Source organism: Microcoleus sp. S36a_B3 (genome assembly GCF_036700745.1).
In the GTDB taxonomy this organism is placed as follows: domain Bacteria; phylum Cyanobacteriota; class Cyanobacteriia; order Cyanobacteriales; family Microcoleaceae; genus Microcoleus.
Genome location: NZ_JAUBPN010000014.1, coordinates 116,401 through 174,071, shown reverse-complemented (window position 1 = coordinate 174,071; position 57,671 = coordinate 116,401). Strand labels below are relative to the sequence as shown.

At 46.6% G+C, this 57,671-nt stretch carries 53 protein-coding genes and 1 tRNA gene (2 of these 54 only partly in view); 21 read left to right on the top strand and 33 right to left on the bottom strand.

The features are described 5' to 3' along the window. Together QUA01_RS17040 and QUA01_RS17035 are read right to left on the bottom strand one after the other, a co-directional pair. On the bottom strand, positions 1-1,020 hold the 5' portion of the coding sequence (locus QUA01_RS17040) for a glycosyltransferase (protein WP_333091158.1). It extends 177 nt beyond the left edge of the window; 1,020 of the gene's 1,197 nt are visible here — the first part of the coding sequence; its start codon is at positions 1,018-1,020; its stop codon lies beyond the left edge, outside the window. Between the two features lie 421 nt (positions 1,021-1,441). Beyond that, positions 1,442-2,278, bottom strand: a complete 837-nt coding sequence (locus tag QUA01_RS17035; RefSeq protein WP_333091155.1) for a pentapeptide repeat-containing protein — start codon at positions 2,276-2,278, stop codon at positions 1,442-1,444. A gap of 256 nt (positions 2,279-2,534) precedes the next feature. On the opposite strand from QUA01_RS17035, the gene QUA01_RS17030 reads away from it, so the two are divergent. Continuing rightward, a complete protein-coding gene (locus tag QUA01_RS17030; protein WP_333091153.1) occupies positions 2,535-3,125 on the top strand; it encodes a phycobiliprotein lyase in 591 nt (196 codons plus the stop codon). A 180-nt stretch (positions 3,126-3,305) separates the two neighbouring features. On the opposite strand, the gene QUA01_RS17025 is transcribed toward QUA01_RS17030, so the two are convergent. From QUA01_RS17025 to QUA01_RS17000, 6 genes are all read right to left on the bottom strand, one after another. After that, positions 3,306-3,611: a CpeR family transcriptional regulator gene (locus tag QUA01_RS17025; RefSeq protein ID WP_333091151.1), complete on the bottom strand. Its 306-nt coding sequence runs from the start codon at positions 3,609-3,611 to the stop codon at positions 3,306-3,308. Positions 3,612-3,635: 24 nt separating this feature from the next. Beyond that, positions 3,636-4,235 (bottom strand): chromophore lyase CpcT/CpeT, encoded by a 600-nt coding sequence (locus QUA01_RS17020; protein WP_333091150.1) that lies wholly within the window; start codon positions 4,233-4,235, stop codon positions 3,636-3,638. Positions 4,236-4,694: 459 nt separating this feature from the next. After that, positions 4,695-5,228 carry a phycobiliprotein lyase gene (locus tag QUA01_RS17015; RefSeq protein ID WP_333091149.1) on the bottom strand — a complete coding sequence of 178 codons (534 nt, stop codon included), beginning with the start codon at positions 5,226-5,228 and terminating at the stop codon, positions 4,695-4,697. Positions 5,229-5,383: 155 nt separating this feature from the next. Continuing rightward, positions 5,384-6,142, bottom strand: a complete 759-nt coding sequence (locus QUA01_RS17010) for a phycobilisome rod-core linker polypeptide (RefSeq protein ID WP_333091147.1) — start codon at positions 6,140-6,142, stop codon at positions 5,384-5,386. 302 nt (positions 6,143-6,444) lie between these two features. Beyond that, on the bottom strand, positions 6,445-7,239 hold the full coding sequence (locus tag QUA01_RS17005; RefSeq protein ID WP_194065652.1) for a phycobilisome rod-core linker polypeptide: 795 nt from the start codon (positions 7,237-7,239) through the stop codon (positions 6,445-6,447). Positions 7,240-7,434: 195 nt separating this feature from the next. Then, positions 7,435-8,304, bottom strand: a complete 870-nt coding sequence (locus QUA01_RS17000; protein ID WP_333091144.1) for a phycobilisome linker polypeptide — start codon at positions 8,302-8,304, stop codon at positions 7,435-7,437. 691 nt (positions 8,305-8,995) lie between these two features. Here QUA01_RS17000 and QUA01_RS16995 point away from each other — a divergent pair. Further along, positions 8,996-10,630 carry an MBL fold metallo-hydrolase gene (locus QUA01_RS16995; protein ID WP_333091142.1) on the top strand — a complete coding sequence of 545 codons (1,635 nt, stop codon included), beginning with the start codon at positions 8,996-8,998 and terminating at the stop codon, positions 10,628-10,630. A 561-nt stretch (positions 10,631-11,191) separates the two neighbouring features. Here QUA01_RS16995 and QUA01_RS16990 read toward each other — a convergent pair. Together QUA01_RS16990 and QUA01_RS16985 are read right to left on the bottom strand one after the other, a co-directional pair. Further along, complete coding sequence (locus QUA01_RS16990; RefSeq protein ID WP_106148100.1) at positions 11,192-11,503, bottom strand: DUF6679 family protein; 312 nt, start codon at positions 11,501-11,503, stop codon at positions 11,192-11,194. A 406-nt stretch (positions 11,504-11,909) separates the two neighbouring features. Next, on the bottom strand, positions 11,910-12,434 hold the full coding sequence (locus tag QUA01_RS16985) for a hypothetical protein (RefSeq protein WP_333091140.1): 525 nt from the start codon (positions 12,432-12,434) through the stop codon (positions 11,910-11,912). Between the two features lie 1,296 nt (positions 12,435-13,730). Here QUA01_RS16985 and QUA01_RS16980 point away from each other — a divergent pair. The 4 genes from QUA01_RS16980 to fba all read left to right on the top strand — a co-directional run bounded on the left by QUA01_RS16980 (position 13,731) and on the right by fba (position 18,216). Then, entirely contained in the window at positions 13,731-15,845 is a 2,115-nt protein-coding gene (locus QUA01_RS16980; protein ID WP_333091139.1) for a CapA family protein, read from the top strand. 66 nt (positions 15,846-15,911) lie between these two features. Further along, positions 15,912-16,811 (top strand): aldose epimerase family protein, encoded by a 900-nt coding sequence (locus QUA01_RS16975; protein ID WP_333091138.1) that lies wholly within the window; start codon positions 15,912-15,914, stop codon positions 16,809-16,811. 67 nt (positions 16,812-16,878) lie between these two features. Then, positions 16,879-16,950: transfer RNA gene (locus QUA01_RS16970), tRNA-Lys, on the top strand. A gap of 186 nt (positions 16,951-17,136) precedes the next feature. After that, on the top strand, positions 17,137-18,216 hold the full coding sequence (gene fba / locus QUA01_RS16965; protein ID WP_333091137.1) for a class II fructose-bisphosphate aldolase: 1,080 nt from the start codon (positions 17,137-17,139) through the stop codon (positions 18,214-18,216). A 206-nt stretch (positions 18,217-18,422) separates the two neighbouring features. On the opposite strand, the gene QUA01_RS16960 is transcribed toward fba, so the two are convergent. Beyond that, positions 18,423-19,019 (bottom strand): Uma2 family endonuclease, encoded by a 597-nt coding sequence (locus QUA01_RS16960; protein ID WP_333091135.1) that lies wholly within the window; start codon positions 19,017-19,019, stop codon positions 18,423-18,425. Positions 19,020-19,173: 154 nt separating this feature from the next. Here QUA01_RS16960 and QUA01_RS16955 point away from each other — a divergent pair, with 154 nt between their 5' ends. Further along, positions 19,174-19,809, top strand: coding sequence for a type I restriction endonuclease (locus QUA01_RS16955; RefSeq protein ID WP_333091133.1), 636 nt, complete (start codon positions 19,174-19,176; stop codon positions 19,807-19,809). 4 nt (positions 19,810-19,813) lie between these two features. On the opposite strand, the gene QUA01_RS16950 is transcribed toward QUA01_RS16955, so the two are convergent. Both QUA01_RS16950 and QUA01_RS16945 read right to left on the bottom strand, forming a co-directional pair. Next, the gene (locus tag QUA01_RS16950; RefSeq protein ID WP_333091131.1) at positions 19,814-20,140 is read right to left on the bottom strand and encodes a DUF433 domain-containing protein; all 327 of its coding nucleotides are present in this window, start codon (positions 20,138-20,140) and stop codon (positions 19,814-19,816) included. A gap of 261 nt (positions 20,141-20,401) precedes the next feature. Next, on the bottom strand, positions 20,402-21,781 hold the full coding sequence (locus QUA01_RS16945) for an NB-ARC domain-containing protein (protein WP_333091129.1): 1,380 nt from the start codon (positions 21,779-21,781) through the stop codon (positions 20,402-20,404). A gap of 316 nt (positions 21,782-22,097) precedes the next feature. Here QUA01_RS16945 and QUA01_RS16940 point away from each other — a divergent pair, with 316 nt between their 5' ends. Next, positions 22,098-22,634, top strand: coding sequence for a hypothetical protein (locus QUA01_RS16940; RefSeq protein ID WP_333091127.1), 537 nt, complete (start codon positions 22,098-22,100; stop codon positions 22,632-22,634). Between the two features lie 250 nt (positions 22,635-22,884). On the opposite strand, the gene QUA01_RS16935 is transcribed toward QUA01_RS16940, so the two are convergent. Together QUA01_RS16935 and QUA01_RS16930 are read right to left on the bottom strand one after the other, a co-directional pair. Beyond that, positions 22,885-23,220, bottom strand: a complete 336-nt coding sequence (locus tag QUA01_RS16935; protein WP_333091125.1) for a XisI protein — start codon at positions 23,218-23,220, stop codon at positions 22,885-22,887. Beyond that, on the bottom strand, positions 23,208-23,381 hold the full coding sequence (locus QUA01_RS16930; protein WP_333091124.1) for an element excision factor XisH family protein: 174 nt from the start codon (positions 23,379-23,381) through the stop codon (positions 23,208-23,210). Before QUA01_RS16930 ends, QUA01_RS16935 begins: the two co-directional genes overlap by 13 nt. Before the next feature lie 185 nt (positions 23,382-23,566). Between QUA01_RS16930 and QUA01_RS16925 the strand changes: the two genes are divergently transcribed. Continuing rightward, on the top strand, positions 23,567-23,719 hold the full coding sequence (locus tag QUA01_RS16925; protein WP_333091121.1) for a hypothetical protein: 153 nt from the start codon (positions 23,567-23,569) through the stop codon (positions 23,717-23,719). Positions 23,720-23,740: 21 nt separating this feature from the next. Here QUA01_RS16925 and QUA01_RS16920 read toward each other — a convergent pair whose 3' ends face one another. From QUA01_RS16920 to QUA01_RS16885, 8 genes are all read right to left on the bottom strand, one after another. Continuing rightward, on the bottom strand, positions 23,741-24,073 hold the full coding sequence (locus tag QUA01_RS16920; RefSeq protein ID WP_333091120.1) for a DUF5615 family PIN-like protein: 333 nt from the start codon (positions 24,071-24,073) through the stop codon (positions 23,741-23,743). Beyond that, positions 24,070-24,300, bottom strand: coding sequence for a DUF433 domain-containing protein (locus tag QUA01_RS16915; RefSeq protein WP_106148543.1), 231 nt, complete (start codon positions 24,298-24,300; stop codon positions 24,070-24,072). Before QUA01_RS16915 ends, QUA01_RS16920 begins: the two co-directional genes overlap by 4 nt. A 78-nt stretch (positions 24,301-24,378) precedes the next feature. Beyond that, entirely contained in the window at positions 24,379-24,999 is a 621-nt protein-coding gene (locus tag QUA01_RS16910) for a Uma2 family endonuclease (RefSeq protein WP_333091169.1), read from the bottom strand. Positions 25,000-25,100: 101 nt separating this feature from the next. Next, positions 25,101-25,697, bottom strand: a complete 597-nt coding sequence (locus QUA01_RS16905) for a Uma2 family endonuclease (RefSeq protein ID WP_333091118.1) — start codon at positions 25,695-25,697, stop codon at positions 25,101-25,103. Between the two features lie 79 nt (positions 25,698-25,776). Further along, a complete protein-coding gene (locus QUA01_RS16900) occupies positions 25,777-28,017 on the bottom strand; it encodes a phosphoketolase (RefSeq protein ID WP_333091117.1) in 2,241 nt (746 codons plus the stop codon). A gap of 306 nt (positions 28,018-28,323) precedes the next feature. Further along, positions 28,324-29,580 (bottom strand): COP23 domain-containing protein, encoded by a 1,257-nt coding sequence (locus QUA01_RS16895; RefSeq protein ID WP_333091115.1) that lies wholly within the window; start codon positions 29,578-29,580, stop codon positions 28,324-28,326. Next, a complete protein-coding gene (locus QUA01_RS16890; RefSeq protein WP_333091113.1) occupies positions 29,565-29,867 on the bottom strand; it encodes a hypothetical protein in 303 nt (100 codons plus the stop codon). The genes QUA01_RS16895 and QUA01_RS16890 overlap by 16 nt, the downstream gene beginning before the upstream one ends. 178 nt (positions 29,868-30,045) lie before the next feature. Beyond that, entirely contained in the window at positions 30,046-30,579 is a 534-nt protein-coding gene (locus QUA01_RS16885; RefSeq protein WP_333091112.1) for a COP23 domain-containing protein, read from the bottom strand. A gap of 794 nt (positions 30,580-31,373) precedes the next feature. On the opposite strand from QUA01_RS16885, the gene QUA01_RS16880 reads away from it, so the two are divergent. Together QUA01_RS16880 and QUA01_RS16875 are read left to right on the top strand one after the other, a co-directional pair. Further along, entirely contained in the window at positions 31,374-31,979 is a 606-nt protein-coding gene (locus QUA01_RS16880) for a hypothetical protein (RefSeq protein ID WP_333091111.1), read from the top strand. Between the two features lie 138 nt (positions 31,980-32,117). Then, positions 32,118-33,494, top strand: a complete 1,377-nt coding sequence (locus QUA01_RS16875) for a cytochrome P450 (protein WP_333091110.1) — start codon at positions 32,118-32,120, stop codon at positions 33,492-33,494. 807 nt (positions 33,495-34,301) lie between these two features. Here QUA01_RS16875 and QUA01_RS16870 read toward each other — a convergent pair. Further along, a complete protein-coding gene (locus QUA01_RS16870; RefSeq protein WP_194010724.1) occupies positions 34,302-34,589 on the bottom strand; it encodes a hypothetical protein in 288 nt (95 codons plus the stop codon). Between the two features lie 497 nt (positions 34,590-35,086). Between QUA01_RS16870 and QUA01_RS16865 the strand changes: the two genes are divergently transcribed. The 3 genes from QUA01_RS16865 to QUA01_RS16855 all read left to right on the top strand — a co-directional run bounded on the left by QUA01_RS16865 (position 35,087) and on the right by QUA01_RS16855 (position 37,768). Next, the gene (locus tag QUA01_RS16865) at positions 35,087-35,347 is read left to right on the top strand and encodes a MoaD/ThiS family protein (RefSeq protein ID WP_194010723.1); all 261 of its coding nucleotides are present in this window, start codon (positions 35,087-35,089) and stop codon (positions 35,345-35,347) included. Between the two features lie 623 nt (positions 35,348-35,970). Further along, a complete protein-coding gene (gene thrC, locus QUA01_RS16860; protein WP_194010722.1) occupies positions 35,971-37,269 on the top strand; it encodes a threonine synthase in 1,299 nt (432 codons plus the stop codon). A 223-nt stretch (positions 37,270-37,492) separates the two neighbouring features. After that, positions 37,493-37,768, top strand: coding sequence for a MoaD/ThiS family protein (locus tag QUA01_RS16855; RefSeq protein ID WP_333091109.1), 276 nt, complete (start codon positions 37,493-37,495; stop codon positions 37,766-37,768). 131 nt (positions 37,769-37,899) lie between these two features. Here the strand turns inward: QUA01_RS16855 and QUA01_RS16850 are convergent, their stop codons facing one another. From QUA01_RS16850 to QUA01_RS16840, 3 genes are all read right to left on the bottom strand, one after another. Next, positions 37,900-39,792, bottom strand: a complete 1,893-nt coding sequence (locus QUA01_RS16850; RefSeq protein WP_333091107.1) for a ribonuclease J — start codon at positions 39,790-39,792, stop codon at positions 37,900-37,902. A gap of 337 nt (positions 39,793-40,129) precedes the next feature. Beyond that, positions 40,130-41,023 carry a 4-hydroxy-tetrahydrodipicolinate synthase gene (gene dapA / locus QUA01_RS16845; protein ID WP_333091106.1) on the bottom strand — a complete coding sequence of 298 codons (894 nt, stop codon included), beginning with the start codon at positions 41,021-41,023 and terminating at the stop codon, positions 40,130-40,132. Between the two features lie 331 nt (positions 41,024-41,354). Next, positions 41,355-42,398, bottom strand: a complete 1,044-nt coding sequence (locus QUA01_RS16840; RefSeq protein ID WP_333091104.1) for an aspartate-semialdehyde dehydrogenase — start codon at positions 42,396-42,398, stop codon at positions 41,355-41,357. Between the two features lie 851 nt (positions 42,399-43,249). Between QUA01_RS16840 and tig the strand changes: the two genes are divergently transcribed. From tig to QUA01_RS16820, 4 genes are all read left to right on the top strand, one after another. Further along, positions 43,250-44,674: a trigger factor gene (gene tig, locus QUA01_RS16835; RefSeq protein ID WP_333091103.1), complete on the top strand. Its 1,425-nt coding sequence runs from the start codon at positions 43,250-43,252 to the stop codon at positions 44,672-44,674. A gap of 521 nt (positions 44,675-45,195) precedes the next feature. After that, complete coding sequence (clpP, locus tag QUA01_RS16830; RefSeq protein ID WP_194010717.1) at positions 45,196-45,885, top strand: ATP-dependent Clp endopeptidase proteolytic subunit ClpP; 690 nt, start codon at positions 45,196-45,198, stop codon at positions 45,883-45,885. 9 nt (positions 45,886-45,894) lie between these two features. Further along, positions 45,895-47,235, top strand: a complete 1,341-nt coding sequence (gene clpX / locus QUA01_RS16825) for an ATP-dependent protease ATP-binding subunit ClpX (RefSeq protein ID WP_333091101.1) — start codon at positions 45,895-45,897, stop codon at positions 47,233-47,235. A gap of 26 nt (positions 47,236-47,261) precedes the next feature. Next, a complete protein-coding gene (locus QUA01_RS16820) occupies positions 47,262-48,035 on the top strand; it encodes a GNAT family N-acetyltransferase (RefSeq protein ID WP_333091099.1) in 774 nt (257 codons plus the stop codon). Here QUA01_RS16820 and QUA01_RS16815 read toward each other — a convergent pair. Continuing rightward, entirely contained in the window at positions 48,022-50,100 is a 2,079-nt protein-coding gene (locus QUA01_RS16815; protein WP_333091098.1) for a DNA polymerase III subunit gamma/tau, read from the bottom strand. The genes QUA01_RS16820 and QUA01_RS16815 overlap by 14 nt on opposite strands. Here QUA01_RS16815 and QUA01_RS16810 point away from each other — a divergent pair. Further along, positions 50,080-50,478: a hypothetical protein gene (locus QUA01_RS16810; protein WP_333091097.1), complete on the top strand. Its 399-nt coding sequence runs from the start codon at positions 50,080-50,082 to the stop codon at positions 50,476-50,478. The two genes, QUA01_RS16815 and QUA01_RS16810, sit on opposite strands and share 21 nt — an antisense overlap. 161 nt (positions 50,479-50,639) lie before the next feature. Continuing rightward, positions 50,640-51,551 carry a hypothetical protein gene (locus tag QUA01_RS16805; RefSeq protein ID WP_333091095.1) on the top strand — a complete coding sequence of 304 codons (912 nt, stop codon included), beginning with the start codon at positions 50,640-50,642 and terminating at the stop codon, positions 51,549-51,551. A gap of 16 nt (positions 51,552-51,567) precedes the next feature. Here QUA01_RS16805 and QUA01_RS16800 read toward each other — a convergent pair whose 3' ends face one another. From QUA01_RS16800 to QUA01_RS16785, 4 genes are all read right to left on the bottom strand, one after another. Next, the gene (locus QUA01_RS16800; RefSeq protein WP_333091094.1) at positions 51,568-52,290 is read right to left on the bottom strand and encodes a DevA family ABC transporter ATP-binding protein; all 723 of its coding nucleotides are present in this window, start codon (positions 52,288-52,290) and stop codon (positions 51,568-51,570) included. A gap of 433 nt (positions 52,291-52,723) precedes the next feature. After that, a complete protein-coding gene (gene devC, locus QUA01_RS16795) occupies positions 52,724-53,884 on the bottom strand; it encodes an ABC transporter permease DevC (RefSeq protein ID WP_333091093.1) in 1,161 nt (386 codons plus the stop codon). A gap of 156 nt (positions 53,885-54,040) precedes the next feature. Further along, the gene (locus QUA01_RS16790; protein ID WP_333091092.1) at positions 54,041-55,681 is read right to left on the bottom strand and encodes an HlyD family efflux transporter periplasmic adaptor subunit; all 1,641 of its coding nucleotides are present in this window, start codon (positions 55,679-55,681) and stop codon (positions 54,041-54,043) included. 72 nt (positions 55,682-55,753) lie between these two features. Next, entirely contained in the window at positions 55,754-56,491 is a 738-nt protein-coding gene (locus QUA01_RS16785) for a phycocyanobilin:ferredoxin oxidoreductase (RefSeq protein ID WP_333091090.1), read from the bottom strand. Positions 56,492-56,535: 44 nt separating this feature from the next. Here QUA01_RS16785 and tatA point away from each other — a divergent pair, with 44 nt between their 5' ends. Further along, entirely contained in the window at positions 56,536-56,832 is a 297-nt protein-coding gene (tatA, locus tag QUA01_RS16780; protein ID WP_333133116.1) for a twin-arginine translocase TatA/TatE family subunit, read from the top strand. Between the two features lie 116 nt (positions 56,833-56,948). Here tatA and panB read toward each other — a convergent pair whose 3' ends face one another. After that, positions 56,949-57,671, bottom strand: partial view of a 3-methyl-2-oxobutanoate hydroxymethyltransferase gene (panB, locus tag QUA01_RS16775; RefSeq protein ID WP_333091088.1) — the 3' portion only. The gene runs 54 nt beyond the window's last position; the window shows 723 of its 777 coding nt (coding positions 55-777); its start codon lies off the right edge, out of view — the gene reads right to left on this strand; the stop codon is at positions 56,949-56,951.

The following is a 57,671-nucleotide window of genomic DNA, read 5'->3' as shown; positions in this document are numbered from 1 at the left end:
CCAAGCTAATAGAGGCACGCTGAATTCTTGGTTGATGACAAACATCCGCGTCCAGAAAGCATAGACTCCGATGCCGTAGCCGTGCAGCGTTTTTTGCAATTCTTCCCAAGTGCGCCGGTGGCGGTGCCAGCTCAAAGCTCTCGGCTCGTAGACGATGCAGTAGCCCGATCGCAAGATCCGCGCAAACAGTTCGCAGTCTTCGCCGCCTACTGTGGGCGTTCCCGCCCCCAAAGCTTCGTCAAACAAGCCAATAAAGTCGATCGAGCTTTTCCGCAAAGCCATGCTCGCCGAAACCCCCACAAGATTGACAACCAGAGGATTGCACTGCGCCCCGTCAAAAATTCGGCGTTCAAAGCCCCGCCCGTGGGGGCTGTAGCGCTCGAACCATTCTTGCGCTTCGGTTTCGAGCTCCAAGGGCATGATGAGCCCCGTAACGCACATCACTCGCGGATCGCTAAAATTCCCCAAGAGCGATCGCAGCCAGTTCGGATCGGGGGCTGCATCGTCATCTGTAAACGCTACGAATTCGTGTTTAGCTTCGCGTAAAGCTCGGTTGCGGGCAGCGCTGGAGCCCGGTAGGTCTTCGCGCACATAGCGCACTTTTGGGTAATTTTTGACCAGTTCCCTGCTAGCGTCGGTAGCCGGACAATTGTCAATTACTAAGTATTCCTGACCGTCGTCTGGGAGCTGCATGAACGCTTCCAGACAGCGCTGCAAATCTTCCGGTCGATCGCGCGTGCAAACTGCTACTGTGGCGATCGGCAATGCCTCCATCGCCCCCCGCTCATCCCATTCGAGAACGTCGTAGAGCCAATTTTTCCAAAGGTTATCCCCCGCAGCATCCATCAGTGTTTCCCGCAATTGAGAGCCCTCAATGCGACCTCCGACTACCGAAAGTTGAGCGCTCGCGATCGGCTTTCCGTGCAGTCTAATTAAAACCAAGGCTTTGCTGTAACGCTCCTCAACCGCAATTTCTGGCGGGAGTTTGGATATTTCTAGGTCGAGAATAGCTGTTGCCATTTTAGATTTTAGATTTTAGATTTTAGATTGCCAAAAAATCATAGAGTCTCCGTATTTTACCGGATGTATTTTAGCCAAAATTGTTGTAGGGGATAGCAACTTATCAATGCCATACTTGCCGATCGCCGATGCGCGAATCAAACATAAAGCCTCATATTTATTATTGCTGTTATTTATTTTTACTTTCGATTACCGGTTGATGTCAAGTTTTTTGTCTAAATAATTTTTGTCGCCGACAGCGATTGCTCGTCCAACACGATCTCAATGGCGAGTGTCATTGGGGGCCAGGGCTACCAAATTTTGCGATTAATGCCAAATCAAAAAAACCCGATTTTTTATTAAGAAAACCGAGTTTTGGCGATCGATCCTGATTTCAGCGTTAATTGCGATCGGCTACTATTCTCAAAAAAATATCAAACAATCAAACACCCTCGCAATTCAAACTTTCGCGAGTAGTAGTTCTAGTCAAAGAATTCCAACTATCCAACTCCGCCGAACTCCGGTGACAAAGCATCGCCCTCACCCCTTCATCAAGTCCGCGAACCCCAGTAAAATCCGCACCTTCAATGCTAGTAACGTGATCGAAACTAGCATTAGTCAAATCAGCAGCTCGAAAATCAACACCCTGCAATTCCGCACCATTTAACCGCGCATCCCGCAAGCAAGCACCAGTCAAAAAAGCCCTCCGCAAATTAGCACCGCTCAAACCCACACCTTGCAGATTAGCACCAGTCAAATCAGCCCCGCTCAAATAAGCGCCCAACAAATTAGCACCCCTCAAATCCACAAACCGCAAATTAGCTGTATTTAAAAAAGCCCCAGTCAAAATAGCTCCAGGCCCCACAGCGCCACAATTTTTGAATCTAAAACCCGACGGCCAAACTGTCAGCGAATCATAGATAGCAACTTGCAATTTCGAGCCGCTCAAATCAGCCTCGCTCAGATTAGCATTCTGCAAAGAAGCCCTGCACAAACAACTGTTTTGCAAAGCAGCCGACTGCAAAATCGCCCCCTGCAAATTAGCACCCCGCAAGTCCGCCTCAACCAGATTAGCACCGCTCAAATCAGCACCCTGCAGATTAACACCAATCAAACTAGCACCCGCGAGGTTAGCACCGTTAAGCTTAGCACCGCTCAAATCGCGATCGTACAAATCAACCCCGCTCAAATCAACCCCCGCCAAACTCTGTCCCGACTTCACAGCAGCCAGTAAACTCTCCGAATCAAAATTTGTGCGATCGATCGTTAAATTAACCATTTCTTTAAAAAAAATACCTCAATCCAACTGATTATACCTTGACCAGAACCCCTCCCGACATCCCTCACACTATTTTCGATTTTTGATTTTTAATTTTCAATTGCGAATCATTTACTGAATGTCGGTTAGAAGCACAAGCCAGCAGTTATCTTCTTTTTGGCTGCTGGAATTACTAAACTTTACAATCAAACATTCTCAAATTGAGTAAAATCGAGAAAACCGCATTGCCAAAAAATCAGCAGAGGTCACAAACACCATGAAAATCAAACCGCCGATGACAATGATGGACTTCTTTCGCAAAAGCGAAGGAACCTGGTTTTCGCAGCGTTCAGTCCATCACTTCGACGCAGTAGCAGACGAGTCAGGCGAATCAAATCTCATCATTCAAATCATGGAAAAAAACCACCCCAAAATTCAAGAAATTTGCGAAAAGCAAGCAGTAAATCCAGCACTAGCCGTCGGTGGAGCTATATTCATGTGGCAGACAACCCTCGACGCACAAGACACAGAACCAAACCCAAATTACGCAGCAATTCTAGTAGATATTCCCGATCAAAACAATCCCCAATCAGGAAAATTTCTCCGCAACCAAGGCTATGTAGAAGGAATACCAGTTATCGGGAGATACAATTTTGCAACCGATGGAGTATTGACAATCGACACCGAATATGAAAAAAACCAAGGTCAAGAACGCTGCTGGTTTATCACTGACGATTTCCGCGTGCGCGTCAGCACAGTACGCATGATGAACGGCATCAATCTTATGACTTACAGCTCAGAACGCCGCTGCGTCGCACCCGCAGATTTGCAGCAAATCATTCAACAGCAACAACTAATCACTCATTAGTCATCAGCCATATCATGTCCGACTGAATAATTCTTACATATTCAAAGATTTGTAGTATTTGTAAGGTGCGTCGCCATCAAAAATTCATACATCCAATTAACAATCTCAGGGCGACGCACCTTACATCATATTTGAGAAAACAAGCCTAAAAATTATCTAATTTCAATCGCCGATTTTTATTTAACAGCGTTCATCAAACCTAGTATAAAAACTGCCGTATTTAATCCAGTATTGCTTGAGCTCGTGCTGAGGAGTGTGCAAACTCGCCTTAGCTTGATATAGAAGAACTTTTCGGTGATTGCCAATCCAAACTTTATTAATCGGGTGAACGCAAATAAAAGTTCCGCCCAAACTCTCAATGCACTCCCCAAAATTTTCAATAGTAGGATATTCTAGAGTTTCAAATATAAAAAAATTTCCCGAACAAATCAAATGCCGGCTCCGAATCCAGCACTCCATTTTTTTTCTAGCTAAGGGCGGTAGCATAATATTTTAAACATTCAAATTTCCTCATATTACCAAAGTGACTGCAGGCACTTCACTGGCAAAACTTTCGACTTTATCAAACAGCAAAGGCCCTTCAGTCGAGCCCCAAACTTGCTCGCCAGTATTAACATCCATTCCTCGGTCTAAACTTGTCCAAGTATGCTCTGTTAATTCCACATCACTCACTAAATAAGTCTCGCATCCCTTGCGATTGATCAAACACTTCTGCCCGGGTTCTACGCTTCCTCGAAATATTTCGCCATCTCTCTTAAATACCATTGAACAGTTATAGCGGCGTTCAATACTATCCGGCGTAATCGTCATCAAAATATCTAATTCTCGTCCTGCACCTGCATAAAGCATACCATCTTTTAGGCCGTAATTTTCTATATAAATTTGATCTTCTTGTTCGACAAGTCGGTGAATTCCTTGACGGTAAGGATTCCACACATCGTAGTCATAAACTTGTTCGGAATAAAAACCAATGCCGCCAAAAAACTCAAAGGGTAAAGGCCGAAACAAAACCCGAATGTGAGCGTAATTTTGCGGATTTGCAATTGATTGCTTTTGGTTGCTGAAATGCCCGGCCATCAAGTTAGCTAGGGCGATAAGTTCACTTGTCATTGGGTAAAAGGAAGAAGGAAGTTCGGCAACGAGCAATGTACGGGATGTAACGGATGTAAGTCCGTCGGAAGAAGGAAGAAGTCATTAGTCATTAGTCATTAGTCATTAGTCATTAGTCATTAGTCATTAGTCATTAGTCATCAGTCATCAGTCATGTTTTGCTGTCGCCTCCGAGATTTCCGTACAACGTCATCAGGCAGAAGGAAGAAGGAAGGAAGGAGGCAGAATAGAAAAAACCAGAAGGCAGAAGGCAGAAGGAAAAAACAGCTATTGCTGTATTTGTGACTTCCGAGTCGTGAATCAACGTAGTTGGTAATTCGTAATCGGTAATTGTCAACCACTAATGACTAATGACTAATGACTAATGACCACTGACTAACAACTAACAACTAACAACTAACAACTAACAACTAACAACTAACAACTAATGACTAATGACTAATGACTAATGACTAATGACTAATTAGCGGACAAACAGCGGATTTCTGATGAAAAAGAAGCGGTGGTAACGCCTGCGCCGTCGCTTGTTTTGATTAGGGAGACGCGGAAGCGCAAATTGGGACTACCGAACCAGATGCGCTCTTCTGCAGCGGCTCGATCGTACTCTGTAATTAAAATAAAAGTTCCGTCCTCTGTCAACTGGTAGCGGCCAACAGCAGGCACTGTCTCAGCATACCCGCGATCGCGCAGCAGTTTCCCCTCGGACGGATTTTCGGGATTTGGCACGGGTACGAGCACGCAACTGCCTTCTAGTACCTCTTTTTCGTCCCAATCCGACTCCCCCTCCCAACTCATCCGAAAAGGATGAGCAGCGTCAGCAGGATCGATATTGTACGATCGACAAAGCTCAACTACTTCTGCATCGTCGGCATTCAGCGCTACAATGTCAATTCTAGAACGAACTTCCTCAAAGTGACTGAATGCTAAATGATGAGCGCTGCGCTGCGATCGCCATTTGCCAATTGAACGATCGATAAATTCACTTAACTGCATCTGCTAATTGGTAATTTGTAATTTTAAATTAGTTATTGGTAATTTGTAATTGGTCAGTAGTTATCAGTAATTAGTTATTAGTTATTAGTTATTGAACACAACCAATAACCAATAACCAATAACCAATAACCAATAACTACTGACCAACGATCCCTCTAACCAACCTCAGTAATGCTGAGGATTTTGCCCCCACTTTTATTGATGTACTGAATGTTCTCAGACAACTGGCTGTAACCCACTTCATAAGTTACATTGCTCACCCTTCTCCGAGAGCCGCTACCCTTGACAGCCGAGATCCGAAAACGCTTGCCAGTATTGCTGTAAGCACCAAAACCGCTAGCAGGAGCTTTGATTTTTGTGCCGAGATTAGCCGCTACATCGGTAATCAATTTTGCCTTATTGCTGGCATCGCTGGTAGCATCGCCGCGGTACAAAGCAAACATCCGATTGAAACCAACATTTTTGTTGCCAACTTGGCTGCGAGTGCTGCGGGCATTGGGAACAGTATTTTCGCCAAAACTTGAATTGTACTCGTTGCTATCGAGATAAGAATCAATTTCAGCGTCGTATCCTTGCTCGTTATAAGTGATAACGTGTTCGGAAATTTCCGATTGATCGGCAGGGGCGCGGCCCAACAAATGCTTAGAATTGAGTTCGATAAACCGATAGGGGGAACTCGACTCAAAAAAGAGCGATCGATACAAATCCGATTTTGCGACCAAGTTCACAAAACCCTTAACGGTGATATCGCCATTGCGTAACAGCGATTCAGCACTGGTAAGTCGATCGCACTCCATCAAGTGTGCGTTACCCAAGACTTGTTTGTAAACAGCCCGAATCACTGTTTGCAAATCATCTTCTGTAGCATTTGCTCGCAGTTCCACAGGTGTCGATTCCACAGCCCATAAAGACATTTGATTTTCTCCTAATTTTCAATTGCTTTGGTAGTTGTATGTAATTAGTTCCACCGTTCGCAATGCCAGTCCTCCAATCGTGAAAACTTGCATTCCGAACGATGGAACTATTTTGAGTGGGAGGGATCGATCGGCAACGATATAACTGGTAATTGGTAACTCGCAAATTGTCAAAATTTGCACGCTTCGACGATGCGTAATTCCTCTTTTTTATTGGTAATTTCTCAAGTTTGAATTCATCATTCATTCTTTTGCTTTACCGTCGCAATTACCCTTCGCAATCACCAATTATCCATTACCAATTATCCAATTTCAGTGATGCTGACAATTCGGCCACTCGTGCGATTAATCCGCTGAATTTGGGGAGTCATTCTGTTACCGGGAACAATATATTCCACAGTGCTGCGGCGGCGAGGCTGATTGTACTTAGCACCTTGCACCACAATCTTAAACATCTTTTCAGTCGCGTCGGCATAACCACTACGGCCTCCAGACATCGGCGGTACAATCTTGTTGGTGCTGTTAGTGGCCACAGCATAGGTTAGCTGAGAATCCTTATTTGTGTCCGTTTCGGCAGGGCCGCGGAACAGAGCAAAAATCCGGTTGTAGCCTACTTGTTTTTGACCGACTTGGCTGACAGCAGCGCGGTAGAAAGGTACGGTATTTTCGCCAAAGTTTTCTTGATATTCTTGGCTGTCAAGATAAGAATCAATTTCTGCGTCGTAACCGTGTTCGTTGTACCGGCGAACGTGCTCGGAAATCTCGGCTTGATCTTGAGGTGCTCGACCTAACAAATGTTTGAAATTGAGTTCGACAAATCGGTAAGGAGAAGCTGTTTCAAAAAATCGGGCGCGATACATTTCAGATTTGGCGATCGCCCGCACGAAGTCGCGCACGGAAGTGCTACCATCGCACAACTGAGATTCTGCGCTCGTCAAACGCTCGCTTTCCATCACGTAAGCGTTGCCCAAAACCTGCCGGTAGGCTGCCCGAATCACGACTTGCAATTCTTCCAAACCGCTCGCCGGCCACAGCTCAACTGGTGCGCCCGAAAAAGCTTCTATTCCGAATTTTACTGCTGGTGCTGTACTGACCATTTGTACTTTTCCCCCTTCCTATTCTGTTGATAAAAACCTTTGAAAATCTGCTTTTCTACTCTGTTAAATTCCGCGAGTAGATTGCATCCAAAATAACTGTAAGGCGCGCACTGCGTACCCTACCCCACTCAGCGTTGCATCCGCACTTAAGGTAGCGTTCGCAATACGCGCCTTACTCAAACATTTTGCTGTTTCCTAGCTCACCGGTGTGATGCTAGCAATCACGCCGCCCATTTGGTGAATCCGCTGGTACTCTTGCGATAATTTGTCAAAAGGAACCAGATAGACTTGGTTGCTGCGGCGGAATTTCGAGACGCGGTTGACCACATTCGATCGATAAGCCGTAACTTCGATCCGGTATACCTTGCCTTCTTCGCCAGCTCCGGCTCCGTGACGAGTCCGAGCGCCAACGGGCGAATCTTGGAACGCCCAGCCGTCCGAACCGCCCGAAGGAGCGATTACAGCTAGGGGGGTTTCTTGAATTACGTGCTTGTACAATTTGGGACTGTTACCAGCCAAACTGCCCTTCAGGTCGCTGCTGGAAGCACCGCGCAGCAGTTGGAACATATAGGTAAAACCAACCATGTTCTTGCCCGTTTGGGTTTTGTACCCGCGGTAATACGGTACTATGTCTTCCCCGTAAGCATTTTGGTATTCGTCGCTGTCGATGTAGGCATCGATATCAGCTTCAAAGCCGCTTGCATCGAGGATATTGCTGTGATGCTTCGTTTCTTGGTAGCCCTCTGGCGCTCTACCTAACAGGTGCTTGAAAGTCAGCTCCGTATAGCGGTAGCGCGGACAAACGTCAAAAAAGCGCGATCGGTAAAGTTCCGATTTCGCAACTTGGCGCACGAACTCGCGGACGCTGATTTCGCCGCGTTTGAGCTGCGATTCGGGAACCGCAAGCCGTTCGCTTTCCATTACATAAGCATTGCCCAAAACTTGTCGGTACACTGCTTGAATTACGGTGGCGGCTTCCTCATCCGAGCGTCCGGGCCACAACTGAACAGGGTCTGTGTCTTCAAATAGGGCGACGCCCAATTGAGATGCAGGTCCAAAAGCCATTTAAACTCTCTCCTGGATAGCCACAAGGTTTGCTTAGAAAAATGTATCAAACTTTTACAAAGAAACCGATCGAACTCATAAACTCCCTCTCTGCCCTGACAGCAGCAGTTAGCTAGCGCGAGTCTGGTTCTCTAAGTTTTTCTTATTGGACTATACACCGCCCTCAAAACCCTAGAGATGAAGAATTGTAAAGTTTTGTCAACATCTTTGGGCTGCTGAATTAAAATCTTCTCATAAATAAAGATTAGCTTTTAGCAGGCGCAAATTGTGAAAAAAGATTTAAAACTCAGAATACGAGATCGAGTTCGCTGCTATTACAAGGTGCAATAAAATTTAACTGTTGATGCCCGGAACCAGTAGCATTAAGTTTGTCGAAAGGCAAAAACCCAAGGTCGCTGCCTTCGGAAAATCGCTTTCTTGGCGCTGCATCAACTCTTAAAGTTCTATTACTTTCCTTGCACGGGAGCCGGAGCCTTCGAACCCAGATTAAACTCTAGGATCTTCGCCGACAACGTAGGAGCGACCGTTTTGTTTGTCGGGAGCCGTGGTGGCAACAAAGTCTTTTAGTTTGTCAAAGCTGGTCGATCGCGCGTCGGTAACTGAACTCGATCAAAATGAATGCAGTCGCAGCCCATATTTTAGATCTCGCGATACTGCAAATTGCGCGCAAAACAGGGGACTAAACCCAGTGATGGATCTCGATTGTTTACCTTACGGCGCAGGCCACGCACAGGAAGGCGTCTGTTTGCTAGTCCGCATGGGGCCCCACCGCATTTTACTTGACTGCGGTGTACAGGATGTCTCGCCCCTGTCAGCGAAACTAGATCGATCACTCCCAGCCGATTTTGTGGTGTGCACCCACGCCCACTCCGACCACGCCAGAGGTTTGCTAGCACTTCACAAGTCTTTCCCGCACTTGCCAATTTACGCCAGCGAAGTCACAGCGCGACTGCTACCGCTCAACTGGTCGGAACAATCTCAGCAGCCGGAGTCCAGGTTCTGTCAGGGACTGCCCTGGCAGTCGTCGATCGAACTGCGGCCTGGGCTGACCGTGCAGTTGTTCCCGTCGGGCCATTTGCCCGGAGCGGCCACTGTACTGCTGACCTATACAGCCCCCCACCGCACCTACACCCTCGTTTACACGGGCGACTTTTTCCTGTCCAATTCTCGTTTGGTGGAAGGTTTGCCGCTGGGAGAACTCCGAGGCATGAAGCCGGACGTGTTAATTTTGGAAGGCAGTTACGGCACGGCGCGCCACCCTCACCGCCGACAACTGGAAAATCAATTAGCCGATCGCATCCACCGGGCGATCGGCGACGGGTACTCGGTACTCCTGCCCTCACCGGCGATCGGTTTGGGTCAAGAACTGCTGATGCTGCTCCGCAGCCACCACTATTTCACCGGTCGCGACTTGGATATTTGGGTAGACGGCACCGTCGCCGACGGCTGCGACGCTTATCTGGAACTGCTGCCCCAATTTCCCACGGCTGTCCAAAATTTTGCTCTGCACCAACCTTTATTTTGGGACGACAGGGTGAAACCCCGCGTCCGCCGACTGTCGGCCGAAGGGCGCGCCGGATTGGGTTCTACACCTTGTATTGTGATTACTGACCGCATTGCTGATTTGAATTTGTATGTTGCCGATCAGACAAATCCTTGGATTTTGCTCGCACCTCAAAAACCCGGATATCCGCTCCGGGACTGGCTGCCTAACTGGGCAGAATCAGGAGTCAGAAGCCTCGAAACTTATTTGCTAGCCGAACACTGCGACGGCCCGGGGACTACCCAACTCATCCACAACTTGCGTCCCCAGCACGTAATTTTTGTGCATGGTTCCCCCGCCTATTTGGCTGATTTGTCTAACTTAGAGGAGCTCCGCAACCGCTATCAGTTGCACACTCCGGCGACGGGTACGATCGTTGAATTGCCGATCGGGGAAATGTTTTTGCAGCCCGCGATCCCCGAAACTAACTATGAAGGAGAACTCAGCGAATTAGGCACAGAGGTAGCAATTAGCTTGCCGAGTCCGATAACAGCCGATCCTCGGTGGGCCAACTTTGCCGATACCGGTTTAGTAGAAGCCCGCTGGCAAGGCGAAGAACTTGTACTGCGCGGCATTTCCCAGCGGGAACTGCTTTTTCAAGGCAGCCCCGTTGCCACCAACCTCGAATGCTGCGGCAATTGCCAGCACTACCGCGGCCAGCGCTGTTGGAACCAGTCCAGTCCTTTGTTTGGCTTTAAAGTTACTCCCGACGGTTACTGTCCGGTGTTTGAATCGATATCGGAGTCAGAACTTTTCCTAGATGCGGAAACAGAAGGCGATTAAACTGTCGGGCACATTAAAACCAGCCCGCACCAAGACAAACAAAGGAGAGCTTCTCTGTTTTGCATTAATCAAGATACTTGAGTTGCAAGCTCTAGCTAAGCTGTTGTGCATCCCAATTGTCTGTGGTGATTGAGGGGGAGAGTGGGAGAGTGGGAGAGTGGGAGAGGGGGAGAGGGGGAGAAGATTTTTGATCGATCGTCGAAATATACAATTTAAATGCACAACAGCTTAAGACAGGCTAGCGCCGTGTCCGTGGGAGCATCTGTGTTTTGTATTGATAGTGCTGTCCCCGATCGCGAGTACAATACGAGAGCGGGGACAGCACTATCATCAAAAAATGCTTTTTACAAAGCCCCAGATGCTCCCCTGTCCGTCCCACAAAAATCTTTTTTTTCTTGTGATACGTTGATCCCCGCAGCGTCCCCAAAATTTTATCAAAAAAACTGAGGCAAGAAATATTCTGCTTAAACCCAATTTTTTGGTAATTCTTCCAGAAAAAAGGGAGAAAAATCGTTTGATTTTCCCCCAAATCTTATTTTTGATTCAAGCACGAGCTCAAAACTAATCTAAATTCGAGTCGGGGTAATGATTGCGAATTTGTTCCGCTTCGGGACAATCGTCAGAAACTAGGGGTTCGCAGTTAGTTCTCGACACCGAAGCCAACTTCTGGGATACAGCTCCAATACTTTCTAGACGCACCATTTCTTCCCAGGAGCTAATTTCATCTTCTTCGTCGGTTTCGTAGCGCAGCGTGACTAGATCCCCTTCAATATCTAGGATACGAGCGCGCTCTATCCAACGTTGCTGATCTCGAAGAAAAATAGAAACCTCACGACCATCACAACAGAGTTGATAGATTTTGCGCTGTAGCATTTGTCAGTTCTCCTGCGCAGTGTATTTGCTTAAAAAGATTGCCTGTTTACATTGACATAATCCCCAACCTCAAGGCATAGGGATTCTGGATTTCAAATAGCTTTCAGCAAGCACAGCTTGCCTGACATTGCCTATTCCGATAGTTGATGCCCCAACCTATTTGAGATTTTTGGGATTTATAGAGTTGAGACCGGATTGTGACATCTGGCTAATCAACAATACGTAACTTATCATGAAAGCCGTCCTATAAGGACTGGACTCCTATGCCAATTGTTCCGTAACGTACTTTGGGTTTGACATCGGAAGGCAGCCATATTGACGAGCCAGTTTCACGTTTTTTTGAAACTTCAACACCGATGGGTGTTACTAAATTTGATTTTACCACTAAATCTATCTAGTACGCCATTTATCCGATCGCAGATTTTGCAGCCACCGACATCTCTCGCCAGACGCATTTGCCACAATACATCCCAGAATCAGGATTTGAGGGAGCGATCGAACCCTCAGAGACACCAAGCAAGCGAGAATAAACACAGTTCGTAAGTAATTGGACAGAATTAATTACACACTGATTTTTTGCTGATTCTTTACTAGACAAGGCTTGTAGCCCAGAGTTTTGTGTAATTAATTGTGTCTTACTGCTTATTGCGGATGACCGTCCGCTCAGTTCTGCAATACCTGCATTCCGCACGCGCGATCGAATCTTACTGCGCTCAATCGAGCCGACATGATAAAACTCTTCGTGACTCGATCTCCCTGTCGCGGTGCTTGAGGCAGCGCACAAATGCTCTGCGATGATTGCACAGACCGCTTTTACATAGTATAATTCTGCGATCGAGCTGTTGATATCCCACCTGATAATAAGGATTTTCGGGCGATCGGGCAATCCAATCACCAACGGAAAATCAACAGTTTCAGACCGCGACTTCAAAACAGTTCGGACTGTGGGAAGAAATTGCGATCGAACAAGTGGCCGCGACTTTAAGACGCTGTAGAGTAAAGTTAAGCAAAATAGGAAAGCCCCTTAGCGATTAGAGGCGAACCGATCGAGAACCGGCATACCAAAGGGCGATACCAGGGGCTCGACAAAGCTCCAAAGTACACCTCCGGGACTTGCACGCTCAACTACCAGCGTGACTGCGACTTTAAAACCGAGCGTCAAGTCAGTATTCACACGCTAGATGGTCGAATTGTCCTCCCGACGGCTACAACCAGCACATCTATCTGATTGCTCAGTGCAAGGATATCGGTGCTGCGAAGATTGTCTGTCGGAAATTCTCGAAGACTGATTAATTGATGGTAAATCTACAGCTTAAAATGCCTGCTCTCGCTCCACTAAATATCACTAGAATTTATGGTGTGGACGCGGGTTTGAGATATCTTTGCCTCGAAACAGATTTGCCAAACAAGTCTAGTTTCTCTTCGGTCAAGGTGGCACTGCACAAAGCTAAACTTTATCAACAAGCCAAACAGTCCTTTCAGCGTAAAGATAACCGTTCGGCTTCGCGAATCTTAATCGTATCGTCGGGACGGAAAAGACGATTTATTGCTGATGCAAACACCAGATAGCGATTAATATTGCTAATGTTAATGGTTTAATTAAACTCAAATATATGGCCAAAACACCGGATAAATTTAAATCGTATTAGCAAAAATACGAACAACAAAAAGCAAAAATTTAATCAAGAAGTAGCTAAATAGTTGTTGCTATAGTTACCCATTTATGTCTGCTGTAAGGCTGGGTTTATTGGCTAAATAGCTAAATTTAGGTGCATCATATAGCGGTGATCAAGCATTGTGAGGTATGCCCTATGCCCGGTTTGGCCTATGCCCTATGCCGCATAGTACATCATCTTTCTGAGACTCGGCTATACCTCGCTTTAGTTGCTCGGATTCTGGGCAGACCTCTGAGACCGAGCGACCGCAGAAAAAGCTAATTTTTCGCTGTGAATGTCGGGGGTTTGAACTTGATGCCGATCGCGCCGGAAGCAGAAATATTGCAATATATATAAAGCTGCTTGTCCGGGAAGATTTCGAGGGGTACGAGGATATTCTCAGCACTCCCCTAATGTGTCCGACACTGAAGCCAAAGCAGCAATCCTTTCGAGGTTTTTGAAGTTGCGGTGGAATTCAGATGCTGCGCCCCCACCATGCAGCGGTACTCGGCCGGCGGTGGCTGTTAGTTGACAACAAATTAAAGTGATCGATGTGTTAAGGAGGATAATTTATGGTATATGCAGAAAATTGGTCGCAGCCGTCTATGTTGGAACTAGCGCGATCGGGTAACTTTCAAGCCCTGAATTACTGGATTGACAGCTTGCTCAGACCCGAAGGGATTTATGCTCGCGTCGAACAAGCTCAAGCCGGCTGCGTCCAAATCTTAGTAGAATTCCAGCGGGAATTTGCGCCGGATACTACATTACTGGGGAGCACTCTCCGGGAAAGCTTAGTCAAATTTATTTGTCACCAAGTCTGGAGACTCAATTCCCCAGCAGTAGAAGGGGTGCGAATTCACGCGCGGTTGGCGGGAGAACCAGAGATTCTCTGGAAACAGTCGGTGCGAATTGTGACTCCGGCAAATCGGCGGCAGCGGCGCGATCGTTCCCTATTCGTCATAGATTGGGTTAAATTTAAAACGTATCGTTCTCTGCTGCTAGTGGGATCGGCACTTGCTTCATTTATTTTAGGGTGCTGGGTGAGCTACCACGAGGCTCTGGCCGTGCGGTTAGTATCTCCAGTCTCGCCGTACCAGCAAGCTGGGCTAATTTCGGGGCCGCCTCCCAAACGTCCAGATTCGGTGCAAGCGGCTTTGGAAGTAGTACCAGTAGTGCAACAAAAGCAGGTTGCTAATCCCTACGATCCCACCGTAACGCTGATGTTCGGGGGAAATGTGAATCTATCGGATGCGATCGGAGCATCTGCCGGTAACAATTATGATTGGGCTTTTGCCAATATGGACGAGTACCGGCAAGCAGATGTGTCGATGGTTAATCTAGAAAATCCCCTGACTACCTCTACCTTGACCAAGAATAAAAAACAATTAAATTTTAAAGCCGATCCAGAATTGGTGAAAATATTAACAGCGGGAGGAGTGGATCTTGTCAATCTGGCAAACAGCCACGCTATGGATTACGAGGAACCGGGGCTGGTGGAGACTATAAATACTCTAAATAATGCTGGAATTGGGCATCTGGGAGCCGGTAAAAATATTAAAGAAGCTAGGCGTCCAGATATTATTGAGGTGAAGGGTCAGCGGATCGCTTACCTCAGTTATTATGATACCGACCTTAACTCTGCCGACCAAGGGAAAGCTGGTACTAATCCCCGCCGCAACAATCGCGTGGCAGAGGATATTCGAGCTCTCAGGGGTCAGGTAGACTGGATTATTGTTAATTACCACTGGGGAGTTGAGTTGGCAGATTATCCGGGAGATTGGCAAATTGATTTGGCTCGGTTTACGATCGACCAAGGAGCAGATTTGGTAGTGGGACACCACCCCCACGTCCTCCAAGGTGCAGAAGTGTACAAAGGCCGCCCAATTGTTTACTCGCTGGGTGATTTTATATTCGGCGCGAATGCTCGCAGCGATTACGATACTGCAGTCCTGAAAGTATCGCTCAAAGACAGGAATATGAAGGTAGAATTTCTGCCTGTGGAGGTGAAAAAGTTTCAGCCGAAGGTGGTGAATGGGGCGGCGGGCGATCGGATTCTCAAACACGTCGAACAAATTTCTAGTATTTTCGATCGCCCAATGCGATCTTCTGTAGTTCTAGATGCCACAATTAACTCAGGAATCACACCAAAAACTCCAAACTATCCATTGTCCCCAGCCAAGAGCGGTATCGACGGGCCAGGGCTGAATTCGCCCAAAACACCAGGTGAAAGCAATCTGCCAGACTCAGCACCATCCAAACCTACTCCGATTTTGCCAGCTTTGCCTGCAGCGCCCAAACAGCCGGACAACTCCTCATTATTTCAGAACGGCGCTGGGCCTGCAATTGAGTCAAGCCCGCCTCAAAATCAAGATTTGCCGCCGCGCATCTACCACACTCAACCTCAAAATCCTAACCGGGAAGCAGATCCGTTTACCAAAGAGCCATTCATCAAAGAACCGTTTATTGCGCCCCTATCTGGGAGTCAAGGAGGGGCGATGAGTCCCCAAAGCTATCTTCCCCCGCCTCGGGCTCTATCTTTCAAAGTCGAGGTCAAAGAGCAGCAGACACGCAGGAACATTCCAGACACCAGCAGAGATAGGTCTAAGCAGCCGATCGCGCTGCCTCCTATAATAACTGCGAGGATGGGGACGGCCTATGAAAGTCGGATCTATGATGCACAGGGGTAAAAAAGGGGCGGTAATGGGCAAAAATCAACTAGCAGCGACCAATTACGACCGATTTACTAAGAACCAATGATCGACGACCTACTACTGATGACAAATGTGTTTGCGATCGCGCTGAAGCAAAAGCAGTATAAAACCTATATCCTCTCCGACGAAACCGCTAACTCTACTCTAGAAGTTGTGCCGGAACGGGGCGGTATTGCCACTAGCTGGCTGGTTGAAGGCAAAGAAATGTTGTACTTGGACGCGGAACGGTTCGCCAATCCCGATCAAACTGTACGCGGCGGGATTCCCATCTTGTTTCCCATCTGCGGCAATCTCGCCGACCAGACCTACACCTACAAAGGAGTCTCGCGCCAGCTCGAACGACACGGCTTTGCTCGCGATTTGCCTTGGACGGCGACGGAACAAGTCACGGAGGGTTGCGCGGCTCTTACCCTAGTGCTTAAAAGCGACGAGAAGACTCAAGCTGTTTATCCGTTTGATTTCCAGCTAGCTTTTACTTATCAAATTAAAGGCAATTCTTTGGAAATTGTGCAGGAATACACCAATCTTGGTGTCGAGCCCATGCCCTTTTCTAGCGGCTTGCACCCTTACTTTTTCGCTCCCGACAAGACAAATCTGCGCTTTCAGATTCCGGGGATGCAGTACAGAGATCGGAATACCCACTCTAAGGGTTATTTCACGGGGGTTTTTGACCCGACACTGGATGAAATAGATATTTCCTTTGATGAACTCACGGGTCTTGCTGCTATTGTTACTGACGCGGCGCGGGGCTTGCGGCTCACCCTCAGTTACAATTCCAGCTATGGGAAGTTGATCTTCTGGATGATCGAGGGCAAGGATTTTTACTGTCTGGAACCTTGGACTGCTCCTGGAAATGCTCTAAACACTGGCGAACACTTGATTTATTTGCAGCCGGGAGCGACTTGTGAGACGATCGTGCGGATGACTGCAAATTTTTTCTAAAAAACACTTGCTATTTTAAATGATGGGTGCTACTGTTAGAAATTGTCTGCGGTAACAACGTTTACACGGGTCGCTAGCTCAGCGGTAGAGCATTCGGCTTTTAACCGATTGGTCTCGGGTTCAAATCCCGGGCGACCCATTAAAAATCTAGAATTTTGAGTTTCGAGTTGAATGCTCGGAGCTCGAAATTTTGTTTTTTGAGCTTTTAAGTAGAAATTTGGAAAGATAATGCGCGATCGGCTACAAATTGTCTTAAGATTATCGTAAGAATTGAGCTTGTCTAAAATTCACGGCCCAGAAACACAAATAACTAGGAGGAATATCTATGGCGCTTGTACCTATGCGACTGCTGCTCGACCACGCGGCTGAAAACGGTTACGGCCTACCGGCTTACAACGTCAACAACATGGAGCAAATCCAAGCGATCATGCGCGCTGCTGACGAAACCAACAGCCCTGTGATCTTGCAAGCTTCTCGCGGCGCTCGCTCCTACGCTGGGGAAAATTTCCTGCGCCATTTGATTTTGGCGGCAGTTGAAACCTATCCTCACATTCCCATTACAATGCACCAAGACCACGGCAATGCCCCCGGCACTTGCTATTCTGCCATGCGCCAAGGTTTCACCAGCGTAATGATGGACGGTTCTCTGGAAGCGGATGCTAAAACTCCGGCCAGCTACGAGTACAACGTTGAAGTTACTCGCGAAGTTGTGAAAGTGGCTCATTCGATCGGCGTTAGCGTTGAAGGCGAACTGGGTTGCTTGGGTTCTCTGGAAACAGGAATGGGCGAAGCAGAAGACGGCCACGGCTTTGAAGGTGCGCTTTCCCACGATCAATTGCTGACAGATCCCGAAGAAGCTGTTAATTTCGTTGAGCAAACCGGCGTTGATGCTCTCGCAGTGGCGATCGGCACTTCTCACGGCGCTTACAAGTTCACTCGCAAGCCGACTGGCGAAATTTTGGCAATCAGCCGCATTGAAGAAATTCACCGCCGCTTGCCGAATACTCACTTGGTAATGCACGGTTCTTCTTCTGTACCCCAAGAATTGCTGGAAATCATAAACAGCAACGGCGGCAAAATCCGCGAAACCTACGGCGTACCTGTGGAAGAAATCCAAAAGGGTATCAAGTGCGGTGTGCGCAAGATCAATATCGATACTGACAACCGTTTGGCGATTACTGCTGCGGTGCGCGAAGCTTTGTTTGCTAAGCCCGAAGAATTCGATCCGCGCCACTTCTTGAAGCCGTCGATCAAGTATATGCAGAAGGTTTGTAGCGATCGTTACAACTCTTTTGGTTGCGCCGGTCAAGGTACAAAGATCAAGCAAGTTTCTTTGGACGATTTCGCAGCTAAGTATGCTAAGGGCGAATTGAGCTCTTCTACTAAGAAGACTGTCGCTGTTTAATAATTTTAGGTTTGAGATTTGAGATTTATCTGAAGTCTAAAGTTTGGATAGCCGGGTAGCTGTGAAGTTGCCCGGTTTTTGTTTTTTTGTTGGTGGACAGAAACTCCATAGAACAGTCTTGAACGCACTCGCGTCTGCACAAGCGCGTTTTGTACGGGAAATCCCGCGCCCGGTTGCCCCAGTCGGTGATGTTACCTCCAGCATTATTACTGCTGGCGAATACTCTCGATCAATTCAGTCCTTGCTGCTAAAATATCAGACATTTGCACGCAACGAACTAGCAAAGTAATATCTAAATCTGGCAAAAATTCACTGCGGGAAATTTGCTCGTAATTATTTTCCTGGAGTCCATAAAGCACAAGCTGATTATTTTCCCAAAACCAGACTTCAGCGATTTTCAAACGCTTGTATTTTTCTAGTTTATCTATGCCACCGCTGGTAATAGTGACTTCTATTGCTAAATCTGGATGTGCTTTTTTGTCACCTAAATAGTAAGACTCATCTGGTTCAAATGACACATCTTGAGTTTTGTCCCTGCGAGTTGCATTGCCAACTGGAATAAACTTAATACCTTTTTCAAAAAAGTAAGCTTCTAGCAAAATAGCTAGCATTTTTTTGAAAATTTCATGCGGTTCACCAGTTGTCATAAACTCCACACACCCATCTAAATAAGTTATTCGCAAGCCTGGGGCATCTTTTATTAAGCTTTCTAGCGCCTCGAACTGCTCCCAAGTATAATAACCGGGTAAGAGAAAGCGTTGTTCTTGAAGAGTTGTTATTTGTTCTGAAACTTGTAATATCATGGGCGTAATGCTCCGAATAAAAATCAGTAGCCCTTGCTTAGCATAACAAAAATAGGGACTCCAAATCAAAAAAAATCACTCGTGTTTGAGTTTTTTATTATAAAATGAAGTTAATCAATGTTGGAAATTAACTGCTTGAATCAAAGGTGAACGCATGGCAAAGGTTATTGCAGTTACAGATGCTATTAAAAGCCTTGCTGAGGCTGAATCAAGGTTGAATTTGAGCAGAACTGAGGATGAGGCTTTTTTTACTGAGTGGCTAGCCCAATTGCCAAATCCCAGCGATTCTGAACAAGCTGCTTTGGATACGCTACGACGCAGATTGCTATATCATAGAGCAGATGGAGAGTTGTTAGAAGGGTCAGTGACTTTGCTGGTGGCATCACCTTTGTTAGAACTGGCGGGTTTCTACGATCCACCGTTTAGAATGAAGGCTGAGGCTGCGGTCGAAATTGCGATCGATGATGGGGAAGAAACGCTGCGCGGACGCATTGATATTTTGATTTTGCAGAATCAGCTTTGGGTAATGGTTTTGGAGTGTAAGAAGACTACGATTTCGGTGCGATCGGCATTACCCCAAGCATTAGCATACATGATGGCAAATCCCGATCTGGATAAACCGAGATTTGGGATGTTGACGAATGGCGATGATGTGTTGTTTGTGAAACTTATGGCTCAACCTACGCCCGAATACGGGTTATCGCGGGCATTTTCGATCTATACTGTGCGTAGTGAATTGCGATCGGCATTTCAAGTCTTGAAGCATATAGGGCAAAGCATTACTAGCTGATAAGTTAATGTCGATCGTTTTCCCTAATTTCTGTTTCAATTTCATCGGGAAAAGCTTCGGCATAGGCCCAAGCGTTAGCAATATCAGTAGCAGAGAGAGATAGATAGCTTGTGAGTAAATCGGCTTCGCTATAACCAATGCGACGAGCTTCGACAAGTCCCCAAACGGTGATGCGAGTTCCTGCAATGCAGGCACTGCCACCACAGACATCAGGCGTTTTTTCAATACCGCGCCCCAGGGTGATTTTGCCCTGAGATAGGAGTTGAACAACTTGAGCTTTTTCGTCGTCAGAGAGTGCCAGCAGTTGAGGCTCTAATTCTTTCAGCGTCATGGCAAACAATGGAATTGCGACTACTGATTATTCTATCTAATTTATTCTATTTAGTTTGCGATCGCACGGGTGCGTCGAAACCGGGTTTTTGGAGAAAATACTGCATCGAAGCCTTTAATCTCGCTGAAAAACCCGGTTTCTTTGGTATTTATTCGTAATATCAAGAAACCCGGAGGGCGGGCACGGGGGCACCGCCCCTACACAAACCCGTCGTTTTTTTTCTTTGAAAAGTATGGGAAATCCCCCCGTGGTTGCCCGGTTTCAAGCGCCGAGTCTTATTGTGGCATATTGCCTCAATACAGGTGAAATAGTGTAAAATTTTGCTTGTTGTTCTATCAAGCAGCGACGCGATAAAGATTGCAGCGCATTTACCAAATCTGAGGCGGGAATTTGGCTATTTTCTAGCAATTGGGTGAGGTTAATTGCATCGCTTGCTTTGGCTAATAAGGAGATTACTTGTTTTTCTAGTTCGGATAGGCGGCTAAATAGCTGCTGTAAAACATCTTTCAAATCTTCGGGCAACAATATGGTATCATTTGGTAATAACTGATTGACGCAGCCTCCCAATTCTTGAATCAGAGTCGCCACGCTTTTTAACCATAGGGGATTGCCTTGGTAGCGATGAATGAGTGTTTCAATGTTATCGCTTTCTGCTAACCCATAATCTATCAGAATTTTCCGTCCGGCTGCGATGTCTAAACCTTTGATTTGTAAGCTACGAATGGAAGTATTTTGGTTTTTAACTTGAGTCACTTCTCTCGGTTGTTCCCAACCGATTAACATCAAGCAGCTTTGATGGGATAATTTTTCTATTTGTTTGAATAAAGTGCGATATTCTTCGCATTCTGGTTTATATTTTCCTGCCAATTCGCCGCTACAAAAAAGGTTGTGAACGTCATCTAATATTATTAAACAGCGATGGTTTTGTAAATATTTAATTAACGGTAATGATTTCTGGTTTGTTGGGGATGAATCTTGTTTTTGTGAGTTAGAAAAAAGCTGTATTAGGTTAGATTGAAATTTATCTATGGTGGGGAATTCGTCTAGGGTGTACCAAGCTGTGTACTCAAACTCGTTTTTGATTTGTTGTACGAGTTGTACTGCTAGGGTGGTTTTGCCGATGCCGCTGATGCCGGTGAGGGTGATGAGGCGGCTGTGTTGTTGTAGAATCCAGGTGGTGAGGGTTTGGTGTTCGGGAGTGCGATCGAAGAAATCACCCAACTCCGGCATTTCGCTTAAATCTTGATGTAGAGTTTTGGTTTGTTGTGGGTTAGATTTTTCGTCATTATGTGAGTTTGATATATCTGGCGGGTGTCTAGGTTCTCCACACAGGTTAAAGATACCAATTCCTACAACATCTTTTGCAAAGTTTGAAACATTAGAGACTTGAAACCTGTGAATTGCCGAGCGAAAATTCTTTTTATTGACATCTTCTCCCAACTCTTCTGAAAGTAATTGCCATAATTCCGAAGCCGCATTCCTAACACGACTTTCAGAACAGTCAAAGTCTTTGGCTACGTGCTTGTATGTATCGTGTTGTAAAGTTGCTTTTAGTACCGCCTCTTGTAAATCGTCAAGGTGTTGACCCGTTTTCTCAAAGACTATGCGATCGGCGAGGTTTAGCATTTCTTTCAGATTCATCGGGTCAAGAGGATGGGATTTTTTGGGTATTATATCACATTTTTAGATATTTTAGTATATTTTTAGATATTTTAGTACACAACTAGATTTAAAGAGAGTGGAAGTAGGAGAAAGTTATCGGCAAAATAAGACTTTTTTGACTAAAAAAAGCCCGGATTTATTAATAAATAATGGGAGAATTATTTAAACCTAAGTTTATGGTTAGAATGCTTGCCGTTTTATACCCTGTAGTAGCGTGTTATGCCGCTGTTGCGGTCTAATAAATAGTTAGCTAGAAGATTGACCATTTTTGTACATTTTTAGCTGGGAGGCCATTATGAAAATACTCATGAGACTTTTAATTTCTATCGGTGTCGTAGCTACAGTTTTTAGTTCGATTGAAGCAGCATATTCACAAATATCTGGATTACGAGGAAAGTTTGATGGCACACAAACTCAGGAAGCTCGGATTCGAGAGGTAGGCTCTCTTGCTGTAGCAGTAGAAGTCAATGATGGTAAAACCTGGCAACAATGGTATGCAACACGTCGGGGAGATACGAACTTCTCAAAAATAGTTAGTTGTACTGTTGGTGAGTTCAATGGTGATAAAAAGTCCGATATTGCTTGTCTGTATGACTATGGAAACTTTGATGTTGGAATATGGGTATTGACCTCGGACGGGAAGAACTTTAACTCTAGCATCTGGTGGAGAAGCGGTAAAGGTAACTTGAACCCAAATTCTGTTGTTGGGCGGATTGAGTCCATCGATAATAATAATGATGGTCTGTCTGATCTGAAAATGCCCTACCTTTATCCCAATGGTATCCGTAACGATATTGTTTTTTATTCAGATGGTCAGAAATTTTATCGCTAGTTTTTGGGATTTATTTTACCCAGTAAGTTAGGCTGGATGCTCTAGTAGGTTGGGTTTTATGAATTCAACCCAACCTTTTTTTACAATCACAATGTTATCATTTCCACCATTCTCATGGGATGCTTGTAAAGATAGCGATCGCCTCACCAATCATAAAGAGCGATCGCTGTTTGCTTTTTCTGATGACCGATCGCCCTTCACACATAAAGAGCGATCGCTCTTTATGCAACCAAAAGCATCAACGTTAGTTTTAATTCACTGCAAATTCTGTGAACTGACGCATATAAGGTGGATGAAACCCAACCACAATATCAGACTTCGGCACACCTATATTAACCAGCTCTTGCCCTAAATCGATTTCTGTTCCATTCTGCTGAATCCAGATTTTGCCATCCTTAATATCGAGATGTATAGGACAACCGTAAACTCGCTGTTTGTTATCCCAACCCACTCGAACAACTTGATAATGATTGTGTTCTGTGTCAAAAACAACTTGCACATCCACTTCTCCATAAGAAGGCTTGTATGCAGCATATTTTGTGAGAACTTGTTTGATACAATCCCGATATTTGTCTACTTTTTCCATAAAGCTATCACCTCTTCTTCTACGTCATATACTAATAATTTGAACTGGTAATCTTCCACAACTGCGATGGTAAATTCACGCTTGAAGAAATCGTTATACGCTGTCAAAGGAATTGCCAAAAATAGCTGACGTTGGGGGTCTTTAAACTTGAGTGCTAACATAAAGCCCTGATGACAAACAACTACAATTATACTGGCGTTAATTGAGATGTGTGAGCGCAATAGTCATTACAAACACAAAAGGAATGTCCGCATCCCTATCTATCGAAAGCTTACCACCATTTCGCAAACCCCCAAAATTTGGCGGAGATCCTCATGAATTGCTGAGCATCGGGTAAATCCCTTCAGTGGTGCGATCGCCCTTCACACCAAATACCAAACACTGTGATAATTTTACGAGTTGCGTGAAGCGTAGCTATCCCGCAGAGCGATCGCCCTTTCTTGTTTCTGATGAGCGATCGCCTAAAATGAAAGAGCGATCGCCATTGGTTGGCAATTAACTTAATTTAAAAGTTTATTCGTCAATAAAGCTCAAGACAATCCAAAGTAGCGCTATCGCTCAATTCTTGAATTGCGTCTGCTCCAGCTCGAAGCATTGCTTCCACACTGCTGGTAGGTGTATTGCCACACCGCAGCCCAATCACCTTTGGCGGAGAACCATAAAGACGGCTTCTTTCTGCAAAATCAGCATCCTGAGTAACAATACAAAACCCTTGAATTTTAGCTAAATCCCAAATTTCGCTATCCATAGCTTCTGTAAACCCGTGAAACTGAACATGACTAGCATCCGGGAAGATATCAGCCAAGCGATTCACTAACTTCCGGCTCAAGTTTTGATCGAACAGTAATTTCACCTTTCACCTACTACGGCAATTAAACGATGTTCTCTATCGGCAGCAAATTCAAGACAAGCTCTAATATCTTCCTCTGTTAACTCTGGGAAGTCATCTAAAATTTCTGCATGAGACATACCAGCAGCTAACCAGCCCAAAACATCGTACACGGTAATCCGCATTCGTCTGATACATGGCTGGCCACCACGCTTACCTGGTTCTATTGTAATGATGTTGCGATAGCTCATGGGAAAGGGAATTTGGTATTTATAAAGCCAGTTTAGCCTAATTTTCCATTCTTTTGGTGTTCTGCCTCACTAGACAAATTAATTGTTCCTCTCTTCTCTCAACTCCTGATGCCGAATTCCCTGAATAAACTCCGTCCTTGCCTCAATCCTTGAAGGCATTAAAACACAACGCACCAACAATTCTAAATCCAATTCCGGCAACAAATCACTTTTAGAAATTAGCTCATAATCATTCTCGCGCAGCCCATACACAGCCAACTGATTATTTTCCCAAAACCAGACTTCTGGAATGCGAAGTCGCAGATATTTAGCTAGTTTATTTGTACTACCGCTAGTAATTGTCACTTCTACTGCTAAATCGGGATGCTCTTTCGTTTCACCTATATAATAAGACTCATCAGGCTCAAATGAGACATCTTTGGCTCGATTTTTGCGAGTTGCACTTCCTACAGGAATATATTCAATTTCCCTTTCACAAAAGTAGAGTTGTATCAAAAAATTAAGAATACAACTGATTGTCTCATGTGCTTCGCCCAATGTCATAAACTCGATCCACCCATCAAGATAAATAATTCGCAAACCAGGCGCATCTGCCATTAAAGATTCCAACGCCTCAAATTGCTCCCAACTATAATAACCGGGGAGAATCAATCGCTGTTCGGCAAGCGTAACTATTTCTTCTAAAACTTGTGGTGTCATAGGTATAGCCATTTTATTTTAATATTGCTAGCCCTTATCTAGTGTAACCCTGGTAGGGACAGCATGAAATCCCATTCAAAACTTAGCGAACAAAGTCGAGCTTACTGCGGCCCAATCCCCTTCAAAAACTCCTTTCTTGCCTCAATCCTTGAAGGCATTAAAACACAACGCACCAACAATTCTAAATCCAATTCCGGCAACAAATCACTTTTAGAAATTAGCTCATAATCATTCTCGCGCAGCCCATACACAGCCAACTGATTATTTTCCCAAAACCAGACTTCTGGAATGCGAAGTCGCAGATATTTAGCTAGTTTATTTGTACTACCGCTAGTAATTGTCACTTCTACTGCTAAATCGGGATGTTCTTTCTTTTCACCTATATAATAAGACTCATCAGGCTCAAATGAGACATCTTTGGCTCGATTTCTGCGAGTTGCGCTTCCTACAGGGATAAAGTTAATCCCTTTCTCGAAAAAGTAAAGTGCTATAAATATAGCCAAAATACTTTTTATCTCCTCATGTGCTTCGCCCAATGTCATAAACTCGATCCACCCATCAAGATAAGTTATCCGCAAACCAGAAGAGTTTGCCATCAAAGACTCTATAGCCTCAAATTGCTCCCAACTATAATAACCGGGCAGAATTAATCGCTGTTCCCCAAGCGTAACTACTTCTTCTAAAACTTGTGCAGTCACAGCTATCACCATCCTATTTTAAATATTGCTAGCCCCTACCTAGTAAAAACCAGGCAGGGGCATTCTTTCACATTCTAACTTAATGAACTAGCTCGATCGCCCTTTTAGTCAACGCCTCAGCAGTCAACCCGTTAAACGCCATCAACTGACCCGCACTAGCAGTAGTTTCCCCCCGCTTCCAAGCGAAAGTATCACGCGGGCAATTGCTGCGGAGCATCACAGGTTCCAACATCCCAGAAGCACCGCCTGTCACGCCAATCAAGGCATCTCCACCAAACATTTTGGCAAAATTCTCATCGCTCAAAAAGCCGCCGTCAGCTTCGGAACAAGTATCCCAAGCAACATCGCTTGGACGGTACAAGCGGCGCGGATTCACAACCGAAACAATCCGCACTCCAATCCCTTCGGTTTCCAAAAATGCTGCGGCTTCAAACACCGGTATTAAAGTCATGTCGCCGACAACAGCAAACACAACTTTCTTGCTTCCCCCTTGATTTTGGGAAGCTTGCGGAGAAGCGACTTCGTGCAGCACAATTGCACCATCTTCCAAACCTTGGCGAGTCTGTTCAAAAGTAGTGCGAATTGGCAGCGGAGACTTGCTCGCAGTAATCACAACACCCTTATTTCTGGCACTCAAAGCCCAATCGTAACAAGCTTGAATACTGTTAGCATCCGGTGGAAACAAAGGAAACACATTACCGTTACGCATCATCGCCGCAAAATAAGCTTCAATTTCCGGGCGTTGGTGCGTCCAACCATTGCGGCCTTGCTCCAATGCACCCGCTGTAAATAAGGTGACAGCAGCCGGAGTTGGACGGCGCAATTCTGCCATTGCTTGGGTGACAGTTTGCCAAATTGGTAAACCGTTGATGGCAAAAGATTCGTAGGAACACCACAAACTCCGCGCTCCGAATAGCGATAAACCTACAGCCAAACCCGCGCAAGCATCTTCGCTCAAAGGTTCGTAAACTTGACCGTTTGGCGATTGATTGTACAAGTCATCCGTCGTCGGGTGAATGATTTTCAGAGCTTGGTTGATGTTGGCAATTGCCGATGCTTCATTACCGTCAGCATTGGTGACAAGAAAAGTGCGATCGCACTCGCCGACTTTCGCTACCAAACGTCCCATTGCAGTTGTCGAAATCTTGGCTTCTCCGCCAACCGCAAATTCTTCTAAAGGCAATTCGCCCAAATCTGCCAGCGGCAATGTAAACTCAGTAACAACTGTTTTCGCCGCAGGCCCGCCGCCCGCACGCTCGCAATTTGTCCGCACCAACTGCCACGCCTCAGCAGTCAAAGCGCGCTCTTTTAAGGCACTGATAATGTGCGGAGCATCGAGGGTATCTTTTGGATAAAGGTTGTGAGATTTTGCGCCCAATGCGTGCACGCCAGCACCTTTCAACTGTTTGATAATAAACACAGTCAATTTGCCGCCGAGAGCAGATTTTGCCGCTTTGTCAACTCCTTGTAAAACAGCTTTGGTAAATGCCATCCGCTGTTCGAGTGAAAAAGCAGTGCTGTCAACATAAGCTTCCGGTTGATTTTTATCGTCAAATTCCTTAGCATCAACTAAGATAATTTCTTCAAAACCGTTTCCTTGCCAATAAGCAATCATTTCAGCATTAGTTTTTGTCGAAACCATACTGTGATGTTCTTGGGAATATCCGTTCCAAACTAACACTGGTAAAAAGTTAGTAGCCTTGGGATAAGCAGTGTGGAAATGCCCCATGCTGCTCATTGGATAGGGTTCGCCCATGCCGCCGTCGCCCATTGTGAAAGCAAACAGTTTTCCGGGATGCAAAAGCGCTCCCGCCATTGCAAAATGCTGTCCTTGTCCGAGGGGGCCAGCAGGTGCTAAAAGACCGGGAATGAAACCGGAAAGATGTCCTAACAAACCGTCTTTTTCGCGGAATTTATCGCGCACTTGCTGCACGTTGACAATTCCCATATCTTCTAAAGATCGATCGAGAAACATGGCACTGTAAAATCCCGGCGCGTGGTGCCCCACTTCGGTGACAATGTTCTTGTGTCCGAGCATCACCAACGCGGCATAAGCCTCGGCTTGGCTGGCAAAACCCCCCGGATGTCCCGATGCCTTGCTGGCGGTGACTTGCAGCGTCAGGTAGCGCAGGGCATCTGCTCCCAGCATTGTTTGAAAGACGGCGGCGGGATCTGCCGCATCGGCGATCGACTTGCTCCCCTGGGCGATCGCGGGTGCTTTCCCGTAAGTCTCAAAACCCGGCACTGTTTCGGAGAAATACTGGATTCCTTCGCAAAAACTGGGGATGGCTGACGTTGCCTTCGACGTAGTTGCAGTCATGCTTGATACCTGAAAAATTTGGATTAGATTAATTTAACAGTAATTTTATAACTTATTTGTTGCAAAATATCGCTATTTCTGTTATTGCCAATTATAAATCATTCAAATATCTCAAATTTTTAGATGAGTGCGCCCGACATTTTCACAAGCAAATCAGCGCGATTTTGCCGAAAAAATATCGCCGATCAGATTTCTTCCACGAGTCTTGGAGCGCTATGAAAACCGCAGATTTTAGGCAGATAAACACAAATAAACGCAGATGTTTTTCCAGATTGTTTCTAAATTTTGCCAGCAGTCTATTACAAATTAGGGTTCGCTAACATCTAACCCCAGCCGTTCCCCAACATTAATATAAACGGGACTGCTACTTTCAAAAAGAGAAGGTCTAGCCTTCTGATTCCCCAGCCACACAAAGAAACTGCTGAGTGCTGGAGCCGGATCTTGATCGCGGCGCAGCGTGTAGATCAAACCTTCGCAGGGCCCGTTAACGCGGCTGCTGGTGCAAATCACTTTCTGATTGTTTACAGTGCCTACAGTGACATAATTTAGCTGTTTGTTGCGGCTGTAATTTTCCAGGCGCTGAGTCACTTGTTTGCAGCGAGTCAGAGGATCGTAGCCAGAATCCGAAAAGAAATTAGAATTCCAGCGAATCCAAGGCTCCCTAAACCCTTGCGGATTTTGATAAACAGTCATCGGTTCGCCGGTGGAGGTATCGCAGACAAAGCCTCCTGGCCCCAGATTCGATTGAGTTTGGCTGTAGCCGCGCTGGATCGAAATATTGCTGAGAATATCAAACCCGTTAGGTTTAGCTTGCGATCGCAACGACATCAAAGAATCGATCGGGATTGCTGCATTCAACCCAGTTTTAATTTCCTCAATTTGACCGTTCCACTGGCTGAGCACCGTACCAACAGTATCACCCTGACCGTGAATTCCCACAACGGTGCCATCAGCATCAAATACAGGCCCGCCGCTCATGCCGCGCCTGGTGACAGCTTGATATCGCAGTCCGTATCCCGATGATGCGCGATCGAGACGAGAAGAAACAATACCAGCAGTAAATTCGAGTTTTCTTTCATACCAAGAAGCGATGGGCAGTGGATAGCCAGCAACGTAAATAGTAGAACCGACTACAGCACGTTTTGATTCGCCAATTGGCGCTACTGGATAATTGTCTCGGCTGTAAAACTGGATCAGAGCTAAGTCTATATCGCGGTCGTTTTTCGGCAGCCGCTGTATTCTGATTGCTCTATAATTTTTTTCTAAATGAGTGCGAATGCTGTATTCTTGGGCGAGGCTAGCAACAACGTGATTCGCCGTCAGAACTGTATAAATATTGCCTTGTTTTGCAATAATTACTCCCGAACCGCTAGTAGCAAAACCCAGCGTATTGTTAACTTCGACGGTGCTCAAAGTTGCTACCTGAGCAATTTCTTCCGCTGTTTTGGCACAAGCAGCATATTGTTGGCCGACAATTGCTGTCGCCGTTATTGCACCGGTCAAGATGATTGTCAGCGCCCCGAACCGCGAACTCCACAAATTCATCGCTAACTCCCCAGACATGACGAGACGAACTGCAAATGTATACCGATCGGAATTCCCCAACTGGATTTAACCATTTTTTCCAATAATTCTCGCGTCGGCGCGCTTCCATCTTCAAAAGTATAGACCTCAAAACCGGGCTGTCGATCGCTGCCCCGATCGTTAATTGCCACCAAGAAACCTTTGCCATTAAAAATCCGGCGGCGGTTCACGGCAATTTTAACGTTATTTGTATACCGCAAGCTATAGCCTTGACAAAAAGATTTTGGCAGCAGCAACTCTACAAAACCCCGCGCTACTGCCCACACTTCAGCACCAGCAGGGAATCAGGTGGCGGCGACTGTCCCACCGCCCTGCGTAGGAATTGCTGTCGATCGATCTGTTAACCGCAGATTTCAAGCGTACAAACACCGATCAACACAGATGCATTCAATCTGGAAAATTGCCCAACCATTAAGCAAGGCTGGAGGATGGCGAAAAAATCGGCTATTGCGCCCCATCATCCGTGCTTTCCCCTAGTTTTGGCCTCACGTCAATGTAAGGAATGTTACGGGATTCATCAAAAGACGGCATCCCGACATATCCTTGACGCCAAGCTAACAAATTATATAAAGAGCCGATCGGGTCTTGGCCGGGTCTGAGAGTATAAATCAAATTTTGACACAAACCGTTGACTTGATTCGCCGTGCAGATGACGTTTTGGCCGTTCATCCGGCCTGCTGTAATGTACTTGAGCACCCGGTTGCGGCGATAGGTTTCGAGGCGCTGGCTGACTAATTGGCACCGAGTTTGTGGATTGTAGCCAGAACCGGAAAAATAATCTGAATTCCACTCAATCCAAGGCTCTACCGCACCTTGAGAGTTTTGGTACACCGTCACCGGTGCGCCCCTGACGGTACTGCAAGAAAATCCCTTTTCCGTGGGTGAAGTCCAGCCGTAACTAGGCTCAAAAGGCACTGTCAGGCTGCTGAGGGCGATCGCGCTTGCCGCCAAAACCTTCGTCAATAATTGCTGTTTCATGATGATGTTCTCACTATTTTTGATGGAATTCGGTAGAAAAATCACCAAATATTGCGATCGCACCCTGAATATGCCAGAGGCTGGCTGCTAAATTATGTTGTTAGCGACTGGCACTTTTGCAATACCAAATCCGGCTTAAATACCCGCTTTATTTCTTAGTCCGCCTCGGCGGAGGAAGGCTTGTACAGTCGAGGTTTCAACCGCCGACTCATCAGGGATTTTTAATGCGGATTTTGTTTTGTAACTGCACCGAAAGCCCAGTTATGCCACTCCGAAGCCCTCGTAAAATGCGCGGGCCAGTCAAAAATATGTCCTCATTACTACTAATCAAGGTCAAGGTTTCGCCAACCGGAAAAAAGCTGTTTAAATCAGACGGAATAAAGCGATTTGAAACGCTACATCACACCGCTGATAGGTTATTCAATCTGACTGGCAGTCTAGCGTTAGGAGCTTAATCCGATCGGATACCGAGCCGGCAGCAGCGTTGCACGCATAAAGTGCCTTACCCGTTTACGTGATACCACACTAAAAGCCAGGTATTAATAATAACTTTTAACTTTTTTCATGTACGTATATCTCTGGCACGGATTCACAAATTATCTGAAATTATCTAATCTAGAGTGTGCTTATCTGCTTTTCATCTGCGGTTTATGTATGGATCCAGAACTTATCCAAGACGTCTTGTATTGCGGATGCCGGGAAATACTCATAAGTGAGTGTAATCAGGAAGTAAGTGCTTTCTACCAGAAAAATTCACCCTCCACGCACAGACGTGGAGTTGAGTATTAAAAACTATGAACAGTATCTGCAAACAGTTAGGGTATTTAGCCACTGGATTAATTTTGATGGGCGTTAGCAGTTGTTCCAGCTATGATTCAGCGAACTTAACCGCAAACCAGAGCCGATCGCCAACGGGTGCTGGTCAATTCGGAGACATACAGCTAACGGGAAATCAACTTGAGGAGCGATCGACTCAAACAGCTCCGGCTTCTAACTTTATTTCTCCTGTTTTAGCCAGTGGAGTAGCATCAGAAAATACTGTCACCGTTAAAGTTTATAAGGTAAACAATCTCTGTCAAACTCTGAACCCGGAAACAGTAACAGGCACCGACAATCAGTTAATGTCATCCGTCATTAATGAAGTGTTAAAACAGCAGATTTTCGATAGTCTTGGTTTGGTTGGCTATCGGCTGACGATCGATCGCGACCTCGGAATAGCGACCCTCGATCTGCGGGCCTTCGGGAATTCCCGGCAGAAATTGCAAAATCTGTCGAGCTGTCAAATGCTAGGTTTGTTTGGAGGCGTGCGCCAAACTTTAACCAGTTATGCTCCTTGGCAAATCAAAACAGTGCGTTTTACAGAACTGGGACAGGACATTGTAAGCACCGTTCGAGAATAAGCTATTAAAATTATTGGAGATGGGACTTACGCAATTCTCCCCTGAAAAACAAGGGTTGGGAGGGATTGAACAAACCTTCAAACCCTTTGAGATTTGTTGATGCTGCTAAGTCCTGTGACCCAAACCCAGGTAATTCCTATGACACTACCTAACGGCCCCAAAGCTCCACCCTTTGTGCAGCTAATTCAATGGATCGGCGATCCATTGACATTCATGGATAAATATGCCAAACAATACGGCGACATTTTCACAGCTCAACTGAACAACGGGAAACCATTGGTGATGATCCACCACCCCCAAGCTGTCCAGGAGATGCTCAACAGCAACGCATTTCACGCTCCAGGCCGCCTTAACAGCATCCTAAAACCCATGCTGGGAGAAGAATCCATGATTATGCTCTCGGGAGAAAGGCACAAACGCGAGCGCCAATTATTGATGCCGCCCTTTCACGGCGAACGGATGCGGAATTACGGCCAACTAATTTGCGATATCGCTCAAGATGTTGCCAGCAAATGGTCGGCTGATCGACCTTTTGTTGCTCGCAGCGCCATGCAGGAAGTCACCATGCGGGTAATCTTGCAAGCTGTCTTCGGCATGGATGACGGGCCGCGATTGGAAGAGATCAGGCCCTTACTTGCCTCAGTCGTCGATATGACCAACTCTCCCCTGCGATCGAGTATGCTGTTTTTCGGCTGGATGCAGCAAGATTGGGGCTCTTGGAGTCCTTGGGGACGGATGAAACAGCGGCAGCGGACAATTGACGAACTGATGGACGCGGAAATTGAAGAACGCAGACTGCAACCAGAGGCCAACCGCACCGACATTCTCAGCTTAATGATGACCGCGCGCGACGAAAACGGCCAACCGATGACCAATGAGGAATTGCGCGACGAGTTGATGACGCTGCTGTTTGCAGGTCACGAAACCACCGCAACGGCCTTAGCTTGGGCATTTTACTGGATTCACAGTTTGCCCTCGGTACGCCAGAAGTTGCTGCAAGAATTGGACAGTTTGGGGGAAAATCCCGACCCGATGGAGATTTTCCGCTTACCTTACCTGAGTGCAGTTTGTCAGGAGACGCTGCGTATTTACCCGGTGGGAATGCTGACGTTTGCGCGAGAAGCGCTCGCGCCCGTAGAACTGATGGGATATCAACTCGAACCGGGCACGGTTGTCGTCGGCTCGATTTATTTAACCCACCGGCGGGAGGATTTGTATCCAGAACCGCTGCAATTTAAGCCGGAACGGTTTTTGGAGAGGCAATTCTCGCCTTACGAGTATTTGCCCTTTGGAGGTGGCAGCCGCCGCTGTATCGGCTTGGCGCTGGCCCAGTTGGAGATGAAACTCGTGCTGGCAACCATTTTGCGGGATTTCAACTTAGTATTGACCGAGAAAAAGCCCGTACAGGCAAAACGCCGAGGGGTGACTTTAGGGCCGGCCGGTGGCGTGCGGATGGCTCTGCTGGGGCGGCGGATGCGGCAGTCAAAGCCTGAACCTGTGGTTAGTGGGGTTTGATGTTGTAGCTGCAAAGAATTAGGGAAGAATGGGCGATACCTTCGGTCTGCTTCGCTTACGACCGGCAAGCGCCCATTTTTTGTAGCACCCGCTACATAAAAACCGCTAGAATCCTTAACCTGTAACCATCACCCGCTCTCAAGTTTCAAATTTTAAGTCTAAAATGGTATGAACCTTGCAAACACAACCTGAAAGCAAAAGTGGGTGATTGCAATAGCCCTCTTGATATCTCGAAAGCTTGGCTGCCATACTTTAAAAACATATGCATACCCTGTTATTCAGCAAGGTCGGAAGCGTGTTGGCATTGCCAGCAATCTTCCGACCTCTTTATTTTTTGGGCTACTTTAGACCTTGGACTTTCTGATGCAGAAGGCAAGGCAAAAGTATAAATTCTCCCTATCTTCTCACCTCCCCTCTCTTCAATTAGAGTGGTTTATCCTCAAATTGAAAAAGCATCCGCCACCAAGTTTAATAAATTTCTGTGGGTGATTGCAATAGTCCTCTTGATATCTAGAAGGCTTCCCTGCCATACTTTAGAAACATATGCATACCCTGTTATTTAGCAAAGGTCGGAAGCGTGTTGGCATTGCCTGCAATCTTCCGGCTTCTTTATTTTTTGGGATTTGAAGACTTGCGGCTAGAGATGCAGAAAGCAAGACAAAAGTAGAAATTCTCCTCTCTCCCCATCTGCCCCTCTCCGCAATTAGGGAGGTTCTGTCTGCAATTGAAATAGAATCGGGCAGCAAGTTTAAGGAATTACTAAGGAATAGTTAATAACTTGTTAAACGCTCTTCTTCTGCCCCCTTTTCAATCTTCTGTTTTCAGGAATTCCGAAACCGAGACCGACTTGGGGAGGCTCTCGACATCTTTAATTTCGCTTTCGTGGGCAAAAAATTCGACTTCTTTGTCGTCAATCTCTATCTGATAGCTAGCGGTAGCAGTCACAATCCGCCGCTTTTTTTTATCTTCTATTAAAACCCAACACACGACAGGTCTTACCCACCTCTCAACGTGCTGGCTTTGCTTGGTACTTCCAAAGGCGTACCAGCCTTTAGCTTCAATAATTTGCAGGACTTTAAAATCGTTACTTGCCATAAATATCTCGATCGCGTTAATTTCACTATTATTCTTAGATAGAACGGCACGCTGGCTAAGCAGGAAAAGGCTTGGGGAATTATCATCGGGGCTGAAAAACCAGATATTTAGTCTAAATTTAGCGATTTTCTAAGGCATGGTCTGGGTTGTATCCCGCTAAATTTAGTGCGATGTTTTTGTACTCTCCTACAATTACGGTCAAGTATTTATGCTGGATACTCAAAAAATAGTTTGGCAGTAGCCTCAAAAGCAGCCAACTAGACATGAGTTAAGTGCATTTAAGTGGATGCTAACTGCTTCTAACGCCTGGTTGTTGAGAGCTATCGGCATACAAGACTGTTCAAAATTTCTGTTGCAATCAACAGTCATGTTTGCCCGATCGGGTAAAACGTAACTAGAGATTGCTGTTTTCAATTCTAAGCCTCGGCGTGCCTAATTCCACATTAATTGTATGGTTTAGTTGATAATTGCCAAACTGTCGATCGCACAAAACAGCCGTGTCTAATTCTTCGATTACCGTCACCGTTAAACTGTTCGCCGCCTTCGGTGAAGCCTACGGCGTTTCCTTCCTTACTGTAGAACTCCCTCCCGAAACTCCAGTGTCTCAAGTGCTCGAAAACTCGATCGCCCAATATCCTCAATTAGAACAGTGGCGCGATCGCACCCGCTTCGGCGTCAACCTAGAATTCGTCTCTCCCGACACCATCCTCCAAGACGGCGACGAAGTTGTACTCATCCCCCCCGTCAGCGGTGGATAATACGATTTTGGATTTTGGATTTTCGATTGAAGAATTGGGAAAGCCCGCGCGGTTACTGCGGTGAATTCAGAAACCGGGTTTCTGGCGATATTTCTCGTGACTCAACCCAAAATCTCGTAGAAACCTGGTTTCTCGCCCGCGCGGTGAATTCAGAAACCGGGTTTCTGGCGATATTTCTGGTGACTCAATCCAAAATCTCGTAGAAACCTGGTTTCTCGCCCGCGCGGTGAATTCAGAAACCGGGTTTCTGGCGATATTTCTGGTGACTCAATCCAAAATCTCGTAGAAACCTGGTTTCTCGCCCGCGCATCAACCCTGTAGTTTGTCGTTTTGAGTCACCCAGCAAAAAAAACTTTATAAAGTTTTGAAATTAGTTTTGCAGCCAAATTATTCTTGAGTTCGGTTAAATAAGAGATTTTTCCTCTGAACCAACACTATTCTGCATAGCCTAGAAACTGCTCTGAGAAAGAGATTGAGGACTATCCAACCACCTGCAGTTTCGGACAAAAAACTGCTGAAAAATTAATCCCGACCAAAAAAGTCGGGTATGGTTGACGGGGTAGATCCACCGTGTTAATCTGTCCTAAGAATTAGAAAACATCGCAAAACTAGAGAGTTGAGCTATGACCCAAGCAACCAGAACCCAATCCACAGCAGCAACCTTCACAGCCCTCAAATGTAAAGAATGCGGTGAAGAGTACGAACTCCAAGCCAAGCACGTCTGCGATTGCTGTTTTGGCCCGCTTGAGGTCAAGTACGACTACGAAGCAATCCGCCGCCGCGTCACTCGCCAAACTATCCAAGCAGGCCCCAACTCGATCTGGCGCTACCGTGAATTTTTACCCGTCGCTACAGATAACGTCATCGATGTCGGCACCGGCATGACTCCTTTAGTAAAATCCCACCGCTTGGCCCGCCGCCTCGGTCTAAAAAATCTTTATATTAAAAACGATGCCGTCAATATGCCCACTCTCAGCTTTAAGGACAGAGTGGTGTCAGTCGCCCTCAGCAGAGCGAGAGAATTGGGTTTCACAACGGTATCCTGTGCCAGCACTGGCAACTTAGCTAACTCCACCGCTGCGATCGCCGCCCACGCCGGCCTCGACTGCGTAGTTTTCATCCCCTCCGACTTAGAATCAGGCAAAGTCCTCGGGACTCTGATTTACAATCCAACTGTAATGGCAGTTCACGGCAACTACGACCAAGTTAACCGCCTGTGCTGCGAAGTCGCCAATACACACGGCTGGGGATTTGTCAACATTAACTTGCGTCCCTACTACTCCGAAGGCTCGAAAACCCTCGGCTACGAAGTTGCCGAACAGCTAGGCTGGCAGTTGCCAGATCACATCGTCGCCCCCCTCGCTTCCGGCTCTTTGTTCACAAAAATCTACAAAGGCTTTAATGAATTCATCGAAGTCGGTTTGGTTGATGAGAAGAAAGTTCGGTTCAGTGGCGCTCAAGCTGACGGCTGTTCGCCGATCGCCCAAGCATACCGCGAAGGCCGCGATTTTGTAACGCCAGTGAAACCGAATACTATTGCTAAGTCGATCGCGATCGGCAACCCAGCAGACGGTATGTACGCCTTGGAAATCGCCCGCAAAACTAACGGGAACATCGAATCCGTCAGCGACACCGAAATCATCGAAGGCATGAAACTGCTAGCCGAAACCGAAGGCATATTCACCGAAACCGCTGGCGGCACGACGATCGCAGTCTTGAAGAAACTTGTAGAAGCAGGTAAAATCAACCCCGACGAAACCACCGTCGCCTACATCACCGGCAACGGTTTGAAGACTCAGGAAGCCGTCCAAGGTTACATCGGCGAACCTATCACCCTCGAACCGAAATTAGAAGCCTTCGAGCGCGCCCTAGAACGCGCCCGCACGCTCGAACGCTTAGAATGGCAGCAAGTTTCGGTTTAATTATTAGTCATTGGTCATTGGTCATTGGTCATTGGTCATTAGTTATCAAGCTGTTGACTGTTGACTGTTGACTGTTGACTGTTGACTGTTGGCTGTTGGCTACTAAGAGGGCCCGCACGCACCATCCACCGCCCCTACCTACTGACTACTGACTACTTACCACTGACTACTTACCACTGACTACTTACTACTTACTACTGATTACTTACTAAGGACTAAAAAAATGACTGTTAAAGTTTTAATTCCCACTCCGCTGCAAAAATTCACCAACAATCAAGCCACTATCCAATGCGGCGGCGAGAATATTTCTGAGTTGATTGAATCCCTCGAATCAAATTGTCCCGGTATCAAAAAAAGCTTGTGCGATGAAAAGGGAGAACCCCGCAGGTTTTTGAATTTCTACGTCAATAGCGAAGATATCCGCTTTTTGGACGGCTCAAAAACAGCCCTCCAAGATGGCGATGAAGTGAGTATTGTTCCAGCAGTTGCTGGTGGTTGATTTTTGCTACCGCAGATGCTGGCAGATTAACACAAATGGACGCAGATAGAAGAATTAACGACTATCTGCGTTTTTTTGCGTTCGTCTGCGGTTGAAAAATAAATCCCTGGCTTTACCAGGGATTGTTAATTCTAGGAGACGGTGGAAGCGACCTTGGCTGCAGTCCGGGGGCGACGACGACCTGTTACTTTATTCACAGGAACTGGCGCTGGCGGCGGCGTTGGTGCTGATGTCGGTGATGAACCTAATAGTTTGGGTGCTTCTAGAGAACCTGGTGTTACTTCTGCTGGTTCCCGTCGCACAAATGATGCTCCTTCGGGAATTTGCATCAGGAATACTAGCATGGGATTGCTTTGAAGTTCCCGGCGCAGCACTCGTGCAATTGCTCGTTCTATTTGCGTTTGCACTCCTGCCCAGTCTACGTCAACTCCTGATTCGGTAGTTGCAGAAGGCGTGACAAATTCTGACCAGCGATCGCTCAAAACTGTGTCTATCGTTTGAGCGATCGACTGTTGTAATAGTGTGCGATCGGCTGATGTGACTACACCTTTCAAGTGTATTTCTGGCTTAGCAACTAATTTGCCTTCTGCATTCAACGCCGCAGCTACTGTTACCGCGCCATCTCCGGCTAACTGCTGACGTTCTTTGAGGACGTTTGCTTTGACAACGCCCGATCGAGAAGAGTCTACTAATTCAATTCCTGAAGGTACTGTACCAGCAACTCGGATCGAATTTTCTGTTAGTTCTACGACATCGCCGTTGTCAATAATCACCATATTGCTCGCGGGAATGCCCATACTTTGAGCTGTCTTGGAGTGCTGAATCAGCATCCGGTGTTCTCCGTGTACCGGCAAGAAGAACTTGGGACGGGTCATGTTGATCATTAACTTTTGATCTTCCTGACAGCCGTGCCCGGAAACGTGAATGCCTTTGTCGCGCCCGTAAACTACGTTTGCTCCCAGCATCATCAGTTTGTCGATCGTGTTTACCACTGCGATCGTATTTCCCGGAATCGGATTAGCTGAGAAAATCACTGTATCGCCTTTTCTGATTTTCAGTTCGTGATGTTCGCCGTTAGCAATCCGAGTCATCGCCGCCATCGGTTCGCCTTGGGAACCTGTAGTCAAAATCAAAACCTTGTCATCTGGCAAATTGCGGATTTCTCTGAGCGGTTTGAACAGGCTGTCTTCGCATTTGATGTAGCCGAGATTGCGGCAGTGAGAGATGACGTTCAACATCGATCGACCTACCACTCCCACAAACCGATTGTTTTTCTTAGCCAATTCTAAAACAATTTGCAATCGGTGTACCGATGAAGCAAAAGTCGTCAGCAGTACCCGTCCCGTTGCTTGAGCGATAATTCTATCTAAATTCGGAGCGACAGAACGTTCTGAAGCGGTAAAACCGGGAACTTCCGAGTTAGTAGAATCGCTGATCAAGCACAGCACGCCTCTCTCGCCGTATTCCGCCAGCTTTTGCAAGTCGAAATGTTCGCCGTCTACAGGAGTGTGGTCAATTTTAAAGTCTCCGGTGTGGATGATAATTCCGACTGGAGTGTGAATCGCCACCGTAAAGCTGTCGGCCATTGAGTGAGTGTTGCGGATGTATTCGACTAAGAAATTCTTGCCAATTCTCACCGTATCCCGCGGTCTCACTGTCCTTAATTCTGTGCGGTGAGATACTCCCGCTTCTTCCAATTTTCCGGCTAGCAAAGCCATCGCCAAACGCGGGCCGTAAATGACGGGAATTTCAAATTCTTTGAGGTGATAAGGGATGCCGCCGATGTGGTCTTCGTGACCGTGAGTCACGATCATACCTTTGATTTTGTGGCTGTTTTCCCGCAGGTAAGTCATGTCTGGGAGGACAATATTTACACCGTGCATTCCATCTGTCGGGAATGCTAAACCTGCATCTAAAAGAATTATTTCGTCACCGTACTCGAACACGCAAGTGTTTTTTCCAATTTCGTGCAGCCCGCCGAGGGGAATCACTTTTAGAGCCGATGCAGTTGTATTTTTGATCATGCGTATCCTTTGTTAGTTATTTTTGAGTGTTAACTGTTAACTGTTGACTGGTGTCTGTTGTCTGTCGTCTACTGTCTTTTGTCTGTTTTCTACTGTCTTTTGTCGTCTGCTGTTCGTTAGATGGGGGCGATTTTTTCCAAGATATTTGTGAAAAAATCCCCTACGGGTTTTACTCTCCCGTACAGTCAGTTGTCTTCCGCCTTCAATCTTTAATTCTCAGTATTTAATCCTTCACTATTAGCTAATTACTAACAGTTAATGACTGATGAATGAGGACTAATGACTAATGACTCATTACAACTAATATTCAGTTGTCTGAAAACTCGTTCTCGCCTATCTAGCTAGTAGATACTGCTGCTAGCTTATCCAGTACGTCCTTTAACTTTTGAGTTACCTCAACGGGCGGATCGCACAGGGGCGGACGGGTGGAACCTACATCCCAGCCTTGAAGTTTGAGAGCTGCTTTGACGGGAATGGGATTTGTGGTGAGAAAGAGAGCTTTAAACAAGTCAAAAAGTTGCAAGTGAATCTGGGTAGCGACTTGAACTTGACCGGTCTCAAAAGCTTCGATCATCTGTTGCAGTTGCTCTCCTACCAGATGGCTGGCTACGCTAACTACACCAGATCCTCCTACAGCCAACATCGGCAAGGTTAGGGAATCATCTCCAGCATAGATGGCAAATTCAGGTGGTGTCAAGCGTCGAATTTGGCTGGCTTGATCCAAGTTGCCACTTGCTTCTTTTACGGCCGCAATGTTGGGGATTTGGGCCAGTCGAGCTACTGTTTCCGGCAACATATTTTGGCCTGTGCGACCGGGGATGTTATATAACATTATAGGCAATTCTGGAGCAGATTGCGCGATCGTCCGAAAATGATTGTACAAACCTTCTTGCGGCGGCTTGTTGTAATAAGGAACCACCTGCAAGCACCCGTCCAATCCGAGTTTAGCTGCTTTTTTCGTAGCTGCGACTGCTTCGGAAGTAGAATTCGATCCGGCTCCTGCTATTACCAAAGCTTTACCGGAGACTGCCTTTTGCACCACCTGAAATAATTCGTACTCTTCATCCCAGCTCATAGTGGGAGACTCGCCTGTAGTTCCGCACACTACCAAGCTGTCCGTACCGTGATCGGCTAAATGAACTGCCAACCGTTCTGCTACTGCATAGTTAACGCTGCCGTCTTCCTTAAACGGCGTAATCATTGCAGTCAGAACCCGTCCAAACTTTACCACACTTTCTCCGATTTTAGACTGTTGATTGTTGATTTTAACTTTTTGATTTTAGATCGAAGGTTTATCTAAAGTCGCCATTTCTCTTGCCCAATTGCCAGCCTCAGTCGATTTTAGATACTTCGGCTTCGCGAGCGTACAAGTTTGAAATTTTTCGACTTGCTTCGGCTACGCTGGCTCACAAGTCGCGAGCGAACAAGTTTTTGATTTTAGATTTACTTGCTGCTGCAGATTTATCTGGGAGATTAACTCGATCCTAAAATTTTAGGTTTTTTACGACACTACTTAAATTTGAGTAGGAGGCTTTTATCCGTTTTTTTGGGTCGAGTCCACCTTAATTATAAGCAGCCGCTGCTTTGATTCGCAACAAATCTTTTTCTGCTAGCAACTCAGCTATCTGCACCGCATTTAAAGCCGCCCCTTTGCGAATTTGATCGCCGCTCAGCCACATCTCCAACCCGCAGGGGTGAGAAATATCTTGGCGAATCCTGCCGACTAACACCTCATCCTTACCGCTGGCTTCTACAGGCATCGGGAAATAATTAGCTTGCCAGTCTTCTACCAGCTTAACCCCGATCGCCCCCTTTAAGATTTCCCTGGCCTCGATCGGACTAAAAGGCTCTGCAAACTCTAGATTAATCGCTTCGGAATGGGCGCGGAGTACGGGAACCCGCACGCAAGTTGCAGTAATTTTAATTTCGTCCGTACCGAATATCTTCCGAGTTTCGTTTAGCATTTTCATCTCTTCCTCACAATACCCCAAATCGTTAATCGGCGTATTGTGCGGAAACAAATTAAAAGCTAACGGGTAAGGAAATATCTCTGTTTTGGGAGTTTCCCCAGCCAAAATTGCTCTGGCTTGAGCTTTCGTTTCCTCCATTGCTCTGGCTCCCGCGCCGCTAGCAGACTGGTAAGTCGCTACAACTATGCGCTTCACAGGCCTAACTTTGTGAAGCGGCCAAACGGCAACTGCCATCAAAATCGTCGTGCAGTTGGGATTAGCAATGATACCTCGGTGAGCAGCCACCGCTTCGGGATTGACTTCGGGAACCACTAGCGGCACCGTCGCATCCATGCGGAAAGCGCTGGAATTGTCAATTACCACTGCCCCAGCGGCCACGGCTTTCGGAGCCCATAGTTTAGAAGTAGAACCGCCTGCGGAGGCGAGCACTAGATCCACATTATCGAACGATCGCTCCGAAACTGCTTCGACCGTCAGCATCTCGCCGCCAAAGGGCACTTTTGTGCCGGCGGAACGCTCCGAAGCTAACAGCTTCAATTCAGAAATCGGAAATTTCCTGCTGTACAAGAGTTCTAGCAACTCGGCACCGACTGCGCCGGTGGCTCCTAATATGGCAACTCGGTAGGATTGAGACAAATTAGTTTCCTCCACAAATTATAGTTTCTACGATCGAAATCAAAAATTTAAATAACGGCATCACAAGCTGTTGCGCCTGAGAGCTTGTGTATGGCGAATCAGGGGGAGAGAGTCCCAGAGTCCCAGAGTCCCAGAGTCCCAGAGTCCGAGGGGGAGAGGATTTTTAAGCTGTTCGGGAAATATACAATTTAAATTTACAATAGCTTATCAAAATTAATTTATTTTATTTATGCGATATCAGAACGCGAGCCTGTGGTAGAGGTGCAGTTAACCGCAGCGGTCGATCGCACTCAATCCCAGTTTAGCATCTTTCGCCTCGCGATCGCGTCCAATTCGCATCCGGTTAGCTTTTAGGAGCTACCTGCATTTTAGCAAGCACATCCTTTGATGGCAGCGCCGATCGTCCCCGCCACATTGACATCAGAGGGCGATTTGTGCTATTGTGCATCGGCGATTGGTGGATTTAACCTCCACATTTCTAGCAGCAAAAGCTAGTATCCTCAAACTAAAGCTATTTGGTAAGATCCAAAAAAGTAGCCGGAAACGACTTACAGTCTCATCCGGTAGAGGTGTTTGTAGCTGTACAGCTATGGAAAGCGTAGAAACTTAAAATGCAGGCAAAGTCAAATTTGTATGTATTTTTTGAAGGAGGCAGGAGGCAGAAGGCAGAAGGCAGAAAATCTTATTCAGCAGGGGTATCAATCCCCTTTTGAATAAAAGTCACCCAATTAAAATTTGGTGGGGTCTTAAAACCGAACTGCTGTCACAGGCAGAGGGTAGAAATCAGTATTCCTCCTGCCTCCTGCCCTCTGCATTTCTCGATAACTATTGTTTAATATCAAAAAAAGCCGATGAAAGTAACCCAGGAAAAACTTCCAGCCAGCCAAATTGGTCTGGAAATCGAAATTCCATCAGAAAAATCCAAACAAGCTTACGAGCAGGTAATTAAACAATTCGCTCGCGAAGTGAATATTCCTGGGTTCCGCAAAGGCAAAGTTCCCCGCAACATTTTGCTGCAGCGCCTGGGCCAGACTCGTTTGAAGGCGACGGCTTTGGAAAATTTGATTAACGACTCGCTACAAAAAGCCCTCGAACAAGAAAAAATTCAGGCGATTGGCAGTTTTGAACTGCGTACCGAGTTTGAAGAATTGCTAGAAAAGTTCGATCCAGAACAGCCTCTGACTTTTTCGGCTAAGGTTGACGTACAACCAGAAGTGAAAATGAATCAGTACACCGGCTTGCAGCTTCAAGCAGAAGAAGTTAAGTATGATGAAGCTCAGGTGGATGAGGTACTGGCCAAATATCGATCGGACAAAGCAACTTTAATCCCCGTAGAAGGCCGGCCCGCTCAGTTGGGAGACGTGGCTTTGGTTGACTTCGCCGGTAGATTTGCCGAAGCACCAGAAGGCGAAACACCCGCAGAAATTCCCGGTGGCGGTGCAGAAGACTTTCAAGTAGAACTGTCGGAAGATCAGTTTGTACCTGGTTTTATCCAAGGCATGATCGGGATGAATCCCGGAGAAACAAGAGAAGTTTCCGTGCAGTTTCCAGAAGAGTACAGCAGTGAAGAATTAGCCGGAAAACCAGCAGTTTTTACGATTACTCTGAAAGAACTTAAGGAAAAAGAATTGCCGGAGTTGGACGACGACTTCGCTCAAGAAGTTAGCGAGTTTGAAACTTTAGCCGAACTGCGCGCATCCCTAGAAACTCGGTTTAAAGCCGACCAAGAAAACAAGTTATCAGCTAATAAGGAAAAAGCCATATCAGCAGCACTCGTGCAGCTAATTGAAGTGGAAATTCCCGAAACAATGGTCGATCGCGAAATCGATTATTTGCTGAACCAACAAGCGCTGCAATTGAAAAATTACGGCATAGATATCAACCAACTGTTTACCGAAGAAAATATGGGGCCGATGCGGGAACGCTCGCGCCCGGAAGCAATAGAAAAGCTGAAGCAGTCTCTAGCTCTGGCAGAAGTGGCCAAGCTCGAATCCTTGTATGTGGAAGACTCGGAAGTAGCAGCAGAAGTCGCAAAAGTCAGAAAGCAGTTTCCTAAAGGAAATTTTGACCCTGAAAAGTTGCGGGAATTTGTAGGAGAAGACTTGCTCAAACAAAAAACTCTGAAATGGTTGGAGGAAAAAGGTACGATCGAACTCGTACCTGAAGGCTCTCTCAATCCTGCTCTAGACGAAGAATCAGAAGCAGAAGACGCTGAAGTTTCTGGAGAAGAAGCAGCCACTAGCGTTGTTGATGTGGAAGTCGTAGGCCAAGAGTAAAACCTTCTACTTTTTGGCAATGCCAAAAACTACCAGCCTAGGATGCAGCGAACTTACCCGCAGGGGGCTAGAAACCCGGTTTCTATGTAGGTAACTGACGCATTCGATCGCCAAAAAACCGGGTTTTTACCGAATCTGCAGCCTGCAACGAAAGCTGTTGGTAAAAAAAAACCCGGTTTCTGAACGCTCGCGCCTCCTGCAGTGTAGATGCCTCATGGCCCAAGGCTGATGTTTCTTTGAAACCGGGTTTCTGTTGCTAAGTTATATACAAGCTCGGGGCGCGCACTAAAAACGAGAAACTAGAAACAGCGACGATCGATCGGTAAGTATTTCAACTCATTCACCCCCCAGTCGCGGGAAGTCGCCTCAGCTTTGCGCTTCGCTGCGGAAAGCAATTTGCCAACTCAAAACTCCCGATTCCCCCCATGTCGGTTCAGAAAAGGCATAATAGTTAAAAGCTGACGGCTTAATTTCAAGCTTTCATCAGCAGCAAATTGTCTAGTATCCTTGACTGGTGTCTTATGGTTGTATCTCAATCTTCCAATTACCTAATTACAAGCTATAACGATTTTGATGTCAGCTCTAGTCCCAGCAATGTAGTGCCGATGGTACTAGAACAGTCGGGGATGGGCGAGCGGGCATTTGACATTTACTCGCGCTTGCTGCGGGAGCGAATCGTGTTTTTAGGAACTCCCGTAACCGATGAAGTGGCTGACTCGATCGTAGCTCAGCTATTGTATCTAGATGCCGAAGATCCAGAAAAAGATGTCCAAATGTACATAAATTCCCCCGGTGGCTCGGTGACGGCGGGTATGGCAATTTATGACACAATGCAGCAAATCCGCCCGGATGTGGTGACGATTTGTTACGGCTTGGCCGCGAGTATGGGCGCATTTCTGCTGACAGCAGGAGCCCACGGGAAGCGGATGTCTCTTCCGAGCTCCCGGATTATGATTCACCAACCGCTTGGAGGCGCTCAAGGTCAGGCAGTTGATATTGAGATTCAAGCTAAAGAAATCCTTTATCATAAGCGTAAGCTGAATCAACTTTTAGCGCACCACACGGGTCAATCCCTCGAAAAGTTGGAGGCTGATACTGAGCGCGACTTTTTTATGTCGGCCGAGGAAGCTAAAGATTACGGATTGGTCGATCGAGTTATCGAAAAGGAAAATCTTCCGACGGCGGGAGAAAATGTCACTGCACTGAAATAAGAGGCTGTTATGTCTAAGTACGACTCCCATCTAAAATGTTCGTTTTGTGGCAAGTCTCAAGAGCAGGTACGCAAGTTGATCGCAGGCCCTGGGGTGTATATCTGTGACGAATGCGTTGACTTGTGCAATGAAATTTTAGATGAGGAGTTGTTTGATTCGAGTGCAGTGCCGGCGGCGGCGGTTCCGAAGCAGGAAACAACCCAAAAACGCCGCGCTACCTCGGGCAAAAGTATGTCGATGAGCCAAATTCCCAAGCCGAGGGAAATTAAAAATTATCTCGACGAAAATGCGATCGGTCAAGAAGAGGCGAAAAAGGTGCTCTCCGTGGCGGTTTACAACCACTACAAGCGACTGAGTTTTATCCATGCCAAAAATAGCGGCAAGCACCCGCCGGAAGAAGTAGAACTGCAAAAATCAAATATTTTGTTAATCGGGCCGACGGGCTGCGGAAAAACTCTCCTCGCTCAGACTTTGGCGGATATGCTGGACGTGCCGTTTGCGGTGGCTGACGCGACGACTCTGACGGAAGCCGGTTATGTCGGGGAAGATGTGGAAAATATTTTGCTGCGGCTGCTGCAGGTGGCAGATATGGATGTGGAAGAGGCGCAGCGCGGAATTATTTATATTGATGAAATTGACAAAATTGCCCGGAAGAGCGAAAATCCTTCGATTACGCGGGATGTCTCTGGAGAAGGGGTGCAGCAGGCGCTACTGAAAATGCTTGAGGGGACGATCGCCAATGTACCTCCCCAAGGCGGCCGCAAGCATCCCTACCAAGACTGCATCCAAATTGATACCAGCAATATCATGTTTATTTGCGGCGGCGCTTTTGTCGGTCTCGACAAGGTGATCGAGCAGAGAACGGGTAAAAAGTCAATGGGTTTTATTCAGCCGGGAGAAGCTGTGCCGAAGGAAAAACGGGCCGCTGATGTGCTCAGGCAACTGGAACCAGACGATTTGGTCAAATTTGGGATGATTCCTGAGTTTATCGGGCGGGTGCCGGTGGCGGCGGTGTTAGATCCGCTGGATGAGGAAACGCTGATGGCGATTTTGACTGAGCCTCGCAATGCTTTGGTTAAGCAGTATCAAAAGCTGCTAAAAATGGATAATGTGCAGTTGGACTTTAAGCCGGATGCGATTCGGGCGATCGCCCAGGAAGCCTACCGCCGCAAAACTGGAGCGCGGGCGCTCAGGGGAATTGTCGAAGAATTGATGTTGGATGTGATGTACGAGTTGCCGTCGCGCAAGGATGTGACGCGGTGTACGATTACTAAGGAAATGGTTGAGAAGCGATCGACCGCCGAGCTCTTGGTACTTCCGTCTTCGCTACCAAAACCGGAGTCAGCCTAAAAGCAAGGTTTTCAGCACAGCCGCTTATGGAATCTCGCATTCAACTATACCTGCGCTTTGCCGCCAGCCAGCAGCGCGACACCGAGCGGATCGGGCCCTTCCTCGCTACCTTCAGCCCCCACAGCGCTAACCCTTATCTGAACTATGCCATTCCCGACGACGGCGCAGCACCTTCCCTCGCCGATGTCAACGCCCTAATCGCTGCGTACTCTTGGCGCGGGCGAAAGCCGCGTTTGGAGTATGTCTCGAAACTAGCGCCTGCTGTCGAAGAAGCCCTGATCTCGGCTGGTTTCACTGTTGAGGGACGCTTGCCGCTGATGATTTGTACTCCGGGCTCGGAGAAATTGCTTCCCATCCCCCCAGAAATTGAGCTAATTTTGCCAGTTTCCGACGCTGAGCTCCTCGGTACTGTGGCGGCGCAACACGAGGCTTACGGCGAAGTTGCACCAAGCCCTGAAGACGTTGACAGTCTTCGCAAAAGTATCGCGGCGGGCAGCATTGCGGTACTCGCCCGCGTAGCAGCAACGGGGGAACCTGCGGGGGCTGGAGTCTGTACCGTACCGGAAAATCTGACGACGGAAATCGCAGGTATCGGTGTCCGCCCTTCTTTTCGGCGGCGGGGCATCGCAGGGGCTTTGACGGCGCGGCTGCTGCGAGAGGCTTTCGACGCGGGTGTTGCGGTGGGGTTTTTGATGGCAGGACACGAGGAGGAATTTCGAGTTTACACCCGCGCGGGATTTTGTGCGATCGGCGAAATCTGGCACATTTCCCTCCCGCCCAATTTGATTACCAACCCATAAAATCATCCCCATCAACCTCAGCAGATAACTCAGGAAAATCCGGTTCAGATTCCAATCTAAAAGTTTCCGACTCCCAAATCTCTAAATCATCCGACAAATCGACTACTTCCCCCTCAAATATATGAGCCAACTCCCTAGCTAAATTTGCCACATCTCGCGCGTCATCTCGCACCGCTACAGCCTGAGCTTTAGAGTCATTCTGAGAGTCTGTAATGTGGTTTTTATCCCGCAGAGGTTCAGAAATATTTGGCAGTTTTGCGGCGGTATTTTCAGCCTCCAAAGAGCGTTTTTGCTCTTCTCCTTCATCCCTATTAAAATTATCTGGAATTTCAGAACCCGCCGAATTCTGTATCTGTTGCTTCCCATCGCCCGCCGGATGAGAATTCCTCAAATTTTCGGCAACCAGTCCGTTAGAAGCTGGCAAATCCTTGATGCTGGAACTATTAGTTTCAGCGGGATTTGTCAAGCCCACTTTTACTGTTACTCGACGGTTAAAAATTTGCACAAAAGCTTCTTCAAGATTAGCTACTTTGTCTTTAACCATCTTGAGTAACGGCTGGGAACTAATCTTAACATAAGCACTATCATTGCTAAAAATTACTAGCTGTCCATGTTGGCGGAGTAGCGATTGAGTGCCGGGAGGGCGCACGCGATCGAGTACCTGTTCCCACAATCTATCTAAATCAATTTCATCGGCTGAATTAGTCGAGGCATAATTTGTTTGATTCGTTTCAGGAGTTGGTACAGGTGCGGGAATTTCAGCAGGAGGTGTGCTTTCTATTCTATTAGCCACAGGCGGCGACTGAGGCGGAGAATTTTGCGAATTGGGAACTGAAGATTGTTCAATATGAGATGTCTGATTCCCCCCCGATTGTAGGGGCGATGCCCCCTGGCTAGCCCTAGGTTGAGAGGGGTGAATTTGGGATTGAGCAATATTTCTAGCTGGTTCTGCTGTTGGTTGCTGCTGAGTTCTAATTGCTGAGGGCAATAATCCCAATAGGGTTACTTCCAGCCACAATCGCGGCTGAGTGCTGTTTTTAATTTGCACTTCCTGGGTTTGCAATTGTTTCTGACTTGCTAAAATTAACTCGGTATCCCAGTTGCGAGCAACATCGCAAAGTTTTTCCCAAGTGGCGGCTGTTAAAGCGACTAAATCTGAGCGTTTGGGTGCTGTTTTGGCTATTAGCAAATCTCGGTAAAAGCTGGCGAGACTTTGCAGCACTATTAGCGGTTCCCGACCGCGATCCATGAGGTGGCGGGTCATGTCTATTAATGCTGTAGGGTTATCTTTTTCAATTGCTTGCAGCAGTTCCATTAAGTCGTTTTCGGGGACTGCGCCGACTAAATCCCAAACTTTTTCGATTGTTATTTGGTCGGGAAATAAGCTGAGTTGGTCGAGCAAACTTTCGGCATCTCGCAGTCCTCCTTGGGCGATTTGAGCAACCATTTGTACTGCTTCGCTGGCAATGTTGATGTTTTCTAATTGGGCGATTTTGTGCAAGTGAGCAATCATTGCATCGAGGGGTATGCGGCGAAAGTCGAACTTTTGGCAGCGTGAGATGATGGTGGGCAGGACTCTTTGGGGGTCGGTTGTGGCGAGGACGAATACGACGCGATCGGGTGGTTCTTCTAAGGTTTTTAATAAGGCATTAAATGCCTGGGTACTCAGCATATGAACTTCGTCGATTACATATACTTTATAGCGACACTGGACGGGGGCAAATTGGGCTCGTTCGATCAAGTCTCGGATGTTATCTACTCCGGTGTTGCTGGCGGCGTCGATTTCGATGACATCTAGTGTGGAACCTCTGGCAATTTCTTGGCAAACGTTGCATTTGCCGCAGGGAGTTGGGGTGGGCGCGCCAGTAGAAATACAGTTGAGGGATTTGGCAAAAATTCTGGCGCTGGAGGTTTTGCCGGTGCCTCTGGGGCCTGTGAATAGATATGCTGGTGCTATGCGCTGTTGTAGGATGGCGCTGGTTAGGGTTTGGGCGATCGCCTCTTGGCCGACTAATTCGGCAAATGTCTGAGGGCGATATTTGTGATGGAGGGGTTCGTAGGTCACGATCGAATATTGGTGGTATTAGCTGTAATCTTAGCTAAGGACACGTTGTTCGATCGCACCGCTAGCGATCGTCTCCAACCAAATCACTCGCTATACCGGGCGACGGGAGCGAGGGAGCCTGTAGCAATTAGCACCTTCCTCGCCTGTACCCGGACGATCTCCGGGCGATCGGTTGTTCGGCAGAATTGTTTTGGGCAATCGCTCTCAGAGTTACTATTAATTTATGTGTGTTTACTGTTCTTTTCTGAGAAGCAGAGCCCGCCGAACCTACTTGTTTTTGAACTGTACTGGTATAATATAACACAGAGAATCCGCAATTTCTTTTTCCCATTGGCCGATCGCGATTTTGCGATATTTCGGGAACCAGCTTGCAGTTAAAGATAGAGTATTAATTAGAGGGTGCCTGTTCGAGTTGTAGAAATCCGGTTGTAGACAGATAGTGATAGAAAGAGATCGATGTTAGTCGATCGAGTTGCACTGCCAGCTCTACTCTGGAGTCCTGTAGAAATATAGTGCCAAATTTTACCCTTTAAAAGCCCATGTCAACCAAAATAATCCTTGTAGAATCAAGGTTGGCAGTAGCCTCTCCCAAGCCCAAACAGGCTAAACCAGCAGGTTTAGCCTCCGATCAACTCTTGATGGGAGCATCCGGGGCACTGTTGTTATTGCTTATCGGTTTAGCGGTGTTTACCAAGCTAAAACTCAAAGATTTGAGCAAGAAGCTCAAATTTGAAGAGTTTAGAAATCGAGAACTCCAGAAAAAATACAAAATGGCTCTGGAAACCTTGACAAAGATGGAAAAAAATCCCGACCTCATCCACTCGCGAGACTTTAATTTAGACTACCTGAGAATGCGGATGGCGGAAGAGGTTTTTCACTTTGCCATTGTGAACAAAATTAAGGTAAAAGTCAAAGACAAAATTAGTATTGCCCTGCGTCCGACTCAGGGTGCTGTCGGAGATAAAAACGGAAGTGCAGGCAGCGGCAGACAAGTGGATTCGATGTTTGATATCGAATACGAAACTGGCGATCCGGCAGTAAAAATAGAAAAGCGAGTGCTGTTTCGGATTCAAATTAAGCTGATGAAACTGCCGACTCAGGCAACATCGGCGACAATTAATCAAATTATTGATTGTTTGGAAACTTACCTGAGTCCTTCCGACGATCACGACAGTTGGCAGCCAACAATTCAAGGCCGCATTGTTCACATTGAGTGGGATCAAAAAGCCAAGCCAACGCCGATGTTGGTGCTGGAACAGTCAAACGAAGGGGTGAATGTTAGCTTTAGGACTACGAGAGCTGCTGCGGGCAGACTTGCGAACGATCTTCCAAGTCAAGTTACCTCTGTTAAAAGTTCAAAAGGAACAAAAGGTGTTACCAAGATCCCAAGTAAAACTGCATCTAAAAGTTCTAGTAAAACTGGGGCGAAGCGCCCTACTTCCCGCAAATAAGCGGATTTAATTAAGTTTATTTGCTGGCAATAGCAGCGGTGGCGGTGTTGGTGGCGGTGTCTTGTGCGAGGTAGCCGTCTTCCATGTGAATAATGCGATCTGCTATGTCTAAAATCCGGTTGTCGTGGGTGACGAGCAATATTGTACTGTGCTGTTCTTTGGCTAAACTTCGCATGATTTCTACCACATCTCTACCAGATTTGCTGTCTAGGGCTGCGGTAGGTTCGTCGGCTAATATTAATTTTGGTTGACTGACTAATGCGCGGGCGATCGCAACTCTTTGTTTTTGTCCGCCAGAAAGACTGTCCGGGTAATATTCTATTCTTTCTCCCAACCCTACAGCTTCCAGCATTCGCTCTATTTTATCGTTAGTTTCTTGGGTAGAAAGATGGCTGTGCAGTTCCAGAGACATTTGCACGTTTTGCCTTGCTGTCAAGCATTTGAGCAAATTGTGAGCTTGGAAAATATAACCGATGTCGCGGCGGAGTTGAACTAATTTATTTTTCTTGGTTCCCCGCAATTCTTGGTCAAGAATTTTGAGACTGCCTTCTTGGATCGATCGCAAAGCTCCAATCAAGGTTAACAACGTTGTTTTGCCAGACCCAGAAGGCCCGGTCATCAGCACGATTTCGCCCGGATAAATTTCGAGGTTGATGTCAAATAATGTCTGTTTGCGAAGTTGTCCTTCGCCGAAGGAATGATTGAGATTTTTAATGGAAACAACTGGTGTAGCGTTCATAATTAATTGGCATTATTTAATGAAATCAACCCATAAGGTTCAAAATAATCAGACAAGGCTCAATTGAGATCGGGATCGACTCCCTGCGATCGCAAATAAGCAGCCAATCGCTCTTTTTGTTCTCGTTCAGCATCGGCGCGTTGGCTTTCAACATCGGCGTCGAGGTAACGCTGTGGGGTTGAAGCTTTGGGTCATAGCGCAGAACCCAGGAAGAGTGCGATCGAGATGGATGCTCTCTTACAGCATAGCGTTTGATCGGCAAAACTATCAATAACAAATAACCAATAACAAATAACAAATAACAAATAACCAATAACAAATAACCAATAACAAATAACAAATAACCAATAACCAACAACCAATAACCAACAACTAATCACCAATCACCAATCACCAATCACCAATCACCAATCACCAATCACCAATAACCCATTTAAAAAATATCCGCCGGGTCAGCAGCCTGCAACTTCCTAACTGCGATCGCCCCCGATAGACAACACATCACAACGGTCATTACAAAAACAGTTACAGCCTTCCCCACCGTCATGTACATCGGCAAACTCGTAGCACTTCTCCCTAAATTGTACAGCACCACAGAAACCCCAAACCCAGGTAAATAGCCAAGAATTGCTAATATCAAAGCCTCTTTAAAAACTACCCCCAAAAAGTAAAAATCCTTATATCCCATCGCCTTGAGCGTAGCGTATTCCGGCAAGTGATCGTTAACATCAGTATAAAGAATTTGGTATACAATCACTATCCCGACGATAAATCCCATTGCCGCGCCGAGAGTGAAAATAAAACCGATCGCCGTACTTTCTTCCCAATACTTTTTCTCAAAAGCTACAAACTCTTCCTTAGAATCAATTCGCACATCTGACGGCAAAGTTGCCCTCATTTTTTCCACAACAGCCTTAACATCCGTTGCAGGCTGCAAGTGAACAATTCCTATATCAATTAAACCTTTAGTTCTTCTAGTGTGAAAAATACGCAGAAAGTTCAAATCGCTGGTGACAAGATTTCCGTCAGCACTGAAAGAAGCCCCTATAGTAAATAAACCATCTACCCTAACGCGGCGATTGTCAACTTCAGTTTCAACAACTTTTCCCTGTTTGAAATATTCTGCTACCGGCCCAAACTCTGGGCGGGAAGCTTGGTCAAATAAAACCACATCGGGAATTTTGATTGTGTCCAAATTATTTGTGATTTCTGGCATCTCAAAAATTGGATGAGTGGGGTCAAAACCGATGACCATCAATTGCCGGGTATTGCGAACGTTTGGGTCGGGATTTTTCCACAATCCAAAGCCTATATATACCGGGCTGATTTCTGTAACGCCGTTAAAACTCAAAGCTTGATACAAGCGCCGCTGGGGAAAACTTTTCATGGCTATTAAAGCCGTAGATTGGGTGTTGGTGATGAAAATATCTCCTTTTAACTTTGAGTGGAAGCTGATGGAACTTTCAAACAGCGCGTCTCTAAATCCGAACTGCATAAACATCAGCAAGTCGGCAAATCCGATGCCTGCTAGCGCGATGACTAAGCGCATTTTTTCGCGGGTTAACTGTGCCCAAGCTAAGGGTATTTTTGCCATAATGAAGGAAGGGGGAAGAAGGCAGTTGGTGGTTGGCAGTTGGTGGTTGGCAGTTGGCAGTTGGCAGTTGGCAGTTGGCAGTTGGCAGTTGGCAGTTGGCAGTAGTTAACGGTTAACAGTCAACAGTCAACAGTCAACAGTCAACAATTCCGAATCTTAGATGTCTATTTTAACTTCAACTTGCAAGTTTGTGAGCGATGCAACTTTCTTGCTCGATTCGGGATCGAGGCGAATTCTTACTTCTACAACTCTCGCGTCGGTGTCGGCTGCGGGGTCAGTATTGAGGACATCTTTTTTGCCGATTTGTTTGCCGATTCGAGTGACTGTTCCTTCTAAATTGCCTGCAAATACGGGGCTGCTGATGGTAGCGCGCTGGCCGTTTAGGACTTTGGCGATGTCGGTTTCATAAACTTCGGCTATGGCGTACATTTGATCGGTGCGGCCTAGTTCTACTATGCCGTCTTGGGTGTTGATGCGTTCTCCTTGTCTGGTGTTAACTTTGAGGATGGAACCGGATACGGGTGCTTTGACGTAGCTTAAGTTTAAGTCTACTTGGGCTTTTTGTCTGGTGGCGATCGCACTTTCGACTGCGGCTTGGGCGGCTTGTACGTCTTCGGAACGGACTTCGGATATTTGGTCGAGATTTGCTCTGGCTTGATTGATTTGTGCTTCGCCGGTTTCTGCTTTTTGTTTCAGCATTGCTTCGGCTTGATTGATTTGTTCTCGGCCTGTTTCTATCTTTTGATTTAAAGTAGCGCGGGCTTGGTTAATTTCCTGCCGCCCTGTTTCTAATTTGCGTTTAAGATTGGCGCGGGATTGGTTGATTTCTTGTTGGCCTGTTTCTAATATTTGTTTGAGGGTAGCTTGAGTTTCAATTATTTCCTGTTGCACAGTTGCGACGGTTTTTTCTAATATCGCTTGTGCTTCTCTAACTTTTTGTTTGGCTGTAGCTACTGTTAAGCGTTTGGTGTCGTAGCTAGAAGCGGAAATTGCGCCTGTTTCGGAGAGTTCTTTGTTGCGTTGTTCCTCGGCTTCGGCGTTGGTTAATTCGGCTTTTAGTCGATCGACTGTAGCGTTTTGAGAGGCAATTTCGCCGCGCAATTGAGCTTCCAGCCTCGCGAGTTTGGCTTGCTGCGCTTGAGTTTCTCTTTGCAGTTGCGCTTCAAATTTGGCAAGATTGGCTTGTTCGGCTTCGGTTTCTCTTTGCAGTTGAGCTTCAAATTTGGCTACGTTTGCTTGTTCGGCTTCGGTTTCTCTTTGCAGTTGAGCTTCTAGGCGGGCGACATTGGCTGCTTCGCCTTCAGTTTCTCTTTGACGTTGAACTTCTGACTTGGAAACTTCGGCTTTTTGGGCGACGATTTCCCCGGTTTTTGCGCCTCCTTGAATTTTGGCTAATTCTGCTTGTTTGACTTGAACTTCTTTGTCGGCTTGTTGGAGGATGGCTTGGAGCCGATCGCGCGTATCGAGAACTGCTATGATTTGTCCTTGACTGACGCGATCGCCCTCTTCCACCCGCAACTCTTCAATTCTCGCTCCCTCCGACGCTGAAGGGGCGGACAATTTGATCACTTCCCCTTGGGGAGTCAACCTACCCAAAGCTGTGATGCTGCTGCGAGTGGAGGCTGGAGTTGCAGCCGCCGTTGCAGCCGCCTTTAACTCTTCGGCTTTTTTAATTTGAGATACTTGCCAAAAACCTACTCCTGTGATAATGACAGTAGCGGCGATCGCTAAACCAATGACTCCTCGCCCTGGAGGTTTTAAAAATGACTTATCCTTGACCCGCGATTCCTTTCCCATGACTTATCACATAGGTGATTTCTTGATTAAGTTTTTTCACACCTATTGTTAAGTAGTGTAAACTGATTTCAGCTATTTAGGGAAATCAAAAAGCACCTGAGTCATGTAATTTTCTGCCCAATCTTGACCGAAAGCTTTTTCGAGGACGCGGCGGGTTTTGTCGTTTTGCTGCTGCTGGGTGCAGTAGTAAATTTGAGCGTCGAGAATTTTCGATGCTTCGGCCGCAGAGACTGGTTCTGCTGCGACTGCGAGTTGGCAGTGAATTTCAACGTAGGATTCAACTATGTCCAGAAATCTGGTTTCTTCTTCTGGTGAATCGGGCCGGACAAACAGGCAAAATTCTGAGAAAATATCTCCCCATTCAGGAATTTGGCGGGGACAGGAAAATTGGTTGACCGGCAAATTTTGCAGTTGGGTTCGGTAATTTTCCGACAAAGTGCGGCTGGGATTGAGGGGAGAAAGGTCTGCGATTGCGGCGCTAATTTTGCCTTTGCCTGCTACGATATCGGTGCCGAACATTGGCAAAGCGTAATTCGGTCTGGGAAACATCACGCAGTGCAGAATATCCAGCACCGGCCCGACTTTAGCGAGTTCGAGGTGTATTTTGCGGAACTGCGGCGTTTGATAGCAGCGGTTTTCCACGATCAATTTTTCTCCCTCCAAGCGCCCTTCTATGTATCCCAACTCAGCGGGGAGGTGGTAGGGTTCGAGGTCGAGATAGCGGTGCCATACTGCTTCCATCCGTTGTGCTAGTTCGCGGATGAGGTAGTGCTGTTGCTCGCGCAGGGAAGGCTGGGAGATTTCTAACATTCCTAATTTATCGGGCGATCGCTTAATAAAACTTGATTCTACGGTTGCAGGATGCAGGAAAAAAGGTAGATACTTTTAAGGATACCAGCAGATTGACTTGCGATCGAGCAAGTTTTATAGGAGATGACTGTATGTTTGGTCTGGGATTGCCCGAAATGGGCATTATTGCGGTAGTCGCTATTCTAATTTTTGGCCCTAAAAAAATTCCTGAGTTGGGAAATGCTTTGGGTAAAACGCTGCGGAGTTTTAAGGAAGGGGTCGGTCTAGGAGATGATGAATCGGCTCTAGACGAGAAGGAGAAGGAGAAGAAGAAAGAGGAAGAGGCTGGGCCGAAGGTGTAAATTAGGGGAGCATCTGGGGCGCTCCTAGAAAAAATGCCCCAGATGCTCTTTAAATTAGGTTGGTTGATTGGGACTGAAATCGTCATTTGTAATGACTTGCATTCCTAACGGCGAATCTATTCGGGAAATTTTCGTTCTCTAACTTCTAGGGAATAATCTTTGACAGCTTGAGTAATTGTTTCTCGCAAATTCGCATAAGCTTTGGCAAAAGGCGGTTGTTTTTCCGAAAGTCCCAACAAATCGGAAGTAACTAAAACTTGTCCGTCGCAGTGCGGTCCGGCCCCGATACCAATGGTGGGAACAGTTAATTTTTGAGTAATTTGAGCAGCTAAGTCTGGGGGAATGTGTTCTAGGACGATCGCAAAAACCCCGGCTTCTTCCAGTGCGATCGATTCTGCTATGATGCGATCGGCAGATTCCGCTGTTTTGCCTTGTTTTTTGTAGCCTAATTGGTGTACCGACTGCGGAGTTAAACCGACGTGTCCCATCACCGGAATTCCGGCGGATGTTAGCTGTGAAACTGTAGCAGCCATTGCTGGATATCCACCCTCCAATTTGACAGCTTGAGCGCCAGTTTCTTTCAAAACTCTCCCCGCCGAGTGCATCGCTTGCTGCGGACTTTCCTGGTAAGTCAAAAACGGCAAATCCACCACAATTAATGCTTGTTTGACTCCGCGACACACTGCTTTAGCGTGGTGCAGCATTTCATCGAGGGTTAGCGGCAGTGTTGTTTCGTAGCCCAATACTGTCATTGCTAGGGAATCGCCGACTAAGATGATGTCAGCGCCGGCTTGGTCGAGTAGTTGGGCGATCGCACAATCATAACCTGTCAGCGCGAC

Coding starts and splice junctions, on each gene's coding strand:
- QUA01_RS17000 (WP_333091144.1), bottom strand. CDS start 8,304: ATGGCTTTTGGACCTGCATCTCAATTGGGCGTCGCCCTATTTGAAGAC.
- QUA01_RS16960 (WP_333091135.1), bottom strand. CDS start 19,019: ATGATATTACAAGTTTCAGAACAAATAACAACTCTTCAAGAACAACGC.
- QUA01_RS16785 (WP_333091090.1), bottom strand. CDS start 56,491: ATGTTAGAAATCTCCCAGCCTTCCCTGCGCGAGCAACAGCACTACCTC.
- fba (WP_333091137.1), top strand. CDS start 17,137: ATGGCGCTTGTACCTATGCGACTGCTGCTCGACCACGCGGCTGAAAAC.
- QUA01_RS16875 (WP_333091110.1), top strand. CDS start 32,118: ATGACACTACCTAACGGCCCCAAAGCTCCACCCTTTGTGCAGCTAATT.
- QUA01_RS16940 (WP_333091127.1), top strand. CDS start 22,098: ATGAAAATACTCATGAGACTTTTAATTTCTATCGGTGTCGTAGCTACA.
- QUA01_RS16975 (WP_333091138.1), top strand. CDS start 15,912: ATGATCGACGACCTACTACTGATGACAAATGTGTTTGCGATCGCGCTG.
- QUA01_RS16910 (WP_333091169.1), bottom strand. CDS start 24,999: ATGACACCACAAGTTTTAGAAGAAATAGTTACGCTTGCCGAACAGCGA.
- QUA01_RS16870 (WP_194010724.1), bottom strand. CDS start 34,589: ATGGCAAGTAACGATTTTAAAGTCCTGCAAATTATTGAAGCTAAAGGC.
- thrC (WP_194010722.1), top strand. CDS start 35,971: ATGACCCAAGCAACCAGAACCCAATCCACAGCAGCAACCTTCACAGCC.
- QUA01_RS16990 (WP_106148100.1), bottom strand. CDS start 11,503: ATGCTACAGCGCAAAATCTATCAACTCTGTTGTGATGGTCGTGAGGTT.
- QUA01_RS16945 (WP_333091129.1), bottom strand. CDS start 21,781: ATGAATCTGAAAGAAATGCTAAACCTCGCCGATCGCATAGTCTTTGAG.
- QUA01_RS16995 (WP_333091142.1), top strand. CDS start 8,996: ATGGATCTCGATTGTTTACCTTACGGCGCAGGCCACGCACAGGAAGGC.
- QUA01_RS16900 (WP_333091117.1), bottom strand. CDS start 28,017: ATGACTGCAACTACGTCGAAGGCAACGTCAGCCATCCCCAGTTTTTGC.
- QUA01_RS16915 (WP_106148543.1), bottom strand. CDS start 24,300: ATGAGCTATCGCAACATCATTACAATAGAACCAGGTAAGCGTGGTGGC.
- QUA01_RS16855 (WP_333091109.1), top strand. CDS start 37,493: ATGACTGTTAAAGTTTTAATTCCCACTCCGCTGCAAAAATTCACCAAC.
- QUA01_RS17020 (WP_333091150.1), bottom strand. CDS start 4,235: ATGACAAGTGAACTTATCGCCCTAGCTAACTTGATGGCCGGGCATTTC.
- QUA01_RS16950 (WP_333091131.1), bottom strand. CDS start 20,140: ATGACGCTGAAAGAATTAGAGCCTCAACTGCTGGCACTCTCTGACGAC.
- tig (WP_333091103.1), top strand. CDS start 43,250: ATGAAAGTAACCCAGGAAAAACTTCCAGCCAGCCAAATTGGTCTGGAA.
- QUA01_RS16880 (WP_333091111.1), top strand. CDS start 31,374: ATGAACAGTATCTGCAAACAGTTAGGGTATTTAGCCACTGGATTAATT.
- QUA01_RS17030 (WP_333091153.1), top strand. CDS start 2,535: ATGAAAATCAAACCGCCGATGACAATGATGGACTTCTTTCGCAAAAGC.
- QUA01_RS16885 (WP_333091112.1), bottom strand. CDS start 30,579: ATGAAACAGCAATTATTGACGAAGGTTTTGGCGGCAAGCGCGATCGCC.
- QUA01_RS16955 (WP_333091133.1), top strand. CDS start 19,174: ATGGCAAAGGTTATTGCAGTTACAGATGCTATTAAAAGCCTTGCTGAG.
- QUA01_RS16790 (WP_333091092.1), bottom strand. CDS start 55,681: ATGGGAAAGGAATCGCGGGTCAAGGATAAGTCATTTTTAAAACCTCCA.
- QUA01_RS16850 (WP_333091107.1), bottom strand. CDS start 39,792: ATGATCAAAAATACAACTGCATCGGCTCTAAAAGTGATTCCCCTCGGC.
- devC (WP_333091093.1), bottom strand. CDS start 53,884: ATGGCAAAAATACCCTTAGCTTGGGCACAGTTAACCCGCGAAAAAATG.
- QUA01_RS17015 (WP_333091149.1), bottom strand. CDS start 5,228: ATGCAGTTAAGTGAATTTATCGATCGTTCAATTGGCAAATGGCGATCG.
- QUA01_RS16820 (WP_333091099.1), top strand. CDS start 47,262: ATGGAATCTCGCATTCAACTATACCTGCGCTTTGCCGCCAGCCAGCAG.
- clpX (WP_333091101.1), top strand. CDS start 45,895: ATGTCTAAGTACGACTCCCATCTAAAATGTTCGTTTTGTGGCAAGTCT.
- QUA01_RS17010 (WP_333091147.1), bottom strand. CDS start 6,142: ATGTCTTTATGGGCTGTGGAATCGACACCTGTGGAACTGCGAGCAAAT.
- QUA01_RS16980 (WP_333091139.1), top strand. CDS start 13,731: ATGGTATATGCAGAAAATTGGTCGCAGCCGTCTATGTTGGAACTAGCG.
- QUA01_RS16805 (WP_333091095.1), top strand. CDS start 50,640: ATGTCAACCAAAATAATCCTTGTAGAATCAAGGTTGGCAGTAGCCTCT.
- QUA01_RS17035 (WP_333091155.1), bottom strand. CDS start 2,278: ATGGTTAATTTAACGATCGATCGCACAAATTTTGATTCGGAGAGTTTA.
- QUA01_RS16895 (WP_333091115.1), bottom strand. CDS start 29,580: ATGTCTGGGGAGTTAGCGATGAATTTGTGGAGTTCGCGGTTCGGGGCG.
- QUA01_RS16800 (WP_333091094.1), bottom strand. CDS start 52,290: ATGAACGCTACACCAGTTGTTTCCATTAAAAATCTCAATCATTCCTTC.
- QUA01_RS16930 (WP_333091124.1), bottom strand. CDS start 23,381: ATGTTAGCACTCAAGTTTAAAGACCCCCAACGTCAGCTATTTTTGGCA.
- QUA01_RS16935 (WP_333091125.1), bottom strand. CDS start 23,220: ATGGAAAAAGTAGACAAATATCGGGATTGTATCAAACAAGTTCTCACA.
- QUA01_RS17025 (WP_333091151.1), bottom strand. CDS start 3,611: ATGCTACCGCCCTTAGCTAGAAAAAAAATGGAGTGCTGGATTCGGAGC.
- QUA01_RS16810 (WP_333091097.1), top strand. CDS start 50,080: ATGGAGGGGTTCGTAGGTCACGATCGAATATTGGTGGTATTAGCTGTA.
- clpP (WP_194010717.1), top strand. CDS start 45,196: ATGGTTGTATCTCAATCTTCCAATTACCTAATTACAAGCTATAACGAT.
- QUA01_RS17005 (WP_194065652.1), bottom strand. CDS start 7,239: ATGGTCAGTACAGCACCAGCAGTAAAATTCGGAATAGAAGCTTTTTCG.